We start from the raw sequence: 57,671 nt of genomic DNA, 5'->3' as shown, positions 1-57,671 counted from the left end.
CCTGACGAATCCCTTTTGGGGATTGAAAATGGAATGTCTAATGCTTCATACTCATTAGATAAAGAACAAATTGGGCAGAAATTTGAAGAAGCCAAGCTGTCCCTTTTTCAGAGAGGGATACCTAAAGAATATGTTACTGCTAAAATTATATCTGCTGAATTAGCAGGCGATAATAATATTGAGAAATTTGAATGTGATTCATCTGTTGCTTCAGCTATATTGAAATATTACAAGAAGAATAATGTCGGAACAATTGTACTCTCAAGGGGTTGTAAGAGTATTTCAAATGACTTTGGTCTCGGTGTGGTATCCAGTTATATATTGAAATTAGCAGTTGATTGTACTGTGTGGATTGTCGGCTGAGGTTTTAAATTAAATTTTTATTGTTACGGATAGCGTTTTGGAAAAGAGCATTAATAAACAACGAATTCTTTTTGTTGATGATGAGCAGAATGTTTTGAGCTCATTACGGCGGATGTTACGTGGAAAACGTAATGAATGGGATATGCATTTTGTCCAAAGTGGTCGTGAAGCTCTTGAGATCCTTGCTTCCATGCGTTTTGATGTTTTGGTCAGTGATATCAAAATGCCGGAAATGAGTGGTGATATTCTTCTCGAAAAAACATGTGAACTTTATCCATCAATAATTCGTATAGCTTTATCAGGGCAGGTTAGTCTGGATGAAGTTGTCTCGGGAATAAAATCAGTACACCAGTATATCAGCAAGCCTTGCTCTGCCGAGGATTTAATTGAAAGAATTGAATCTACTTTGAGTATGAAGAATGTGGTAACAGATCCTGCATTGCAAAATCTTTTAAGCCAGATAGATGCTTTGCCGGTTCTTCCTGATCTGTATGTTGCCATTGAAAAAGAATTGGCTAAAGATTTTGCCTCTATAGATAGAATTTCAGAACTTGTTACACAGGATATAGCTTTAGTTGCTAAAATCTTAAAGCTTGTTAATTCTCCTTTTTTTGCTTTTTCAAGAAAAATTGAAAATATAAATCAGGCAATTACTCTTCTTGGAATTGAAACTTTTAAATCTTTGATCCTTTCAACTCATCTTTTTACTATTCATGATTCTTCAATGGTCCCAGGATTTTCACTGAAGTCATTGTGGGAACATAGTTTCAGGGTTTCTACTTTTGCTGCTTTGATTGCTCGGAGCGGTGATAACGATATTGAATTTATCGGGCGTTGCCGAATGGCCGGGCTGCTTCATGATGTCGGTAAACTGGTATTAGTAAGTAAGTGTAGTGAGCAGTATAATGATGTGTTGAAGCTGGTAAGAGAAGATGTTTTTTCAATACATGAGGCGGAAAGGCAGATTTTTGGTACGTCTCATTGTGAGGTTGGGTCTTACCTGCTTGGGTTGTGGGGACTTTCAAAAGATATAATTGAAGGTATATGGAGACATAACAAACCGGTAGTTGGTCAGGGGTTGATTGCTGATATTATCACAGCTGCGAATATGTTTGACCATAAGAGCTTTGTTTTTAATGAAAATTATGGAAACAAAGAATTCAGCTGTGATATGCCTGAATTTAAAAACATAATTGAAAAGCTTCCGGTGTGGGTTAGATTCATACAAAATAATTGGGATGATTTACTTGAGCATCCATGTTTCAGACAAGATTATTTTAATAAATTGTTAGACTGTGGTGGGTAATATGCACAAGGTTTTATTTGTTGATGATGAGGAAAATATCCTTTCTTCCCTGCGCAGACAGCTTAGAAAGGTTTTTGAAGTCCATACTGATAGCAGTCCTGAGAGTGCCCTCGAAAAGCTCAATAATGGAGAGAGGTTTGCTGTTGTCGTATCTGATTACCGCATGCCAGGAATGAATGGAGTTGATTTTCTTGGGCATGTCAGGAAAATATGTCCTGATAGTACCAGAGTTATGCTTACCGGTTATGCTGACCTTGATAATGCCATCAAAGCAGTTAACGATGGCAACGTTTTCCGGTTTCTCACAAAGCCTTGCCCTGAGGAAAAATTACTCGAAAATTTGAAAGAGGCTGTCAGACAATATGAGCTTGTTACTGCCAAAAAAATACTTCTGGAAAAAACACTAAAAGGCAGCATCGAACTCGTAACTGAAATAACCCAGCTTGTTCATCCCGATTTTGGAGCCAATGCTAATGTCGTTAAGCGTCAGACAACATATTTGGCCAAAAAAAAGCAGGTTAAGGATTTGTGGCGATATGAAATAGCAGCCATGCTCTGTCAGCTTGGATCAGTTATCCTGCCTGAAACTGTTCTTACAAAACGGATTAGCGGAGATTCCTTTAACCCGGAGGAGCTTCAACTGTATGAAATGCATCCTATGGTCGCTCAGGGATTAATTTCAAAATTGCCAAGACTGGAGAAAGTCGGTGCAATGGTTGAGTATCAAATGAAGGGGTTTGATGGGTCCGGTATTCCCCGTGATGGAGTAGAGGGAGAAAAGATTCCGCTCGGTGGAAGAATTTTAAAAATAGTTTTGGATTACAATAAATATCTTGCCAGAGAAGGTTCATCACAGGCTGCTTTTAAGCATCTTGAGGATAATTATGAAAAATATGATCCTGAGCTTATGTATTATTTTGAAGGTATGCTGGGAGTTGAAGCCAGATACGTCGTTAAGGAAGTAATGATAAGTGAACTATTGGCCGGTATGATCTTTTATGAAGATGTGGTCTCTGATCAGGGCGCTCTTTTGTTCCGCAAAAGTTTGGAAATAGATAAATCGAAAATTGATAGACTTAATATGTACGCCAAAAAAATCGGTATTAATGAACCACTCAAAGTACTTGTGCCCGGTTGATCCTTAAAGCTGAATTAATTTGATTGTATCTTTTTTTGATTGCTGCCTATTCTTTGTGTGTCTCATTGAAGGAGGAACACAATGTACAAGCGATTTGCTTTATGGATAGCAGCTGCTGCCATGATGCTGGTGCTATACAAGCTGCCACTTAAGAAAGGAGATTTTAATTCATTAGAATCGCTGGAAACTTATACGGTTAAAGTTAACGGAGTCAGCTTAGGATATAAAATTGCTGGCGAAGGCGATCATATCCTTTTGATAATGGGATATGGATACCCTATGAATTTCTGGGATTTTAATTTTATTAAGCTGCTGTCTAAAAATCACCGTGTAATAATTTTTGATAATCGTGGGATAGGAAGCTCCTCCTCTGATTCAAGGTCTTTCTCAATCGATTTGTTTGCGTCCGATGCTTATGTACTTATACGAGAGCTGGGGCTAAAAAAAGTTTCAGTTTTAGGATGGTCAATGGGAGCGGTTGTCGCTGGGAAGCTGGCTGCTGATTATCCTGAGTCAGTAAATAAACTGATATTGTATGCTGGTTTTATTGATCAGAGACCTGTTCTGGAATCTTTAGCTGAAATTAAGAGAATTCCTTCTGATGAGTTTGAACAGAAAGCTTTTCCTGTCAAATGGGTTGCAAATCATCCTATGGCTTTTGATTCTTTTACTATTTCAAAACCTGATTTTAGCTCCAAAGCTGTTTCACGTCAGCATAGTGCTTTAGCAGGGTGGAGTGGCGGTAAAGATCTTTTCAAACGAATAAAAACTCCGGCACTGGTGGTTTACGGTGAGGATGATTGGGTTGTGCCTGCAAAGCAAAGTCTTGAAATTGCTAATCTGATCTCAGGCTCATGGCGCGCAGGCTTTAAAGGGGCAGGGCATTGGCTTATGTTTCAAAATCCATATGGTCTTGTTGAAACCATTGATAATTTTCTTTCGGTTAATCAGGATTTACCCAATAAAAAAAAGAATTAATCCGCTGTTAGCCCATAAAGAGCTGCTCCATATGCTCCCATAACATCGGGGTGTTCCGGAATTAATATTTCTTCTTTTAAAGAATTTTCCAGCAGAGTCCTGACGCATGGATTGTGGGCGACTCCTCCTGCAAAGACTAAAGGGAATTCAAGGCCAACACGTTTCAGCATATTAATAGTTCTATTAACTATTGATGCATGCAGGCCCAGAGCGATGTTTTCAGCCGGTTTACCTTGAGCCAGAAGAGATACAGCTTCGCTTTCAGCAAATACAGTACACATATTACTTATGGGTAAAGCTTCAGTTCCGTTAAGGGCGTATGCTCCGAAATCTTCAATTGGGATTTGAAAAGCGGTAGCTAAGAATTCAAGAAATTTACCTGTCCCGGCAGCACATCTGTCATTCATCTCAAATTTTGAAACCTTGCCATTTGCTAAAAGAGAAATCGCTTTGGTATCCTGACCACCTATATCAAGTATTGTTTTTGCTTGTGGAAAAATTTTGGCTATTCCAAGCGCATAGGCTTTAATTTCAGTAATTGCGTGGATATTTTCTATAATTTTTGAATTTAGAATTAATTTACGACCATATCCCGTAGCCACTATTTTTTCGGGCTTTTCCGATTCAAATATTTTTTGGCACTGTTGCAGCGGTGTGAAGGTTGTAGCTGTTTTTATGGAATTAACGATGTTTCCTTCATCATCTACAACAAGATATTCAATTGAACGTGAGCCAATATCTATTCCTGCAACCATTATATTCTCGATTTTTATTTATTAATATCTGCCAGATTTTATTTCAGTATTTGTGCAAAAATACAGCTTTAGCTGTGAGTACGCAACGTTAAAAACACAGCATTTTTTTTGAGGTCTAAAAACAGTTACTGGATTGTGTTATCTGTTGAAAAAAATCCAGTAACGGTATGCTTTTCAATTAATTTCAGAAGCTCACTGATTTTGATTGGTTTGGCAATATAGTCTGTCATCCCTGCGTTGATAAATATTTGTTCATCTCCAGACATAGCGTATGCCGTTACAGCTATAATCGGGATTTTAGTATTGTTTTTTCCAGCTTTTCCTTCGCGTATAGCTTTTGTCGCTTCTATCCCGGTCATGACCGGCATCTGGATATCCATAAGAATTAAATCAAAGTTATATTCTTTTAATTTTTCGATGGATTGAAATCCATTATCAGCTGTTATTATGGCATACCCATATTTTTCAAGATTTTTCTTTATCGCCAGTTGATTTATTTTGTCGTCTTCAACAATCAATAAAGTTATATCTGTTGTATCAAAATTTATTAACTGGCTCTGATCTTTTTCATTGTTATTTGCCTGTTCAATGTAGAATGGTAAACTGATACTGACAGTTGTACCCAAGCCTTTTTCGCTGGTCATATCCAGCTTCCCATCCATAATTTTAACCAGCTTTTTTACTATTGCCAGTCCCAGCCCGGCTCCCTGAAATTTTTTTGCATTGCCTTCATCTCCCTGCGTGAAAGGCTCAAATAGTTTTTCTATGCTGTTTTGTTCTATTCCAATCCCGCTATCTTTAATTGTAAATATCAAGTTTATTCTTTTAGGATTCTTATTTTTTAAAGAATCAATATCCAATTCAACATACCCTGATTGAGTAAATTTAATTGAATTTCCAATTATATTACTTAAAATTTGATGTAGTCTATTCTCATCACCAATTACAATTGCTGGAACTGTACTTGATATATTTGTTTTAAAATCTATAGCAGCTTTGTATGCAGCAGGGTTAAATAGCTTCTTTAATGAATTTACCATAGCAAGCATGTCTATAGGAGTATTTCTTATTGCTAAGCTACCTGCTTCAATTTTTGATAAATCAAGAATATCTCCAACCAGATTAGTTAGTCTCATGCATGATTCTAAAGCATAATCGGTATATTCTTTTTGAGTTGCATCCAGTGTTGTGCTCATGGTTAACAGCTGTAGCATACCAATTACTCCATTTAATGGAGTTCGTAATTCATGACTCATGTTCGCCAGAAATTCATTCTTTGATTTGTTGGCGTTCTCTGCAGCTTTTTTTGCTTCTTTAAGTTCTACTTCTTTTTTCAGTCTCTCAGTTATATCATGGACTATTGAAATAATTTTTTCCTGATTTTTATGCCTATAAGTGCTTGTATAAACTTCTACATCTCGTATTTCTCCATTTGAGAGCTTATGTTTGGTTATAAGTCTGCTTATCTGGTTTTTGTGAACCTGTTCTAATAAATTTTTGGTATGTTGTGTAGGAAAGGCATTGATATCAAAAATATTCATTTTGAGCAGTTGTTCCTTAGGATATCCGTAAAAATCAATTGCCGCAGAATTTGAATCAATGAAGTTACCGTTTTTAGGATCCAATATATACATAACTGAATAATTGTGTTCGAAAAAAGCCCGATAATGTTCCTCTCTGTCTTTAACAACATCACTTATTGAACTTTGAGTTTCAGAATATTCTATGATCAGGCAAATAGTATTAATATCAATCCTAATTATTTTAAAATCAAAAAAACTGTTGTTCAAAGAATATCTTATTTTGTTTTTTACATCTTCATGAGCTAAAAATTGTTCGAGTATTGTATTGATTTCATATTGGGTTTCAATTCCAAGCTCTTTATCAAGAATATTAATAAAATTGTCAGCTTTGATGTTCTTATATTTAAGGGCAAAAGATGATTTATTTTCAAGCTGGTATATAAGAACTGCAGAATTGATATTATCTAAAATTTCAATGTTGAATTTGCTATTGCCGTCATACTGTTCAAAATGATTTCTAGGATGATTTATTTCTTTATTTTCTTGGGATATTGCCAGTATAAATGATTTATTTTCTTTTTTAAATTTATAGGCGTGGACTTTTGCCGGAATCGGGGTTCCGTCTTTTGCCAGATGTTCAATTTCGAATTGCGCAATATTGGAGTCTATAAATCTTTTTGAAAGAGGGGGGCGATCGGATAGAGTTTTAGGTGAGTCAATGACATCTACAGTCATTCCGATAAGTTCATCTCTTGTATAACCGAGACGTTGGCATGTGGCATCGTTAACATCCACTATGGGTCCACGGCTTCCATCATCAAGCACTTCAAAAATCAGTGCTGTATCGTTTAAGTTGTGGAATATGAATTGGAACAGCTCCCAATTAATATCCAGACTGCCTATGAGAGTTCTGATTTTTTCAGACATTAATAAGTAATCCTCATTCATCTATTTAATGAAATTACTTATTATATTATCATAGTTATATATTAATTAACAACCCTTGTGGTCGGCTAATGCCAGCTTTTCTGTATAATTGCATTTTTGACTAAAGCTGCAAATATTTTTTGTTGCTGTACTGATTGCGGCAGATATTCAGGATGCCACTGCACTCCGATAAGGAAAGAATTGCAGGTGGATTCAACACCTTGAATTATACCATTTTGATCTGTTGCTGAAACCTTGAGGTCCTGACCAAGAGAATTTATTGCCTGATCGTGAAGGGAGTTTACATAGCATGTAGAAGTTCCCAATATGTTATTGAGTTTGCTGCCAGCTGTAAGTGAAACCAGTTTGCGGGGAAGAATTGTTTTTATCTGAGGCGTTTCAGAATAGAATTGTCTGGTTTCCTGATGGAGTGTCCCTCCAAGGCATATATTCAGCATTTGAGCTCCGCGGCAAATTCCTAAAACTGGAATTTTTTGTCTGACAGCGTGCTGGCAAATACGTTTTTCCAGCTCATCTCTTTTTGTATCAGAACCTGCTTTTGAGGTTTTAATACTGAATATCATTCTAAGTAATAACATTAGAATAGCAATTATCCTGTTTTTTACTGTGTGGCCCTCTATTTCTTTATTTATTTTATTAAATTCCTCCCCGTAATTTGCAGGATCAATATCTGTTCCTCCTCCAATAATAACTCCTTCAATTTTATTGATATCAATATTTGAATTTTTTGAAGGTGTAATTCGTATGCTTTTTCCTCCTGCCCTGAATATAGCTATTTTAGTCATAATCCATGGGAAAAACCCACCACGATCTGGACCGGTTATACATATCAGAGGACGTTCGGACATTGTGAGTTATTAGCTCCTAAAATTATCAGAGAGAAAGTTATCGACAGTTTCAATCCATACTTTTAAGGGGTTGTCCGAAAAAGTTATTCGGCTCAATTGCCATTTCTTAATCAGTTCCATTCTTAAATTGTCATCTGAAGCCAGCATCTCTACAAACCACCAGCGGTTCCATTCATCAGCTATTTTCCAGTCACTGTCTCCTATTTTGCAGTTTGGGAGTCTGTAATGGAAAGCCGGGCGGGAGTGGACCAGATTTTTTTCAACTGGATTTAATTTTTCAAATACTAAATCCTTATCTATTTCGCAAAGGACAGGAAGAAAATCTAAAGCCCGGTTTCTGGTTGGATTGTATTGCATATAATCTGCTATAAGTTGTTCATTTTCTGGAGTGTAGTCTGAATTTAAAGTTATATCACAGTAATCCTGAGGGAACGGGTCGATAAAATTAGTTAAATATCTTCTTGTAGGATCAATATCTGATTTTTCAATAAGCCATTCTTCAATAAGAAGAAAAGCCTGAATATAGCTTATCATTGTCTTAGATGTCAGGTCCGGTGTGGATGGATTAATATGCAGTCCATAAGCATTCAATATTGAATCCTGAGTCCCCTGAACATTTAATTCTGTTAAAAGCGCAACTATTTCATCAAGTTTTATAAAATCTTCAAAGAGTAAAGGATCAGTGACTATTTCACATGGGACTATAAAACTACTTAGTTTATCTATCCCGCCTTCTATCTCTTTTAATATGGAACTGTGGTTGATTTCAGGATTAATTTTTTCAAAAAAAGTCCTATGTTTTGCTGATAGCAATATATCAGCATCACGTTCTATTTTAATATTACCGATAGAACTTTTCTCAAGAATCATTTTAAACGGGCTTATTTCATTTATTTCGCCACCCATTTTCTTTTGCAAGGCCTTGGCCGTGTCTCTGGCAGAAATATTACCAAACTCTATTTCGAATCCTGCTCTACGTGGCTCATTTGAAGAATTTAAGAAATCAGCAGGTTTTAAGAATCTGTTCATTTTGTCCCTCAATGGTTCTATTTATATTTTCAATTCATAGGCACTGTACTTTGTAAAAGTGCTCATGGTCAAATCATTGTCGTTATAATTGTATATCTTATGCTTTAATCGTTTTAATTAATTTTATCAGAAACTGAAATAAATAGGGATTATGGCGCGAGCACCATAATCCCTATTTTGACCATTAGCCTGAGAGCGAAATATTTTTACATTTTTGAGCGGATCGAAGCTATTTTGGCTCCGATGTTATCTGCCTCAACTATTTCAGTGACTAGGGCTACACATTTCACACCGCGACTGGTAACTTCTTTAATATTGTGTTCTTTGATGCCACCTATTGCAACAAAAGGAATGCTGATATTTTGTGCTACATATTCCAGATAGTCAAAGCCAACAGGATCGCAGACATCTTCTTTAGTCATCGTTTTAAATATGGGGCCTACGCCGATATAGTCGGCTCCAAGTTTAACGGCCTCCCGCGCCTGCTCGGGATTATGAGTTGAAAGGCCTATAGCCATTTTATCCCCAATAAGTTTTCTGACAACTTCAATGGGAAAATCTTCCTGACCTATATGTATGCCATCAGCTTCGACCATCATGGCAAGATCAATATCATCATTAATTATAAATGCGGCTCCGGCTTCTCTGGTCATTTTGCGGATTTCGCAGCACTCTTTGTATTTTTGACCACTTTTTATTTCTTTTTCACGGTACTGAATAAGTTTTATATTATTATCCAGCATTTCCTTTACTACTTCAATATTTGATCTGCCTTTGGAAAATTTTTGTGCTGTCAGACAATATATATCTGTATCCAGAATATTTTCTCTTGTTATTTTTCTTGTGCTCATTTTTTCTCTCCTTCAGAAAATTTATCAAGCCAGAAATCTAAAACCGCATCAGCCTGTTTTGCCGCAGCAATAGTAACTCTGGGTGATTGCGGTGGAATTTCAGCAGAGCATTCTGTTTTCATATCACCAATCATAATCAGATTTCGGCCAATTTTTTTTGTAATTAAATCGTTTGTATTTCCAATACCGCCAATACCTGAAGCTGTCACTACCAGCTTATCTGTTGGTAGAAATGTTTCGACAAAATATTTTTTCAATAAAGCTTCATCAAGAGCTTCAATCACCGTGGAGCAAGTTGAAAAAAAATCTTTTAAATTAGTTTTCGTTATTTTTTTTATATGTAGATCAAGCTCTAAATCTGGATTGATAGCCAGTAGATTTTTTGCAAGGGCTTCAACCTTGTATTCTCCAAGTTGTGAAATAAAAAAATTCTGCCTATTGAGGTTAGATTCCTCAATGCAATCAAAGTCTACTATTGTCAGTCGCTTAAAGCCACTTCTGACTAGGTTTACAGCGCAATTTGAGCCGAGGCCCCCGGCCCCGGCTATCCCTATTTTTATCTTTTGCAGGAATTTGAGGCGATTTTCACCTATGTAAGCGGCTATGCCTCTTTCAGTCCTGTTCATTATTCCCTCTACAATGTTCCAAAAATTGGTTCCCAATCTTTAAATACGGGCTGATACCCCTGACTGGAAATGGCTTCGCACATTTCTGTTAAGCTGCGGGTATCACTGATATCAAATTGAGCTGATTTATCAGAATCATCTTCTGCTTTGGCATGGCCGCCGACTTCTGTAGAAACTCCTGCGGACATTTTTGTCACACCGAGGTGCATGATATTGTTTCTGAATTCAGCTTTTTCTCTCGTTGAAATAGTTATACCTGCACGAGGCATGAAAATTCGCAAAGCTAAAAGGTTTTGAACCATCTCAGTGTCACTGACAACACATGTCTGTTCAAAGTGTCCTACATGTGTCCGCATACGGGGTAATGATACAGCTATATCAACTCCAGGATATTTGCTTTGTAAATAGTGGGCGTGCAGTCCTGTTTTAAAAGCATCATGCCGCCATTCATCAAGCCCGAGCAAAGCGCCGATATTTACAACTCTCATTCCGGCTTTACAACTTCGTTCCGGAGCATCAAGTCTGAAACGATAATCATGTTTCGGTCCTGAAGGGTGAAGAACAGGGTAGAGCTTTTCGTTGTAGGTTTCCTGAAACATGGTCATCCCGTCAACCCCGGATTCAGCCAGAGAAGCATATTCCTGCTCCGTCATTGCGTATATTTCTATGCTGACAGAGGGGAAGTATTTATTAAGGATTTCAACGCATGCTTTGATATATTCCGGAGATGATTTTGCTCTGGCATCACCGGTTAAAATCAGGATATTCTTCATTCCGGTAGATGCTATAACCTTTGCCTCTGATTCAACCTGTTCATAGCTCAGCTGACTGCGGTAAATTTTGTTTTTAGTGTTAAAACCACAATAAACACAACGGTTTGTACAGTAATTTGCCAGATAAAGTGGCGTAAAAAGTGTTATAGTTCTGCCAAAGTGCTGTAATGTTAATTTATGCGCCTTTTGGGCCATGTCTTCGATAAAAGGAACCGCTGCAGGACTTAGGAGTGTTAAAAAACCTTCCGGACTGATTTGTTCCTGTGCAAGAGTGTGTTTAACATCCGTTTCAGTTTTAGAGGCCAGCTGTTCCTTTAAACATTCTTCATCATACTGGGCACAAATGTTATAAAAGCTCATTTTTACTGTCCTTCTGTAAGAAATCCGGTCAGTGGTGAGGATGCCTGCGCCAGATTGCTTTTTGCTCCAGGACCTGACAAATATGCTTCACGTCCGGCTTTAACAGCATTTGAAAATGCTTTTGCCATCTTAACAGGGTCATTGGCAGTGGCAATGGCCGTATTAACTAGACACGCATCAGCTCCCATTTCCATGGCTTCACAAGCTTCACTTGGTCTTCCGATTCCAGCGTCGACAATAATTGGCAGTTTAATTTCTTCAATTAGAATGCGAGTCATTTCACGGGTTTTTAATCCTCTGTTTGTCCCTATAGGAGATCCCAGAGGCATTACAGCAGCAGCTCCTGCGTCAACCAGTGCTCGAGCTATATAAAGGTCAGCATTCACATACGGCAGGACAGTAAAGCCCTCTTTGGCTAATATCTCAGTGGCTTTAATAGTTTCATACCCGTCAGGAAGCAGGTATTTGTTGTCAGAGATAACCTCAATTTTTATCCAGTCACCGCATCCGGCAGCCTTTGCCAGTCTTGCTATGCGTACAGCTTCTTCAGCTGTTCTGGCTCCGGATGTATTGGGAAGGAGTTGCATGTTTTTGGGGATGAAATCCATCACATTTTCAGTGGTCGCGTTAAAGTCAACACGTCTCATGGCAACAGTTATTATCTGCGACTCAGAAGAATCACACACAGCTGGGATAATGGAGTCGTCAGCATATTTACCGGTTCCGATAAGAAGACGGCTTTTAAATTTAACTTTGCCAATTTCTAATACATCATCAATCATAATCAACCTCCGCCTACAAAACGGAGAACTTCAAGGTTGTCTCCGTCTTTTAATAAAGTTATGGCGAAGTTTTCTTTTGGGAGGATTTCGTAGTTTAATTCAATTACCACTGTGTCTTCTTTGATATTTTTTCTGACAAGCATGTCCTTAACCGATATGGAGTCAGACATATCAATTTTTTCACCATTAACAGTAATAATCATATTGTTTGTCCTCCAAAAAAAAAGCTCGCCACATAGGGCGAGCAAATATAGATACTAGGTATAATCCATACAGCTTCCCTACGGCAGTATTACCCGCATCAGGTTCGAAGGGTCGGCACATTGCCGTCTCAGCCTAAAAGGCGCCCCTAGCTTGATTAAAACTTTAGTGAATCAGCTTATCTTTGTAAAGTGTCATGTTTGAAATAAGTTTATTAGTTGGGGTGATATGGATATTTAATTAGTTCTTATTAATTATTTAAATATGTTATATTAAAGAATAGTTTTATATGTGTTATAAATATTTTTGAAATTGTGTGATTTGTATGAATCGCTTAACTATATAATTTAATATTTCTTTTTAAGAATCAAATATCCTTTATGGAGCTTTATACTATGCAGAAGGTTTTAACTTTGTTGCAGTTTCAGCAATTGGTTAAAAAAATGATGAACCATGAACCTCTTGTCGAAATTTCAGAGTCATGTTTTCAAATGGAAGATGAAAAACAGGGATTAGAAAAAATTGCTTCAGTCCGGGGTTTTTCAAGATATAGCAGGCCCGGATATGAGATAACTTTTGATTGGGAAGCAAAAGGTAATCTTGATGGTTATCTCATAGATATGTTCGATTTTACTATAGAAGTTTGTGCAAAGGGTGAATTTACGCCTGTTTTTAAAGGCGCAACAGTACTTGATGATTATAAAGAACCTTTTGAAGGATATGAAATAGCACAAAAGATTTTGGAAATGGTTGAAAAAGATGAGTGGGTAAAGTGGATTAAGCCTATACTTCCAGAACCTAGGATGCTGATTTAAACAAAATATTATTAATTTACGCATGAAAACCCAAGTCCAGCTAATACTCAGGCCGGACTTGGGTTTGAAAGATTACTTATTCAGCATTCAATGTCTTTATCTGCTGTATTGAATTTTCCATCATTTCAATACCGCTTTTCATCATTTTTAGCCCCTTATCACTGCCGTTCTGGGCAACACTCATTCCTCTCATCATAGCCATCATACCTGTATTGGCTGATTTCATCACTTTCTGGCATGATTCAGCGTGTGCTGTTTTTTGGGAAGCACTTTCAACCATCTGCATGCCTTTGTGCATAGGCATCATTTCTTTTTTCATAATCTCCATTCCCTGTGCACGTGTTGCAGGGTCTGCCATGAGCTGTGCTCCATGTTTCATTTTCATGAGTCCCTGTTCCATAGCTGCAATGCCTTCTGACATTGTTCCGGAATTTTCAGAGTGCATATTCTGCATCGAGCCCATTCCATTTTCACCATGGTTCATTTCCATAGCAAATCCTGTAATTGAAAATGACAATATAAGTGCTGCAGCGGTGGCAAATGTGATTAATTTTTTCATGTTGTTCTCCTGTGTTAATTGTTTAATCTTTTAACTATCATAATAGTCAGGTCATCTTCCTGACTGTCAGATCCTGTGAAGTCTTTAACCGCTTCAAAGATACTCTCAGCTATTTCATTGGCGGAAGACGTCTGGTTGGTTGATATTACTTTTTTTAATCTGTCTTTTCCGAAAAAAACTCCTTCAGAATTAATTGCTTCCCATATTCCATCTGTTCCTAAAATTAAAATCTGCCCCGGTTTTAGATAATAGTCTTCATTTTCTATGAAAACGGAATCATCCATTAAGCCTAAAGCAATTCCCTCACCGTTAAGTTCTGTAAATTTTTCTGATTCAGTATCGTAAATTATTGCTGGATCATGTCCTGCTCTTATCCAGCTGAGTTTTCCTGACAACGGGTTCATTTCAACAGCAAGCATTGTCATGAATTGTCCTGTTTTGTATGTATCTGCGGCAATCAGTTTATTAATGTCTGTTAAGACTTCTCCAAGATTGCCACTGTTCAAATTTCTTGCATGCAGGTAACCTCTTATGGAACCCATTAGAATTGCTGCCGGAACTCCATGTCCACTGACATCTCCTATAATAAATCGCATGCAGTTTTTATCATTACCTGAAACCAGATAATCGAAATAGTCACCGCCTATGGCATCACAGTATTTACTGTTACCGTAGATATCGAAAGAGCGGAATTCAGGAGAATCTTTAGGTAACAGATTTTCTTGAACCTCTTTTGCCACTTCAAGTGCGCTTTTGATTTCAATATGCTCCCGTAGAGCAGGGACCATCTTATTAAAATCTTCAGCAAGTTCTCCGATTTCGTCATTATTATGAATATTTACTCTGGTAGAGAAGTCTCCGGAAGCAATACGTTTAACCCCTCTTACAAGAATCAAAATATTGGATGTAAATTTTTGTGAAAGGGAAAAAGCCAGTATAAAAATTACAGCGGTTACAACTGATAATATAAGTATAAGATTTGAGGACTGTTTCTTTATTGTATTTTTGATAAATGTTTTGGCCATTTCAGCCGGAGCAATAACATCTTTATGCGGCAGTATAAGCAGTAATGAAACTCCTCTCTGAGCTGTCTTGGAGAAGGCCCATATACTTTCCTGTCCTTTATAAGGCATGTTTAAAATGCCGGATTTGTTATTTTCAAGGGCGCTTAAATATTTTTCAATATCCTTCTGGGCGACAGTCTTTTGAAATGACTCTTCAGTAGGAGGCTGCCACATGTGCATCATTTCAGCTTCTTTTTCTGTGGGGGAAGAAGTCTGCTCAGCTATGATCTTTATGGTTTTATTTCCGTTTTCGGTCGTTTTTATTTCAGTTAAAAGTGAGCTGATATTATCTGAAAAGGCCTTAAGATGATTGTAACCATGTAATAATATGTCCAGAGGGACATCTATGGAAACTGATCCCAGATATTTGTTGCTTGAAGAGATTATATTTAATGAAGCGGTAAGTACTGTTCTACCTGTTATTGGGTCAGTATATGGCAAAGACCATTGTGCTATGGGTGCTTTATCGAATCCGATTTTATTTGAAGCATGCCGGATGCTGTCTGAGGTCATCATGCCCATATGATTTTTATGCATCCCTGACATGTGATTTATTTGAAAATTATGATTTTTCTTAGGGTAGCTTAAACTTTCACCCGTGAATAAGTTAACCTTGATCCATAACACCAGTTCAGGATTTCTGATTTCAATCGTTTTAAAAAGTGGAATAATTTTATTTTCAGAGTTAATCGGAACAATTAAATTGTCGCTCCATTTTTTTTCAGTGTCATAATTTAACGAGTTGAAATCAAATATATTTTTACCAAGGATACCAAATTTTTTTATATTAAGAAATTTTTGGGATAAAATTTTAGCTTCATCTTTTTTCATTGAGTTTGCAGTTAATATCTGCGGAATCTGGTATTTTTCTCCTGATTCAATCCATTTCGCGAGCTCCAGTGACAACTGCTGTAAATTGAACTCAATAATCCTGCCCTGTTTTGAGAGAATTCTGGCGTGATCTTCAACAAGTCTTTTTAATTCTGAACTGCTTTTTTTTACCATCTCATTTTTCATCTCACTTCCTATCTCATTGGATAACAAGTGTAATGAATCAACTATGCCAGTTTGTATAACGGCTAGCGGTATTATAGAGACAGAAAGAAGTATTATTAAAAGTTTTGATCTTATCTTCATAATATAAAATTTAGGGCTACAGGGTAGAATAAAATATGTAGCTTCAACTATACATCAATTTCTAAATATTCCCACATTCTTCAGTTTTATTTACATGATGTGTTCCAATAAAATTTTATTATTATATTTTAGCATGTTAAATAAAATTAATTAAGGTGACTAAGTAAAATTGATCTTATAAGTGCAAATATTTTCACAACTTTTTATTGTATACTAAAATAGTATGATAAAATGCGAGATTAAGCAATTTATCTTGTGCAAAGCTGTTTTTAAACGCGTATATTTGCACTGATTGGTGAAAATACATGCACTTTTGATTCTAAATTTTACAAATTTTAAAAAAAAGGTATTGTTGATATGAAAAATAATTATTGTAAATTCTATACCAATTTAGAATGGAATAATGTTTGCTTGTAATTTTAAAAAAGTTTTGATTTCGAATCAGGAGATTATAATGAGCAGGAGCTATAAGCATAAATTTATATATTGTTTTTTGATTGCCTCCTTAGCATTGGTTTATTCACCTAATTGTATCTATGCGGACGATTCTGGTTCAAGTTCATTGAATGGCGAGGCTGTGAGTGGTGATACTGATAGTCTCAAATCATTGCGTAATTATCTGGTTGAAGCAGCCCGAAGTAATGATCAGCTGTATTCTGCCTTTTATGCATGGAAATCTGCTCTGCAAAGGGAAGGCAGTGTATCAAGTCTACCTGATCCAAGGTTTAATTTTGGATGGTTTATCCAGCCTGTTGAAACAAGAACAGGACCACAGGAATTTAAATATGGCTTGAGTCAGACTCTTCCATGGTTTGGGAAATTAGGACTAAGAGGAGAAAAGGCTCTCAAAAGTGCTGATATTCAGAAGGCAAAATTTGATGATTTAAAACTGAAGATTTTTTATAAAGTTAAAACAGCATATTATGATTATGCTTATTTGGCTCAAGCCATAAAAGTAACCAAAGAATATATCGCCCTGATGGAATACCTGGAGAATGTGGCCAGAGCGAGATATTCCGCAGGAACCGGTGGTTACGATGGTGTTATAAAAACTCAGGTTGAACTTGGAAAATTACAGAACAGGCTCGATTCATTAAACGCATATAAAGAACCTACCATCGCAAAATTATTATCAGTCATAAACAGTCCTGCAGACCGTAAGCTGCCGATGCCCGAAAATATTCCTGTAATGGTCATAAAGCCGAAACTGGACGAGCTAAAATCAATTTTCAAATCCGGTAATCCCCGTTTAAAAGCTCTCGATCATAAAATCGACATGGAAAAGATAGGGGTCCAGTTGGCAGAAAAGGATTATTTTCCTGATTTTACGTTTGGTCTTGATTACATCCAGACTGGTAAATCCAGATCGCCCAATGTGACTAACTCAAAACGCGATCCTATTGTTGCCGGTATGTCCGTAAACCTGCCCATCTGGTTTGATAAACAGGAAGCTCAACTTTCAGAAGCTAAAAACAGTGTCCGGGCTGCAAAGCGTGCTCGTTCCGGTCTTGAAAGAGATCTTGAGGCCGATTTGGAGCTTGAAGTTTACCGGTATCAGGATGCCATTAGAAAAGTTAATTTATATCATGACACGTTAACACCAAAAGCAGAGCAATCTCTAGGAGTCACCATTGAAGCTTTCCAGTCCGGATCTGCAACTTCAAGTGATCTTATTGATGCTGAAAGAACTCTTATTGAATTCAATCTTTCATATTACCGGGCGTTAGCGGAACAAGCAAAAAAAGTTGCTGCTATTGAATATCTGGTTGGTAGAGAAATTCCATGCTCTGTTCATGGACAGATGCTTCCGTCAGTTTATCCGCGTGATCCAGATAAGCAGTAAAATATAGGGGAAAGAGATGTCATCCAAATCAAAAAAAACATTCTTGTCATTAATTGCAGTAGGCATTTTGATTGCTTTTGCTGCGGGATATTTTAGTTCAGGTCTTTTTGAAGAAGCTGAAAGTAAGCCTTCTGAACATGTAGAGCATGTTGCTTCAAATGAAAATTCATCAAAAACAGACATCGTCTGGACATGCTCAATGCATCCTCAAATTCAACTTCCAAATCCCGGAAAATGTCCCATATGTTTTATGGATCTCATCCCTCTTGAAAAGGGTGGAGCCTCAGGTGATGAAGTTTTGGGACTGAGGCAGATAAGTTTAACTCCAAGATCTAGAAAGCTTGCCGGTATAGTTACAGATAAAGTTAAAAGAATGGCCGTTAGTGTCCAGACAAGAATGCTTGGCAAAGTTGATTATGATGAAACCCGTATGGGTATAATTACGGCTTGGACTGGCGGGCGTATTGATAAACTTTACATAGATTACACTGGTAGCCCTGTTCGAAAAGGGCAGGCAATGGCTTCCATATACAGCCCTGAGCTGATGACTGCTCAGGCTGAGTTGATTCAGTCGGTGAAAGCTATCAAGGCTCTTGAAGGAAGTTCTTTAAAAGTTGTCAAATCTACAGCTAAAAGAACTGAAAGAGCAGCCAGAGAAAAGTTAAAATTACTAGGATTATCTGCAAGGCAGATAAATGCCATTATTCAAAGAGGGGAGGCTGCGGACCATGTAACTCTTTACTCCCCATTAAGCGGAATTGTTATTCAGAAAGATGTTGATGAAGGAATGTATGTAAAAACAGGTACACCTGTTTATAAAATTGCGGATTTGAGAAAAGTCTGGGTTATTCTTGAGGTGTATGAATCGGATCTTCCATGGATCAAGATGGGAATGAACGTAAAATTTACAACTGAAGCTTTCCCCGGAGAAAGATTTGAAGGCAAGGTTTCTTATATTGATCCGATGGTCAATGAAAAGACGAGAACAATAAGAGTTAGATTGGATGTTACGAACAAGGACAGTAAACTTAAGCCCGGTATGTTTGTTAAAGCTGTCAACGTAACGGATAAAAAAAAAGAAACAAATTTAGTTATTCCTGCTTCCGCGCCTCTTGTAACAGGGCGCAGGGCAGTTGTTTACGTTGCTGTTCCGGGCAAAGAAGGCGTTTACGAAGGGCGTGAGATAGTCTTGGGACCTAAAGCCGGAGATTATTATGTCGTTAAATACGGTCTTTCTGAAGGTGAAGAGGTTGTTACAAAAGGCAACTTCAATATTGACAGTGCCGTCCAGATTATAGCCAAGCCCAGTATGATGAATACTGAAACTGGAATTGAGCCTTTGGATACAGGTAAAGAGCATGCAGGACATTCTGTTTCAGCAGAATCAACTCTTCCTCCGTTTTTCATCTCAAAAATTGTTCTTCTTAAAAAAAGTTATGAGGATTTAGTTGCAACAGCAAAATCCGGGGATATTGACGCTTCAAAGAAGGCTTTTTCGAACTTTTTTGATCAGGTTCAAAATATAGACGGAGCCGGACTCAAGGGAGATTCATCGCTGGCATGGAAAGAGCTTTCCATGCTTTTGTCAAACGATGCTGTTATAGGCCGTTCCGTTAAAGATTCTCACAGACTTGAGCTGGCCCTTTCAGAAACAACAGAGCATTTCAAAGCTCTTGATAAGGTCTTTTCTATTTCATTACTTGCTGAAAAAAATAATCAAAACAGGATAGATGTTCCTGAATCGTTTAGGGTCACTCTGAGCGATGTTTATGATGCTTATGAGTTGTTTGTAGGTGCGCTTGCCGCAGATAATCTTAGTCAGGCTCAGGCTGAAATTGCGAATATGGCTGAGAAACTTAATAAAATAGACAGTGGCGTTCTTAGTACAAAAGCAAATGAAATCTGGATGAAGTCGCTCGAACAGATCAATTCTGGAATTGAGAAAGTTCGAACATCTGATTCTATCGTTGGAGCGCGTTCAGGACTTGAACCGATTTCTTATGGCATGATTGACGCTGTTTCGCAGCTGGGAATTAAAGCTGATCATCCTGTTTATGAAATATTCTGCCCCATGGCTTTTGATTTTAAGGGAGCTAAATGGCTCCAGAATGATCAAAAAATTCGTAATCCGTATTTTGGAAAAGCCATGCAGGAGTGCGGTGAAGTACAAAGGCAGCTGAAGGACGATAAATAGGCAGGTTAATTATGAGTACTAAGAAAATGCATGAAAACGATAATGCAAATTCAGACACAGGTCGTCCCGTAGCCCGCACGTTAGTTGAAAAAGTAATTCTTTTTTGTTTGGAACAAAAGCTGGTAGTGGCGGTTTTACTATTACTGGTTATCGGAGGAGGGCTCTATACAGCGCCTTTTGACTGGCATTTAAATGGAGTGGAGAGGTCACCTGTTCCTGTAGATGCAATTCCCGACATTGGAGAAAATCAGCAGATAATTTTTACTAAATGGATGGGTAGATCTCCTCAGGACGTAGAAGATCAGATAACCTATCCTTTGACCGTTGCTTTGCTTGGAGTTCCCGGAGTTAAAACCGTTCGTAGTTACTCCATGTTCGGGTTTTCAACTATTTATGTTATTTTTAATGAAGATGTTGATTTTTATTGGTCCAGATCCCGGTTGCTTGAAAAATTAAACAGTCTTCCTGCAGGAACATTGCCGACGGAAGTTAAACCTTCGCTAGGTCCTGATGCTACAGCTTTGGGACAGGTTTACTGGTATACTATTGAAGGTAGAGATCCTGATGGTAATCCAACCGGTGGGTGGGATCTTGATGAATTGCGATCTGTTCAGGACTGGTATGTTCGATATGCTCTCCTTTCCGCCGAAGGTGTTAGTGAGGTTGCGTCTGTTGGTGGTTTTGTAAAGGAATACCAGATAGATGTTGATCCTGATGCCATGCGTGCTGCCCATGTGACCCTGAATGATATTTATAAAGCTGTAAAAAATTCTAATTTAGATGTAGGCGCGCGCACAATTGAAATCAACAACGCAGAATATGTCATTCGCGGTGTTGGTTTCATAAAAAAAATGTCTGATATTGAAGAATCAGTAGTCAAAGTTGTTAATAATATTCCTATTTATGTGAAAGATGTTGCCAGAGTTACCAAAGGTCCTGCTCTGCGCAGAGGTGCTCTTGATAAGGGTGGAGCAGAAGTCGTTGGCGGCGTTGCTGTTGTCCGTTATGGAGAAAATCCTTTAAAAGTCATCAAGAATATTAAAGAAAAAATTAAAGATATCAGTCCAGGACTACCCTCTAAAATTTTACCGGATGGAACAGAAAGTAAACTTTCAATTGTTCCTTTTTATGACCGTTCAGGATTGATCAACGAAACCCTTGGAACTCTTAATACAGCTTTAATTCAGGAAATATTGATAACGATCATTGTTGTGCTGATTGCAGTAGTGCATTTACGCAGTTCTTTGGTCATTTCGTCTTTGCTGCCATTTGCTGTTTTGATGTGTTTTATGGCTATGCGTACTTTTGGAGTGGACGCCAACATTGTTGCTTTATCCGGTATAGCCATTGCGATTGGAACTATGGTTGATATGGGGATTATCATTTGTGAAAACATTCTTAAAAAAATGGAGCAAATGCCTCGGTCAGTCAGTAAATTGGTATGTGTATATGAAGGAACCGTTGAAGTCGGTAGTGCCGTAATGACTGCCGTTGCCACGACGATAGTCAGTTTTCTGCCTGTTTTTGCTATGGACGGTGCGGAAGGTAAGCTCTTTAAACCACTTGCATATACGAAAACTTTTGCTCTGTTGTCCTCGATAGTTGTTGCCCTGACAATTCTACCACCTCTGGCTCAGATAGTTTTTACAAGAATTAAGAAGCAGGGAACCAAAAAGAAGGTTTTAGTTAAAACAGCAAGTTATATGTTTTCAGGTGTAGCTTTATCAGTTTTGGTGAAGTGGTGGATTGGGCTGTTTTTCATATATCTGGCATTTAAAAGTATTTTATCTCTATTCGTTAACAATAACATTCTTAATAAACTGGAGTTGTTTGAAAACTGGATCGTTGTGGCTATGGTCGCCTGGGTCCTTACTAATTCGTGGCTGCCTTTGGGACCAGAAAAGGGAATGTTAAATAATTACCTCTTCGTAGTGGTAATTATTGGTGGCTTGATGATGTTTTTTGAAATGTTTCGTAGGGGTTATCCAACAATGTTACGTTGGTGCTTGAATCATAAATTATTATTCATATCCCTTCCGGTCTGCATTATTTTTCTTGGTCTCTGCGCTTGGCTGGGATTCCCCAGAGTTACAGGATTTTTGCCAGATTTTATAAAATCATCAAGACCTTATGTCGCCGTATCGCACACTTTCCCCGGATTGGGTAAAGAATTTATGCCGGACCTTGATGAAGGTGCTTTTCTTTTTATGCCTACAACAATGCCGCATGCTTCAATTGGTGAGGTAAAAGATGTATTGCGAAAACAGGATATACTAATTCAATCAATACCAGAGGTTACCTCAGCTGTTGGAAAGCTTGGTAGAGCTGAAACTCCTCTTGATCCAGCTCCTATCTCGATGATTGAAACCGTTATAAATTATTCTTCAGAGTATTTGACAGATAAATCCGGGAATAGGCTGCGCTATAAATTTGACCCGGATCAGATTGATTATTTTAGAGATATTAAAGGCAATCCTGTTGCAGCACCTGATGGGTATCCATATCTTGTTAAAGGGTATTATGACCGTGACGAGAGTGGAAATTTGATTCCCGATGAGGATGGCAAGCCTTTCAGATTATGGAGACAAGCCCTTGATCCTGATTTGAATAACGGACGCAAAAGTTGGAAAGGAATAAATTCTCCCGGCGATATTTGGAAGTCTATTGTTAAAGTGGCTACTATTCCGGGGGTTACTTCTGCTCCCAAGCTGCAACCTATTGCAGCTAGAATTGTTATGCTTCAATCTGGAATGCGGGCTCCGATGGGAATAAAAATTAAAGGCCCGGATTTAAAAACTCTTGAGAAAGTAGCTCTTGAGTTTGAAAAATATATGAAGCAGGTAGGCTCTGTTCAACCAGAAGCGGTCATTGCTGACAGGATTGTCGGTAAGCCGTATCTTGAAATAGTTATTGATAGAGAAGCCATTGCCAGACACGGTATTATGCTTTCTCAAGTTCAGAGTGTTATAGAGGTCGCAGTTGGCGGTAAAGTTGTTACTACAACTGTTGAGGGCCGTGAGAGATATCCAGTCCGGGTTCGCTATTTGCGTGAGCTTCGGGATAATATTGATTCTCTGGGCAAGATTCTTGTCAGTGCTCCCGGTGGAGAGCAGGTTCCTTTAAATCAACTTGCAGAAATACGCTATGTTCGTGGCCCGCAGGTTATCAAGAGTGAAGATACATTTCTTGTCGGATATGTACTTTTTGATAAGAAGCCCGGGTTTGCCGAAGTGGATGTTGTCGAGCAGGCAAAAGCTTTTTTGCAGTCTAAAATAGACTCTGGAGAGTTGGTTATTCCCTCTGGCGTTTCGTATGAATTTGCCGGAAGTTATGAAAATCAAATCAGGGCCCAGAAGAAGCTTGAATTGATATTGCCACTGGCTTTGCTCTTTATAATTCTGATTTTATATATGCAGTTCAAGTCATTAACAACGACTATGATGGTTTTTTCAGGCATCTTTGTAGCATGGTCTGGTGGTTTTTTAATGGTTTGGCTGTATGGTCAGTCGTGGTTTATGAATTTTAGTGTTCTAGGTACGCCAATGCGTGAACTGTTCCAGATAGGGCCTATCAATTTGAGTGTTGCTATCTGGGTAGGCTTTTTAGCTTTGTTTGGAATAGCCTCGGATGATGGGGTGATAATGGCAACTTACCTTGATGAGAGTAAGAAAAAACGCTCTATGGGCTCAATTGCTGAAATTCGTGAAACAGTTGTCTCTGGTGCTGAAAGAAGAATCAGACCGGCACTTATGACTTCGGCAACAACAATTCTGGCTTTATTACCAATCCTCACCTCAACCGGTAGAGGCTCAGATATAATGGTTCCAATGGCTATCCCTTCATTTGGAGGTATGTCTATTGCTATACTAACCGTGTATGTTGTCCCGGTACTTTACTGTGCTGTGGAAGAATTAAAATTTAAAAATAAAATTAAAAAATAGTTGTTCGGTAAAAAAATAAGCATGCTGTTTTAAAAAACAGCATGCTTATTTTTTTATACTAGAACCATTTTTATAAAAGCTAACTACAGCATTGTTGCTGTTTTTTTAGTGAGCCTTACGAGCTGATTGGTAAAACTAGCTTCGTTGTCATACCAGACTATCAATTTAATCATATTTCCGTTCATTACGGAGGTTAGAGGGCCGTCTACAACTCCACCATGAGTGTCTCCAATATAGTCAGTGGAAACGAGAGGCATTTCAGTATATCCCATGTTTTCATTGGATGCGGCTTTTAAGACGGCATTAACTTCTTCTACGGTTGTTTCTTTCTCAACCGTGCAGGTGAGGTCTACAAGTGAGACATCAGGAGTTGGCACTCTTATAGACATTCCATCAAGCTTACCTTCCAATTCAGGTATGACGTGCTTTAGCGATTTGGCTGCTCCGGTTGTTGTCGGGACAATATTAGAGCCGCAGGTGCGTCCGCGTCTGATATCAGAATGGGTGCCATCAAGAACTCTCTGGCTCATAGTGTAAGCATGGACAGTTGTCATAAGCCCATGGCTTATGCCGAAATTATCATGGATTACTTTGGTTGCCGGAGCCAGACAGTTGGTTGTACAGGATGCTGCCGAAATTATTTTATGTTCCGGAGTCAGCTGGTCATCATTGACACCCATTACAACTGTAATATCTGGATGCCTTCCCGGTGCGCTGATAATAACTTTTTTGGCTCCGCATGCTAATGCTTTTTCGCAACTTTCACGGTCTCTGAATTTTCCAGTGGTTTCGATGACAAGGTCACATTGTAGTTTTTCCCATTCCCATTCGCCGGGGGCGCAGCGGGTGATAAGGATCTGTTTACCGTTAACAGTAAAACCTTTTTCGTTTGGTACAACCTCTGCTGCAAATTTACCATGAACAGAATCATGTTTCAAAAGCAGTGCCAGGTCTTCGTTTGAAGCTCTCGCATTGATAGCGACAAGATTCAAATCATTGTCTTCGGCAATAAGGCGGGTTAAGTAACGCCCGATACGCCCGAATCCATTAATACCAACATTAACAGCCATCTTATTCCTCCTGAAAAAAACCGGGGCAGTGATGTTAGCAGATTAACCGGGTGCAAATTAATTGCACCCGGTGTAGTACTCACAATCAAATAACAGCCGCCCAGGCCGCCTTAATAATAATTTGTTGAAGTTGTCTTCCCGCAACAGGCGGAAAGATTAAGCCTTTCCAGAACTGCCAAGTACGTTTTTAATTTTATGGCAAACCATATCCTTTACAGCTTTTCTAGCTTCCCCAAGGTAACCTCTGGGGTCAAAAGCTTCCGGGTTTTCTGCCAGAAATTTGCGGATCATCGCGGTCATAGCCAACCTGATATCCGTATCGATGTTAATTTTGCAGACAGCCATGGATGCGGCTTTTCTGAGAAGATCTTCCGGTACACCTTTGGCTCCGCCAATATTTCCACCGTACTGGTTTGCCATCTGAACATATTCCTGAACAACGCTGGATGCTCCATGAAGAACTATAGGGTAGTCCGGCATCAAGGAACTGATCTTTTCCAGACGATCGAAGTCCAGTTTAGGTTTTCCTGAGAATTTATAGGCTCCGTGGCTAGTTCCTATTGCAATGGCTAGTGAATCGCAACCGGTTTTTTCAACAAATTCCACAGCTTCATCAGGGTCAGTATAGATATGTTCGTCAGAATGAACGTCGTCTTCAACACCGGCGAGTCGTCCTAATTCTGCTTCGACCCAGATACCTTTGGGGTGGGCATACTCGACAACTTTTTTCGTGACAGCAATGTTTTCATCAAAGGGCAGATGAGAGCCGTCAATCATTACAGAGGTAAAGCCGGCATCGATAACTTTTTTGCAGATTTCAAAATTCTGTCCATGGTCGAGGTGAAGAACTACCGGGAGGTCTGTATCCTGAAGTGCAGCTTCCATTAATTTGATAATGTATCCCTGACCGGCATATTTTCTGGCTCCAGCAGAAACCTGAAGTATCAATGGTGATTTTTCTTCCGTTCCGGCTTCAATAATCCCTTGGATTATTTCCATATTGTTGACGTTAAATGCTCCAATAGCATAACCGCCGGTATATGCGCCTTTAAACATTTCTTTTGGTGAGACTAATGGCATGGAGTCCTCCTTAGAGTGGAATGGCTGATTTGGTATTTAAAATAAAACAAATCTACATCATTTTTGTTTGATGTGTCTATTTAAAGTATAAAAAACATCTGCTCTCATAATAATTTTGATTGCAAAATATCAAAACTATCACGGTCATTAAAATCAAAGTGAAGTGGGGTTACAGTTATAAAACCTTCAGTAAGTAGGGCTCTATCGGTGTCCGGGCTGATTCTTTCCGGAGGCATTACCCCGTTTATCCAGTAGTAGGGGTGACCGCGTGGATCAATTCTGGAGTCATACCAATCCTGCCACGAAACCCTTGTATGAGGGCATATTTTTACGCCTTTGGTCTCAGAGGTTGGTATGGCTGGAAAATTTAAGTTTATGACAGTTTTTTCCTTAAGGCTGTCCCAGGGGATTTTGTCCAGAAGTCCAATACAATAATCAGCCTGTTCAGAAAGATCTCCCGGGTTGAAATCATCATATGATACAGCCAGTGAGGGTATGCCCATCAGAGCCCCTTCTGTTGCTGCTGAGACTGTCCCGGAGTATAGGATATCAATTCCTACATTCGCTCCGCTATTTATCCCAGAAACAACAATGTCAGGCTTTTTTTTCAATAAAGTACTTAGAGCAAGCTTGACGCAGTCTACCGGAGTACCGTAAACGCCCAATCCGTGGAAGCCGTCTTCATTGAATTCTTTAACCCTTAACGGGGTTGATATTGAAACTGCATGACCAACCGCTGACTGTTCACTGACCGGGGCTACTACTTTGACTTCTATACCGGCTTTTTTCATGCCGTGGTAAAGAGCTCTCAGCCCTGTAGCCTGTATGCCGTCATCATTTGTTAGAAGTACTTTCATAAACTGTTACTCATTTGGGATTTGACATTTTGCCGGAATTCAAGGCAATTCTTATTAACGCACCTTTTTCTTATTCGATTGAGGTGTCTTGACGCAGGTATCAAAGCAACTCGGGAATAGCAAGACGTGACTCAAAAATTTACATATATTAAAGATTTTGTCTCCGGTGATAAAATTCAGGATTTTTTTATTTTAGCCGAAGCTCAAATGCGGGAATCCAGAAACGGACCTTTTTGGAATCTTACATTGCAGGATTGCAGTGGCAGAATAGAAGCAAAAGTCTGGAGTCCTCTCAGCCAGAATATACCACAGCTTTCTTCTGGAATGTTCATTAGGGCAGGAGGAAGTATCGGGACTTTTCGGGACAAGCTTCAGTTTACTGTTGAAGCTCTGGACGTTGTAGATGAAAGACAGCTGGGACTTGAATTGTCTGATTATCTTCCATGCAGTAAGGTTGACCCTGAAACGATGCTGCAGGAGATAGACTATTTGATTGCTGAATATATGACGTATAAACCATGGAAGAAGTTTTGCAGGAATGTTTTGAAGTCTTCCAGTATCAGAGAACGTCTGCTTATGGCTACAGGGGCAAAATCTGTCCATCATGCCTATATCGGCGGACTGCTTGAGCATACACTTTCTGTCTGCAAACTCTGTATGTCCATCAGTAGCAATTACCCCGGTATAGACCGACAGGCTGTTCTGGCTGCTGCAATTTTTCATGATCTCGGTAAAGCCTGGGAGCTTTCCGGGGGGCTTGTAAATGATTATACTGATGAAGGCCGACTTTTAGGGCATATATACATTGGTCTTGAAAAACTTGAACCCTTCCTGGCAAGAGAAAAGTCTCTTCCTGATGAGCTCAAGCTGCATTTGAAGCATTTGATACTTTCGCATCATGGGGAATATGAATATGGGTCTCCCAAAAGGCCTAAAACCCCGGAAGCTTTTGTTTTACATTATGCTGATAATATTGATGCAAAAATGAATACTGTATTTGCAGAACTGGAAAAGTTGGAAGGGACAGAAAAACAGTGGACTCCTTTTCAACGTTATTTAGACAGGTATTTATATAGGGCTGAAGTTACCCCTGTCGCTAAAGATAAAAAATTAGAAGAAGTTAAGGATGGAAACCAATGTTTATTACCTTTGAAGGAATAGAGGGGACCGGTAAAAGTACTCAGATCACTTTGCTTAAAAAGTATCTTGAAGAAAAAGGTTATGAAGTTCTTGTAACTCTTGAACCCGGAGGTAGCCGGATAGGTAAGGAACTGCGAAAAATACTGCTGAATATGGAAAGCACCGATCTTACAGGAGAGAGCGAATTGTTCTTATATCTGGCTGATCGGGCGCAGCACGTAAGCCAGATGATAAAGCCTGCTATTGATGATGGGAAAATTGTTATTTCAGACAGATTTGCTGATTCTACAATTGTTTATCAGGGCTACGGGCGAGGGCTGGAGCCGAAACTGTTGCGTGAATTGAATGATGTTGCCGTAGCTGGATGCTGGCCTGATTTGACTCTGCTTTTGGATATTGAAGCCGCTGAAGGGTTAAGGCGTGCTACGACCAGAAATATACGTGATAATAAAATGATGGAAGAAGGAAGGTTTGAAGCGGAATCTTTAGAATTTCACAGCCGTGTGCGTGAAGGTTATCTGACTTGGGCTGCTTTGAATCATGAGAGAATAAAAGAAGTTGACGCATCTCGTGATATCGAGGGTGTTTTTGAGCAGATCAGAGAAATTGTTGAAGCAAGTTTGTAGTTCAGTTTATTTTCTAAGCCCCTGCAATTTAAAGTGCAGGGGCTTTTTTTTGTGTCTGTGTGTTATTTATTAAAAAAATGTAACATTAAATGTTAATTGTTAGTGTAAAGTTGTAATATTGATCTTTTGAATCTTTAATTTTTAAAATGTAAAACTTTTGATGCAATATTTTTTTAAAAGTAACACTATATACTATGTTCTTCTATTGAACTATTAAACACCCATCTGTTCCAATAATTTTATTGTTAGGGCTTGACGCAATCATAGTATAATGGTTTAAGTGTCATTGTATTTATTGATACTTTAATTTTTGATTGCTGATAGTGAGCTATTTATATTCACTACATCAGATTAGTTTTTTTTATTGTGGTTGGGTTGGTTGATTCGCGTGATTAGTAGTTTTGGGTCAGTATCCATTTTACTGATCGCGTTGGCAGGGGTTTGCTGAACCCACTGACCTTTAATTTGAGGATGGAGGTTTTTATGAGATTCTCTGTGGGACTCGGAAAGGATGGAGCGGAAAAACGCCTTGAGCAGAATGGTGTCTCCCGCCGTGACTTTATGAAGTTCTGCGCAACAACTGCAGCTGTTATGGGAATGGGGCCTGCTTTTGCCCCTCAGGTAGCCGAAGCTTTGACGCAAAAAAAGCGTCCTTCTGTCGTCTATCTGCACCTTGCAGAGTGCACAGGCTGCTCTGAAGCTGTCCTTCGTACCGTTTCTCCTTATATTGATGCCCTTATTCTGGACACCATATCACTTGATTATCATGAAACAATAATGGCGGCAGCCGGACACGCAGCTGAAGAAGCTCTGCATGAAGCCGTTAATTCGGAAGACGGTTTTATCTGCGTTGTTGAAGGAGCTGTTCCTACTGCAGACGGTGGAGTTTACGGAAAAGTCGGTGGTAACACCATGTATGATATTGCCAAAGAAATTGTTCCAAAATCAATTGCTACAATCTGTATTGGTACTTGTGCATGTTACGGTGGCGTGCAGGCTGCGGCCCCGAATCCGACAAAGGCTATGGGTGTAAGTAAAGCACTTGGCGGAGTGCCTACTATAAACCTCCCCGGATGTCCTACTAATCCGTTTAACTTTGTTGGAACTGTCGTCTACTACCTTACTCACAAGAGTCTGCCTGAGCTTGATGCAAACGGCCGTCCTAATCTCTTCTATGGTGAGGCTGTGCACGATAACTGTCCTAGACTTGTTCATTTCAATAATGATGAGTTTGCTCCTTCTTTTGCTTCCGAAGAAGCAAGAAAAGGTTACTGTTTATATGAATTAGGCTGTAAAGGCCCCGATACCTATAACAACTGCCCCAAGGTGAAGTTCAATAACAAGACGAACTGGCCTGTAGAAGCCGGGCATCCCTGTATTGGTTGTAGTGAGCCAGATTTCTGGGATGAAATGAGCCCGTTCTACGAGTCATTATAAGTTTTTTTATTTCACTTTTGAATCAATTCCATTTTCTCAGGGAGGATTGCATATGTCTGGGTGCAAGGCAAAATCGGGACCCGCAGTAGTGGCTACCCCTTTTGACAAAAATTATTCAGGTCCTGTCATCGTTGACCCGTTGACTCGTATTGAGGGCCATCTCAAAATTGAAGTTGAAGTTGAAAACGGAAAAGTCAGCAATGTCTGGAGTAGTTCTCAGCTTTTCCGCGGACTTGAAATTATTCTTAAAGGACGTGATCCCAGGGACGCTCAGCACTTTACTCAGCGCTCCTGTGGAGTCTGTACTTATGTACATGCTCTGGCTTCAACCCGTGCTGTAGATAATGCTGTAGGCGTTGATAAAAAACTGCCTAAAAACGCACGTCTTGTTCGTAACCTGGTCATGGCTTCACAGTATCTTCATGACCATATTGTTCATTTTTATCATCTGCATGCCCTTGACTGGGTTGATGTAGTCAGCGGTTTGCAGGCCGACCCTGTTAAGGCTGCAAAGCTTGCCAACTCTATGTCTTCACGCCAAACAAAGCCTGAAGATTTGAAAGCTGTTCAGGAAAAATTGAAGGCTTTTGTCGCTTCCAATCAGCTTGGTATTTTTACCAATGCATATTTCCTTGGTGGTCACGATGCTTATTATCTGAACCCTGAGGAAAACCTTGTTGCTACAGCTCATTATCTTGAAGCTCTTCATCTTCAGGTTAAAGCTGCAAGCGCAATGGCTGTTTTCGGCGCAAAGAACCCCCATACACAGTTTACAATCGTTGGTGGTGTTACTTGTTATGATTCTCTTACTCCTGAGAGAATCAAAGAGTTTAAGCAGCTTCAGGCTGAAACCAAAAAGTTTGTAGACGAGTGTTATATTCCCGATCTTTTGATGGTTGCTTCCAAATATAAAGACTGGGCAGGAATCGGTGGAACTCATAACTTCCTGAGTTTTGGTGAATTCCCTGAAATTGAACACGATATCAATAGCCGCTTCATTCCTCAGGGCGTGATCATGAATCGCGACCTCGGTACTGTTGGTGACTTTGATCCTAAATCAATTAAAGAAGATATCAGCCATAGCTGGTACAAGGGTAATTCTTCTCTGCATCCTTATGACGGTGTTACTGATCCTCAGTACACAAGTTATGAAGACAGAGACCGCTACTCATGGATGAAGGCACCGAGATATAAAGGTGAATCTGTTGAAGTTGGTCCTCTTGCACATGTGCTTACTGCATATGCCAAGGGTGTTAAACCTTTTGTTGATACCACAGACTATGTTCTCAACGCTCTTGGTGTTGATAAGTCTGCCTTGTTCTCAACTCTCGGCCGTACTGCTGCCCGTGGTATTGAAACTTCTGTTGTTGCCGCTGAAATGCAGAAATGGGTTGAGAATCTTGAGGATAACCTCAAAAACGATAAAGCAATCTGCATCGATTGGGAAATGCCTGACGAAGCTGAAGGTGTTGGTTTTGTCGGTGCTCCTCGTGGAGCTCTCTCCCATTGGATTAAGATTAAAGACGGCAAGATTGAGAATTTCCAGCTTGTCGTTCCTTCTACATGGAACCTTGGACCCAGATGTAATCAGAACAAAATGTCTGCAGTTGAAGAAGCCCTTATGGGAACACCTATTGCAGATCCTAAACGTCCTGTTGAAATATTACGTACTGTACATTCATATGATCCTTGCATCGCTTGTGGCGTACATGTTATTGATGCCAGAACAAATGAGGTTCATAAATTCAAGGTACTGTAGGCTTCATTCTTAATGATCATTATGGGAATCCGGCCTGGCCGGGTTCCCTTTTTTTTTGATGAAGGAAAATATGACTGAAGAAAAAAAGATTCTTGTTTTAGGCGTAGGTAATATTCTTTACACAGATGAAGGCGTCGGCGTCAGAATTGTTGAAGAGCTGCAGGAAAAATACAATTTTTCCGGAAACGTGACTTTAATGGATGGCGGAACATTAGGCACCAGACTTATGGGACCGATAATGGATTCGGACATGCTTATTGTCGTTGATGCTGTACTTGGTGGTGATGAACCGGGTTCTGTATATCGCCTTGTCGGTGAAGATCTGCGCAAAAGTCTGGCTTTTAAAGATTCTATGCATCAAACCGACCTCTTAGATACTTTGGTGCTGTGTGAACTTTGTGGAAAACGTCCTGACTGCGTGGTTGTTGGGGTTGAACCGTTCGATTTTCAATCTTTATCTGAGCATGTTTCTGATCAAGTAAAAGAAAGAATGCCTTTTATGGCAGAAAAAGTTTTGGAAGAGATTAAGAGCGCTGGCGGATCTTATAGTTGTCTTGCTTAACGCATGATCTGGTATTATACTTTAAAGCTGAAGATATTTTCGAAGATATTTAATGTAACCAACTCAACGAAAGAGGTCGTAATATGTGTTTAGCAATTCCGGTTGAGATCGTATCTATTTCAGATCAGATGGCAAAGTGTAGAGTGGGAGAAGGGGAGACTTTTTTAGATGCTTCTCTCATGCTTATGTCCGATGAAGTTGAGGTTGGTGACTATTTGATAGTTCATGCTGGTTTTGCTTTGCGCAAACTTGATTCGACTGAAGCTGAGGAAACATTAAAAATTTTGCGTGATATGGTTAAGATCGCGGATGGAACTGAACCTGAAGCGTGTGGATTTTAACTAATCTAAAAGACTATTCTTTAAAAGGACTGTATTCAATCGGAGTACAGTCCTTTATTATATAGTTAGTCTATTGGGAGAATATTTTTTTAACCCTCAAGATACTGCAAGACCTGAAAACAGTATCTAACTACCTGTTATTACAGGAGTTGGAGCTAGGATGATATTCTTTTCTATAATATATCCATTTATCATGCTTGATACAGCTGAGTCTTCATAGTTCCATCTGAATCCGTATCTTGAATCTGCACTGAAATGGATTTCATTCTGATGTCGTGCATTATTAGGTTCAGTTCCAGACCAATCTATAAAATTCCATTTTTCTCTAGTAATCCAACCGCAATTGTCTACTGTACTAAAAATAATTAAATATCAATATGAGCACATTCTGTATTAATTAAATAAAATAATGATGTTATCAACATGGTATAATATTTAAACTTTTGGGAGATGTGTATGGTAGATACCAATAGGCTGGTTGATACATTCATTTCATTGGTTAAAATTGATAGTCCGTCCTTTTATGAAAAAGATGTTTGCAACTTTTTAAAAAAATGGGCTGAGAATTACCATTTCAGCTTTGAAGAAGATAGGGCTGCGGATAGCTGCGGCGGTAATTCCGGTAATTTGATAATTACAGTTCCGGCAACAGGAGGAGGCGTTTGTCCTGTTTTTTCGGCTCATATGGATTGTGTTAAGCCCTGCAATGGAGTTGAGCCTGTAATAAAAGATGGAGTAATTTATTCAAACGGAAAGACTGTACTTGGAGGAGATGATAAAGGTGGTATTGCTGCAATACTAGAGGCTGTGACTTCTTTGGAAAGTGAGAATATTCCACATCCTGAAATAAAAATTGTTTTTACTATAGTTGAAGAGTCTGGGATGTTCGGTGCTAAATTCTTAGATTCCGAAAAGCTTAATTCTAATGAAATAATTGTTCTTGATGCTGAAGGGAGTGTCGGAACTCTTATAAATAGATCTCCGGGCAAGGCTTATATCGACATAGAATTTATTGGCAGGGCTTCACATGCAGGAATGTCTCCTGAGGCAGGAGTGAGTGCAATTCAGTTGGCTGCTGAGGCCATTACGAGAATGCAGCTGCTCAGGATTGATTCTGATACTACCGCAAATATAGGTTCAATATCTGGAGGAGTCGCCACAAATATTGTGGCTGATAAGGTTAATGTCATGGCTGAAGCTCGCTCTATCAGTGAGGAAAAATTGTCTGCACAATTAGATAATATGAAAAAAGCTTGCAGCGAAGCCATAGCTAAAGTTGGAGGGAGTTATAACTTCAACGCAGAATTGACTTACCCTCCTGTAGATATCCCTGAAAATGATCCTTTGATAGAAAGTATCGTACGCTGTTGTGAAAAGTGTGGCATCAAATCAAAAATTTCAGCTACCGGTGGCGGGAGCGACGCAAATGTTTTTAGTGGAAAGGGGATGTCTGTCTTAACTTTGGGTATTGGAATGACTGACGTGCATACAGTAAATGAGTCAATACATATTCAATCATTGGTCGATGCAGCAAGAATTACTATGGAAATTATGAAATCAGATGTTTGATATCTTAGATGCGTTTGGAGAGTTCTGTACCAAATAATATATCAATATATTTTATGGTTATTAAGTTGTTGTAGTGAAGTTCAGTATTAAAATTTATGTATGCTTAAATTTTATTAAAGTCTTTACTAAAATATAACATTTAATATTGCATTTAACGGTGTATTAATTATTTAAGTTTTTAAATAATTAATACACCCAGTCTGCAAGAGTCTTTTTAGTCCTGTAATAGACTCTTTTTCAGGAGTACTATAATCCCAACTGTGATAAGAGGTCATCAACCTCATTTTGTGAAGCCTCTTCAGCCGGTCCCTTCAGTTCAGACATTTTATTTTCAGTTTCAGTGTCTAACTGTTCAAGAGTCATCTCAGGAGCTTTTTCTCTGGCTTTTATTTTAAGGCCTGTAGACATGTATAGATCAAGTACTATTTTTTCTACGCTTTTAATTGTCTCAATTATTATTTTTATGCGTTGCCCGGTTAAGTCCTGAAAGCTCAAAGTTGTCATTATTGTCATCAGGTCTAAGCCTAATTCATTATTAATCTGGCTAAGTTTTTCACGCTGAGTTTTTTTAACTCCACCTGTTTCAAAACCTTTGATAAGGTCTGAAAGAGCCATTTGCGTTCCCTGAAGTTTTTCAACTATATCCATGATGTCTTCAGTCGCTTTCTCTGTTGTTCTGAGAATTGCATCCAGTTGGTCAGATGCCTCTGAAAATAATTCATCTGGGTCAGCTTCAACGGCAATTGTTCCTGCCGGCCCGCTTTTAGCTTTTGAAACTTCGCGGTATATGTCTTTAAGACCATTTTGAAGGTCATGATTTATGCGTCTGTAAAATTCACCTTCAAGCAGTGCTTTTGATAAATTTTTGGAAACCTCTTTCTGAACAGCTTGAGTAATACTTTCTTTCAAACTGTGCACAAGGTCTTCAGAGACTCTTTCCATCATATCTTTGACGATTTGTTCGTCGTTTATCACATCCCTCTCCTTGATGTAATTTGCAGTGTCGTTAAATATTTTTTTGCGCTCTTATAAGTTCTCTTTGTTCGCTGAAAACAAACTGGATTATTAATTCCTGATCATTTTCTCGTATATTGTTGAAGTCAAGATGCCAGATGTCTCCTTTTTTTTGGGCGAATCCTTTTGCACCTGCTGTTTTTATGGGCATTTGTTCCAGTATCAGTATGACTTCTAGAATCTGGTTTTCAGCTATCGGTCTATCAGGTATAAAATCAATCCCTTCACCGGAAATTTCTCTTATATCAATTTTTACAGGATAACTGTCTTCAAGCTTTTTTATGCTGTGAAGCTGTAAAAGAATATTAAGCTTACGATCCATCTCTGTAAGAAATAATTTGAGACCATCTGGAATTTTGGACTCTTCAAGTTTTTCTGGCAGATTATCCTGACCAATAGATTCAGAGTTTCTAAACAGCAATGGGGAATGGACGGATTCTGCAATCCGTGCCATTCCCTCTATTCTGGTTTTTACCTTAGAATAATGCTGTTTACCCTGAATCATTAAGCTATTCCATTGTCGTCCTGTGGATCAATGATCATAGCCCGTACGGGACAGATTTTGGTGCATCTGCCACAGGCTGTACATTTTTCAAGATCAAACATGACCAGTCTTGTATCCATATCCAGAGAAAGGGCTCCGGTGGGGCACATTGCCAGACACATACCGCAATGCATGCATGAATCTTCGTCCCTTGCAATTTTGCTGGCTACCGGTATCAGCGAAACACCGTTTTCTTTAAGATAGTTAATTCCTGTCTGGAATTCTTCTTCGGTACCTGATATTTCAAGGGTCATTGAACCTTCCTGCCTTGGGTTTATATCTGACTTGAGAATGTTGAAGCTCAGGTCAAATAATTTTCCAAGGTTGCAGATAACTGGTCTTCCTGAAATTTCAGGAGGAAAGGCAAGGTGAATAATCTTGCTTAAATTGTTGTTTTCACTCATTTTAGTCTTCCATCTTTGGTTTTCTGTATATTCAGTGCTAAGCGATTAAAATTTATTTTAAGTTATCAAGATAAATTTTAGCTCTTTTAGCTTCGGTTGATTTTGGAGATTTTTTAATCAAATCATTTAGAATGAATTTACCCGGTTTGACTTTGTTCAGCTTAATCAAAGAAATACCTTGCTTTAACATAGCCTGCCTGAGCTTTGTGCTTTTAGGATATTTAGCAATTACATCCTGATATTTTAAAGCTGCATTTGCATAGTCACCAAGTTGGTAATAGCATTCACCCTGCCAGAAAATAGAGTTTGGAACCAGCTTATTCCCATTAAAGTTCTTAACAAACTCTGCCCAGTCTCTAATGGCTTCTTTATATTTATGGTTAGTAAATTTGCTAAGAGCCTGATCATAAAGCTTTTTAGCTGGATCTGCCGGAGCTTCTTTTTTCTCGGGGCTGACGACAGCCTCGATACCAGCTGCAACAGTCGCACTTGTCGCCTTATTTTCAGTCAGATCTTTATCTTTATCAACTTTAAGATTGATATTATCAAAATCAACTGCCAACTGACTTTCCAATGCCAGTTGCATTATTTTTATCTGGTTTGAAAGATCTTCCAGAGTCTGAGTGCTGTTACCTGTGCTATTAGACATGTGGTTCACATTCATAGACATTGAATCTACTGAACCTTTTAGCTGGGCAACGTCTCTTTTTATGGAAAGAACATCTGCTGCAAGGCCTGCCTGCTGAGATCTGATGGAATCAGTTTCATTAATTTTTTGATTGATTTCAGCTTCAGAATGTCTAGTTCTGCTATCAAGATCGTCAATTTTTTTGTTCAATCTGGAACGGGTCTGCTGAAGTTCCCTCTGTAAGGCATTATAATCTGAAGTTGTTACACAACCTGATGATGCCAGCAATACTCCCATAAGAATTGCGGAGATTGTTTTATGTTTAAAGCTATGCTTCATATTTTTTACCTCTTCTCCTACCTAGGCAGAAATAAGCAAGACATCCTAGGAAAGGTATAAAGATTGAAAGTTGGATCCAGCCAACTTTTTCCATTGAAGTTGGAAAATCACGTTTAAATGCATCCCATATAGCAAAAAGGGATAAAGCTGCGAAAAAACCAATACAACCTAGAATCGTCATCCAAGTTGATAATGGAAGTTCTGGTATATTTCCAAAAAACATCATTTGCTCCCATAATTCTTTTGGAGAGTAAGATAAACTCCAATTGAAAGAAAAGCCAGTTCTAACACTTGCTCAAAACTTAATGGTCCCAGTTGTGCTAAGCGGTCTGCCCGCAAAAAACTTATTAAAAAGTTGGAGAGGCCGAATAAAGTGATAAATATCCCGCTAATAATACCAGAAAATCTAGCATATTTTGCGACAATTGCTAAAGTTAGAAAAATTATCAGGTATGAAACACTATAATAAATTTGTGTCGTATGCATTAAAGTCCCGATTGGTGCTAATGAATCCGTAGAGTGATTAATAACAGCCCATGGTAAATCAGTCGGGGTCCCATATCCGAATCCGGAAGCAAAACATCCTAGCCATCCAACAGATAAGGCTATAGCTATCGCCGGAGCAAACGAGTCTGCCCACGGTAGTATACTTTGGTTTCTATTTTTTAAAAAAAGGCTGGCTCCGGTTGCACCAAAAATGAGTGCTCCAGAAAAACACATTGTTTTGTTGCTGAATGTAAATAAAATTTCAGGAGAAGAGATAATTAGTCTAGGGTGAAGGGCTGCAAACGAAATTTTTGCACCAATTATTCCACAAACTAATGCGATCAGCCCGGCAATGGGACCAAAGTTAAAATTTAATCCGCGAAGTCTGGCTTCTCGTGTAATAACTGCGAGGCCGAGCAGACATGCAGTGATGAAATAAATACTATAACTGTATATAGTAAAATTATCAGTTTGTAATATTATCGGATCCATCGTTTTTATTTATGTATACTGCAATTATCATCATAAAGGCTCCAACTGTCAAAGCAATATCTGCAACATTGAATGCCGGCCAGTGGTAATTACCGATATAAAAATCCAGAAAGTCAGTAACCTGACCAAATAAAATGCGGTCAATAAGATTACCTACCGCACCTCCAAGTAACAAAGAGAGTGCTGTTACCTGAACCTTATAAATTTTGTTCATAGATTTTATAAGATAATAAATAACACCCAAGGCAATAAGTGTTATTACTATAAAGAATCCTCGCTGCCATGTTATATCAGCTCTATTCAAAAAACCGAAAGCTGCACCTTTGTTTACGGCATGAACCAGATTAAAGAAATTGGGTATTATGGTTTTTGAAGACCATAAAGGTAAACTTGACTGGATGGTATATTTGGTAAGTTGATCTAGAATAACCGTTGCGGATGCAATTATTCCTGCGTGAAGAAATTTGTTCATTAAATTTAGTCCTGCCATCTACTATCTGAAGTTAAACTAGTATGTTGTCATAACTGTTATCCGCTTATTAAAACCCCCGTTCTCCATGATCTGGAGACGGGGGTTTTACACAATCATTTTAAATGACAGATCTTCTATTCGCCAGACATAACTTTTGCACAGCGGGGGCAAAGTTCCGGATGATCACTGTTTTCACCAAGAGTGTCATATCTCCAGCAACGGCTGCATTTTTCACCACTGGCTTTCTCAACACTAATGGCCAGTTCTTCAAGTTCTTCTGCCGTGTGAGCTTCCGATGGAGCTTCTGCAAATGGGAAGGTCTCAGCGCCTGAAACAATAAAGAACTCCCGAAGGTCTACATCCTGTAAAGCCTTAAGGATAGTATCGCTAGCAAATATATTAATTTTTGTATCAAGCGAATGGCCGATAGTCCTTTCACGTCTCAAAGGTTCGATAGCCTTTGTCACTTCAGAACGAACTTCCATCAGCAATTCCCATCTGTCACGTTCTTCTGAACTTATAGAGGCATCCATCAGTTCAGGGCGAAGAGCAAAAACAGTCTCCACTTCACCTTTCATTCCTGCCGGAATGTGAGAAAATACTTCCTCGGAAGTAAATGAGAGTACCGGTGCCATATCAACCACCAGCATCATGAGGGTCTGCCACAGAACTGTCTGAGCTGAACGCCTTTCAATACTTTTCTGTCCTGAAACGTATAATCTGTCTTTTATTATATCAAGGTAGAAAGCTGAGAGATCACCTACACATAAATTATGCAGGGTATGATAAACTTTATGGAATTCAAAAGTTTCATAAGCTTTTTGTATTGTTTCATGACGTCTGCGGACCAGATCAAGTGCGAAATGGTCAACAGGAAGGAGCTCTTCGGCTGAAACCGCATCAGTTGAAGGCTCAAACCCATCAAGGTTACCTAGGAGGTAACGGCAGGTATTACGAATTCTGCGATATGCGTCTACGAGTCTGTTAAGAATTTCATCAGATATACGGACATCTTCCTGATAGTTTACAGCAGAAACCCACATCCTGAGAATTTCAGCACCATGTTTGTCGATAATTTCCTGAGGAGCTATTACGTTTCCTATGGATTTGGACATCTTACGACCGTTCTTATCAACAACATATCCATGGGTCAGAACATTTTTATAAGGAGGAACTCCTCTTGTTCCCATGGATGCCAGTAAAGAGCTGTGGAACCATCCTCTATGCTGATCGGATCCTTCTAAATAAAGATCCGCAGGGAAGCTTAATTCAGGACGTTTTTCAACAACAGCAGCATAGCTGGTACCTGAATCAAACCAGACATCAAGGATATCAGTTTCTTTAGCCCAGTGTGTACCGCCACATTTGGGACATTTAAGTCCTTTGGGAGCAAGTTCTTCAACTGATTTTTCAAACCAGTAGTCGCAACCTGTTTCATGCTTTTCAAATTCATCTACAACAGAAAATACCCATTCAGGATCATTGTAAACTTCATCGCAATCCTGACAGATGAGGGCAATGATCGGAACTCCCCAGTTTCTCTGGCGTGAAATACACCAGTCGGGACGATTTTCAACCATTTTGAAAATTCGTTCTTCTCCCCATGAAGGAATCCAGTTTACGCTGTTGCGGATAGCATCAAGGGATTTCTGGCGGAGATTATTGTTTTCCATGGAAACAAACCACTGAGTGGTAGCACGAAAAATAACAGGTTCTTTACAGCGCCAGCAATGCGGGTATGAGTGAGTAATATTCTCCTGAGCGAGAAGGTTGCCCACTTCCTCAAGTTTTTCGATAACTTTAGGGTTGGCTTCGAAAACGTTAAGTCCGGCAAAAAATTCGACATCCTTAAGGAATACACCATCATTGTTCATGGGCGAATAGACTTCAAGGCCGTATCTGAGGCCTGTTTCAAAGTCTTCACGACCATGACCGGGGGCAGTATGAACACAACCTGTACCACTATCCAGAGTTACATAATCTGCAGTCACAATAGGTGACTTGCGGTCGTAAATAGGATGTTTGGCAATTAGACCCTCAAGCTTTGCGCCTGCTACTTTTGCTAAAATTTCATATTTGTCCCACCCGAATTTTTCTGAGCAGACCGGCAGAAGACTTTCAGCAAGTATATAGAAATCTCCGTTGACACGGCATACGCAGTAATCAAATTCAGGATGAACAGCTACAGCCATATTGTCAGGTATTGTCCAGGGAGTAGTTGTCCAGATTGCAACGTATGTTTTTTCAAGGTCTATTTCAGTACTGACGTTTTCCGGAAGTACATTTAATAGATTCTTATCATTTAATGGAAAGCGTACATATATAGAAGGAGAGGTATGATCTTCATATTCTACTTCTGCTTCAGCCAGAGCTGTGCGACAAGAACAGCACCAGTGAATCGGTTTTTTACCACGCACAACGGATCCGTTTTCCATTACACGGCCAAGTTCACGTGCTGTAGCTGCTTCATATTCAGGCTTGAGCGTAAGATATGGATCTTCCCATTTACCAAGAACTCCAAGTCTTTTAAATTCCTTTCTCTGAACATCAACAAATTTGAGAGCGTATTCCCGGCAGAGTTTACGAATTATTAAAGTCGGAAGATCCTTTTTTTTCTTTTTAAGGTCCTGCTCAACTTTGTGTTCAATCGGCAGACCGTGGCAGTCCCATCCCGGAATATATTCAGCCTTAAGACCGCGCATGTTTTTAGACTTGATGATTATATCTTTGAGAACCTTGTTCATGGCTGTTCCCATATGTATATGCCCATTCGCATAAGGGGGGCCATCATGAAGCACATAATTTTTTTCATCATTATTTGCTTCAACCATTTTAGCATAAGTATTGTTCTCTTCCCAATTTTTGAGCATCTCAGGTTCACGCTGTTTGAGATTTGCTTTCATTGGGAATTTAGTTTTGGGAAGACATAAAGTCTTTTTATAATCACTCATTTTTACCAAAGTCCTCCGGGAGTACTGATATTTGAAATTTAAAAAAGGTCTATCTGTATTTAGAGGGAGACACTTTTAATCAAGGTGCAATGGAAGTCAAGAAAACGACTCTTAATGGGAGTTGAATCAAGCTGTTTTCAGGAAAAATTATGTATTTTAGTTACAGATATACTGAATTCGAATAATTGTCGTTTAGAGGCTGATAATACCTTCAATTGTGGAAGCCTTGCTATAAATATTAATAATTTCATCTGATCCGCAGGCGTTGATGCAGGCTGTAATGCTGATATATTTGCCACCTTTTGATTCGCGGATTGAAAATTCTATTCCATCAAGCATACTTTTAATTTCATCTATTGAAGTTGCAGGAATAATAAATTTGAATGTGTATTCGCAAGGCCAGTCGTGATTTTCGTCAAGCGTCTGTTTAAAACTCTCCAGCGAATTTCCCATATTTTTCTCCATTTTTTCAGTAAGATATCAAAATAATGTGTTGCAATGCCCAGTTGCACAGTCGGGAAGATATATGAATGGGGTTAAACTCTGTCAACCTTTAGCTGAAAAACAGTTCTAAAGTTATGTTTAGGGTGCTCTGTAAGCTATAAGATAATTAATCAGGGTTGTATAAACTTTATATGAAAATTTGTCTTGAAAGTTTATTTAAATACTAAAGAAGGTCTGGAAAGAGTCGATAATATTCATAAGCCTCACAAATTTTAACTGAAGGTGGAGTAAAATGAAATCTAAGACAATTCATGGTACAAATTTCCGTAAGGTATTGGAATTGTTTAATGAAGGCAGAGATAAAGAAGCTGCTGACCTGCTGAAGATTATTCAGGAAGAATTTCTTGAGCTATATACTGAAAACAATCTTCTAAAAAAGCAGGTAAATGAAGTCGCTGAAGTCCTTGATCTGGCTGAATGCATGGATTTTGACGGACAAAAGTATTGGATTGATGATGATTCAGTTAAAAACGGACCTTATTGTCAGGTTTGTTATGATACTGAAGGAATACTGGTCAGATTACAGGAACGTGATAAATACTGGGAATGCTTTGCCTGTAAAAATATATTTGTAAAGCTTTCAGCTGATAACGACCAAAAAGTAGCCGCAAATTTAAAAAAGAAGAAAGAGCCGCTTAAATTATTTGTGACTAAATAAAAATTTCTGTCGAATTATAAGCACGAATGTTATCAGGGTAAAATTCATTGAAATTTAAAAATGGACAAAATGTTACTTTGTTATTTTTAATTTAATCACGGCTGCTGCTTTTCAGCTTAAATCTATTGAAAATAAATTTATCTATTAAAGATATTTACTGTAATTTTTATTTAATATTTTTATATTCATTTTACTCTTTTTTTTTGTAACGAAAAAAAGATATGTTACGATTTGATGACAACCGGATCTTTTCTGGACATTTTTTATTTTGAATTTGTAGGATTGCCCCGCACTATCATAGAATAGTGCGGTTTTTTTTATCAAAATCCTTTGAAGATTTACTATATATAATTCATTTCATAATTTGCAATCTGAGGTGCCGAATGGTTTTAACTGACAGTCATTTACAAGTTTTGAAGCATATCAATGGATATTCAAATATAAAAAGATATCATGGTCTGTTACCTAAAAAAGAAGCAGCAATTTACGATGATGACCTGATCAAGTATTTAATAGATCTGGGGCTGATAGAAGAAGGCGTCATATTTACTTCATGTGGTAACAGCCGTGTTGGCTATAAAATATCAAGTAAGGCCGCTGGTGAGTTCAATAAATATGGCATTGATATTAAAAACAGTGATTGGGATAAACTTTGTGAAGTAGATTTTGAAATAGATGACTGTCTTGATAAAGAACATATTCAGGCATTAATGGATATATACCATTTTTCAAGGATTAACCTTTATTGTGGCATTGCTCCACGGCGAATGATGGAGCAGTCATATAATCATGAAGTCTTTTGTGTTTTGGAAGATATCGGATTTGTAAACCGAATCTCTTTGAAAGGTCCAAGTGTCAGTTATAGAAATGGCTATGTTCTTTCTTCAAAAGCTTCGAGAATGTTGCAGCAGATAGGCTATGTAAGGTAGCTTTTTATATTATATTTTAATCTTTTTTATTCTAACTACCTACAATAATTATTTGAATTCTCAGATTTTATTAGCACAGATTCTATGATATTCATTCAAAATCATTAATAATATTAATTAGCTTTAAATTCTTTTCTGCTGTTAATTCTGTTGTATGTAACAGCAGAATATAGTTTCGAGCTATAATTAATGATTTGTTTTTTGACGTTAAGTTAATCCTATTTATTATTTTCTAATCATAAAGACTGCCGAAATTTATAACCGAATTTCGGATAGGAGCTGTCTTTTGCCTAAAAAAGTTTCTGAGATGAATCGTCGTTCATTTATTAAAGGTGGTACTCTTGCTCTCGCTGGTTTTGCAGCGTCAGCATCTCCCGTAAAAGCAGACCCCGCGCAACAGTCATTGCAGGTTTGGTCTTGTGGTGGTCTGGCAGAAGCCTTTATTCCTGCCAATGAGGCCTTTGAAAAAAAGACGGGTAAGCATATTGCTTATACTGGAGCCTTTGCTGCTGCTTTGGGAAAATCTTTGCTCGGGAGTGCTGAAACAGAAGTTTTTGCGCCAAGAGTTCTTGCTCTTGCTAAAAAACTTAAAGCTCAAGGCAAGATGTTAAGTTTTCAACCGCTTTGCTTTACAAAATATGTACTTATCACCCCAGCTGGTAATCCTAAGAATATCAAATCAATTGAAGACTTGAAACGTCCTGATGTTGTTTGCCAGCTTTCACCTGAGTCGTCACCTCCGGGTGGTAAAGCTGTTATGGGTGTTTTGAAAAAAAGTGGCGTAATTAAGGAAGCAAAGCAGAATGCAGGAATGTTGGGATCATGTGTTCAGCATGATGTTGCCGCAGTGGCTTCTGGACAATATGATGCCTCAGTTGTGGAACAGAGAATTACCAGACTTCCACGCTATTTAAATAAATTTGAAGTTATTGATATACCGGAAGAATTTTTCCCGGCAGCACCTATACCTTTTTCAATAGGTGTAATGAAATTTGCCAAAGATAAAGATCTTGCTCACGATTTTATAGATTTTGTCTGTGGGGAAATAGGGCAGGCATGTTTTGAAAATGCAGGTTTTATCCACGCTAGGTCTGAAGAAGGGCAGCGTCTTGTTAAGAAATATGGAGTGTATGATGTCTAGAATTCAATGGCCAAGAAGGATTATTCAAATTGCTTCATTGTATTTTATAGGTACGTTTTCATATTATGGTATTTTTAGGTGTCCTTTTGCTGTACCTTATGTCAGTTGTGAAAATTGCCCCGTTATTCAGTGTCCCGGTAAGAAAATATGGTTATCGGCATGGATTGCTATATTAGTTTCAGGTTTGATGTTTGGACGTGCTTTCTGCTCTTATGCTTGTCCCGGTGGAATGATATCAGAATTGTTTAGTAAATTTTCTGTATTAAAAGGTGCTATCAGGAATAAATTAGATAAGAATTTGTCCTATATTAAATATATAAGTTTAGCTGTTGCCATCTATCTTTTCTGGTTTGGTCACAATCCCCGGTGGGCTATTCCTATAAGGACTGGAGAGTTTTGGCAGGCAACATCATTGACTTTTGAACACGCCTTTCCTTTATGGTTCATCAGGACAGGATTTGTTCTGGTAGCACTTCTCCTTGGGCTGGTGATTCCATATTTCTGGTGCCGTTTCTTTTGCCCTACAGGAGGGTTGTTAGAAATATTCAGTCATTTTAGCTTATTTCGTTATAAAATGAAGGACTCATGTACTGACTGTGGTAAGTGTGAAAAATTATGTGGAATGGAGACTCGTCCTTCCCGTCATAATTGTACCAATTGCGGGGTCTGTGCAAAGGATTGTCCTGTTGATTCTATTGAATTGGAAAACCGTTTATCTAATAGTAATAAATAATTAAAACAAATTGTCATAAATACATATAAAAACCGCCGGCAGAAATTCTGTCGGCGGTTTTTTATTATTTTGCTTTTTAATATATGCTGAAATCTATGTTATATAAATTTTAATATCGGATTGGATTTTTAGTGTGTATTTTGTATCTATTGTATTGGTCAAAAATTTAAAGTGAGGATAATTAAATGTCTGAAAAGCACCTTTGTATACATGGTCATTTTTATCAGCCACCACGTGAAGACCCTTGGTTGAATAAGATTTTGCCTGAGGGAAGTGCAGCTCCTTTCAGACATTGGAATGAGAGGATTGCCAGAGAAAGTTATACTCCGTTGGCATGGGCCAGAAGAATGAATGGAGATGGAAGGATTGATGAAATTATCAATTGTTATGAATGGATGAGTTTTAATATCGGTCCAACTTTGTTTAATTGGTTAGAAAGATCTGATCCTGAATTAATAGAGAAACTTCAGGACGCGGATAGACGCAGTCTCAAAAGATGGGGACACGGAAATGCGATAGCGCAGATTTATCACCATGTAATTATGCCTCTGGCTACTGAATTTGATAAAAAGGTTGAAGTTGCATGGGCCGTTGCTGATTTTGAATCAAGATTCAACCGTAAGCCTGAGGGTATGTGGCTTTCAGAGACAGCCTGCGATATCGAATCACTGGAAGTTCTTGCTGAGTATGGCATAAAATTTACTTTACTGGCCCCAAGGCAGGCTGAATCTATAAGTCTTTTGGGATCTGGAGTCTGGGAAGGAGTAGATGAGTCTTCGCTCGATATCAGAAGACCTTATCTGGTAAATTTACCATCAGGTAAGAGTATTTCAATCTTTTTCTATGATGGAGGGCTATCTCAGTCTGTAGCTTTTGAAGGCTTGCTACGGGATGGTGAAAATTTTTGGAGAAGGCTATCCGGAGCTTCGCATGATGGAAGCGGGCTTCTCTCCATTGCAACAGATGGTGAAACCTACGGGCATCATTTTGAATTTGGAGAGATGGCGTTGGCATACGTCCTCAAACAGGCAATTGAAAATCGTGATGGAATATCCATTACAAACTATGCTGCGTTTCTTGAAAAGAATCCTCCTGAATATGAAGTAAAAATTAGAGATAATTCCTCATGGAGTTGTTACCACGGTGTAGAACGCTGGAGAAGCGATTGTGGCTGCTCCACCGGCGGACATCCTGACTGGAATCAGAAATGGAGGAAACCATTAAGGGATGGACTGCAACACATAAAAACCAGCATAGATAATTTTTATCTTGCAGAAGGGCAGACTGTTTTTAAAGATCCTCAAGATGCCCTTCTAAATTATGGTGCAGTTTTAAGTGGTCTTATAAGTGAAGATAAATATTCTGATAACTATTTTTTGACAGATAATACAGATAGTAAGGATAAAGGATGGGCAATGCTCTCAATGCAGAAGTGGGCATTGGCTTCATTTGCAAGTTGTGGGTGGTTTTTTGATGATCTGGCACGTTTAGAGCCTGTAAATAATATGACTTTTGCTTTACGGGCGATTGAGATTGCGAAAAAAAACGGGCTTGAAGATTTGGAAGCTGATTTTATTTCTATTATTTCAGAGGCCCAATCAAATGAGGAAAGGTATGGCAGTGGAACAAATATTTGGGATAATATTATAAAGCCGCGGAGTGAGTCTCCATCCAAGCTAATAGCTCAAACGATTCCTTTATTGTTTGTTGAAGACGCTTTCCCTTCACCCGGTGAAAAAAGCCGCATTTGTTGGCCTGAAGTAGAGATCAGTATTGAAGTTGATTCAAATTCTGATCTGGAGAATTTGTATGGTATAGCCTCAATTAAGTGGCATTTAGAATCACAAGTCAAAAGTTATAGTTGGAAATGGAATTGTGATGATAACATTATGTCAGCGGTTGTTGATGTAAGTGTAGATGGAGAGTCTTTTTCAGAAGCTGTAAATGATCTGCCATGGAAAAATCGTCAGTACATTTCTTTAAGGTGGTTGGAAATATATTCAGAAAGATTATGGGATGCCAGAATTGGAAAAGAGTTATCAGTAAATTCTATGTTTCTAAGCTTTGACGACTATCAGTCTGTTCAAACCAATGAGTATAAATGGAAAGAGCTTTGGCCGGTTATGGTTTATGAATATATTTTTTCAGAAGGTTCGAAGACTTCTCCTGATTTGATCCATTTTTTGAGTGAAGTAGGGAAAGACAACGTTGAACTTATTTCTTTAGGTAAAAGGATAAGTATGGAAATTTGTTCAGTCTTGAGTGAGGAGAGTCCAGACTGGGAGTATCTGATAAATGCTATTTCGAAATTGAAAATGTTGAATTTGGAAATAAATTACTGGGATATACAGAATAGCTACTGGATGAATGTTTTAAGAGAAAAACAAAGTCAGGAATTTGGACGTTTAATCGGTTTTTAGAAAGTGGAAAATGAAAAGCCCCGGATTAAATCCGGGGCTTAATTTTAAAACTCGTATTTACTACCTGAGCCCATGGGGATTACCTTACAGGATAGTTTTTCTTTTAAATATTCATAACCGGCGTTTCCGCTACAATGTCCTGGAGAAACCAGCTCAGTTCCGAATTCTTCAATAACCTTGGCTGTTTCTAATTTTTGATCTTCAGTACTGCGATACAGATGCAGACCACCAAGAATGGCATGAACTTTATTAATTCCTGTGACTTCCTGCATATGGTATAATGTATTGGCAATTCCGCTATGGCAGCAGCCTAGGATTACTACCGGTCCTGAAGGAGTGTCCAGCAGCAGGAATGCATCATCAGGTACTGTATCTACTGTATTTTTTTCAGAATCAACAAACAGACCGTCAGTTGCTTCAAATAATCCTGGTCTTCTTTTAATAGAAGTTATCATGTAGATTCCTTCATCAAGCTCTACCTGATCTCTGACTATTATAGTTCCCGGGTACCGGCAGGAAAACGATGCATCCTTACAGCTGCCATCATCTTCTTCCGAGTAGCGCTTTGAGGCAAATTCCGCATGGGCATACACTGGGCCAATAAAGCCTTTGTCCATAAGTGCATCCATTCCACCTGTATGATCCCAATGCCCGTGACTGAGAGCCAGCCCAACCGCTTTCTCAGGAACAACATTTAATTTTTCTGCATTTCTAAGAAACAGATCTGTGGCTCCAGCGTCCCATAACCAGAAATTCTTATCAGGAAGCTGAATAGACATGGATAATCCCCATTCTTTTTCAAGATCAGGAGATGTAGTTTCGTTGTCGCAGAGAACTGTTATCTTGAAATAATTTTTATTTTGTCCGCTCATTTTGCTTAGGCCATTTCTGGGGGTCACCCTTAAAGAGTTTGTAATTTATAGAATCTACCAGAGCCTGCCAACTGGCCTCAATTATGTTGTTACTGACACCCATTGTAGTCCACTGAGATTTCCCATCAGTGGATTCAATCAGTACTCGAACATTGGCACTTGTTCCATCAGAACTGCGAACAGCACCCGAAAGTACTCTAACTTTAAAATCCTGAAGTTTTACATTTTTCAGCTCAGGATAAAATGGCTCTAATGATTTTCTCAACGCTCCATCCAGAGCATTTACAGGTCCCTGTCCTGAAGCAGCAGTATGGCTCTCTTCACCATGAACTTTGACAATTACTGTAGCTTCCGAGAAAGGTTCAAGATCCTCTCTTCTTTTGGCGTCTACAACAAAGAAGTTAACAAATTCAAAATATTTTTTGGACCATCCCATAGCCTTAAAGAATAAAAGTTCGAACGAGGCTTCAGCTACTGAATATTCGTACCCCATTTTTTCTCTTTCTTTTATTTCCGTAAGAATGGTCTGGACGGATGGATCATCTTTAGCCAGATCATAACCATACTGTCTGGCTTTAAAAAGAATATTGCTTGCGCCTGCAAGGTCTGAAAGAAGTACCCTGCGGGTATTTCCAACTTCTTCCGGAGTCACATGTTCATAAGTCTTAGTGTTTTTAAGAACTGCACTGACATGGATTCCACCTTTATGAGCAAAGGCTCCCTGTCCAACGTATGGTTGCCTCATGAATGGGCGCAGATTGGCTATCTCAGCCACATACGCAGATACTTCAGTAAGCTTGGCAATTTTTTCTTTACCAATACTTTTGTATCCCATTTTAAGGTCAAGATTTGGGATGATGGAGCATATATTTGCATTACCACAGCGCTCACCGTAACCGTTCATTGTTCCCTGAATCTGAACAGCACCGTTTTCTACAGCGGTAATTGAGTTTGCTACAGCCAGTTCACAGTCGTTATGAGCATGTATTCCTAATTGTGCCTCAGGAATATTTTTTTTAACTTCTCTTATTATTTCTGCTACTTCGTTTGGGAGTGTCCCACCGTTGGTATCGCAGAGCACAAGTATGTCTGCTCCTCCAGCCACAGCGGCCTTTAAGCAGCTCAGAGCATACTCGCTGTTATTTTTGAATCCATCAAAAAAGTGTTCAGCATCAAAAAAGAGATCTTCAACCTGCGACCTCAGGTATGACAAACTGTTAGTTATCAACTCGAGGTTACGATCAAGTTTGATACCTAAGGCTTCGGTGACATGAAAATCCCATGTTTTACCGAATATTGTCAGAGCCTTAGCTTTTGATTTGATCAACGCATTCAGATTTTTATCTTTTTCCGGGGTAGTTCGGACGTTGTGTGTTGAACCAAAAGCAGCAACTTTTGCAGTTTTGAGGTTATAATTTTTTATTTCATTAAAGAATTCTTCATCTGTAGGGTTAGAACCGGGCCATCCTCCTTCAATATAATGGATTCCCAGTTCATCAAGTTTAATTGTAAGGCGAATTTTGTCCTGTACGCTGAGATTTATTTCTTCTGACTGTGTACCGTCTCTTAATGTAGTATCGTATATTTTTACTGTTTTCATTTTCAATTTAAATTTTCTTCGACCGCACTCTGATCAAGACCGAAGGTATTGTGAAGAGTTCTTATGGCAAGCTCGGTGTATTTTTCCTCTATCAGGCAGGTAATTTTAATCTCAGAGGTACTGATCATGAGGATATTGATATTGTCTTCCCTTAAAGCTTTAAAAGCTTTTGAAGCTACGCCGGAATGATTGCGCATTCCAACACCGATAACTGAAATTTTACAAACATTTTTGTCGTACAGAACTTCTTCAGTACCCATTTCTTCCCGGATTGAATCAATGATTTCGAGCGTTTTATTAAGATCAGCTCTGGGTACGGTGAAAGTCATATCTGTTCTGCCGTCACGGCTCGGGTTCTGGACAATCATGTCTACAAGGATTCCCTGTTCTGCTATGGGAGTGAACAGGCTGGCTGAGACACCGGGTACATCCTTAACCCGAGCGAGGGTAATTCGAGCCTGATCTTTATCATAAGCAATTCCTGAAACTAGTAGGGATTCCATCTTTTTGTCCTCCTGAGTGACATATGTTCCGATTTCGTCGCTGAAAGTGGAGCGGACGTGAACTTTAACATTATATTTTTTAGCGAATTCAACTGAACGTATTTGTAATACTTTTGCACCCATACTGGCCATTTCCAGCATTTCGTCATACGTTACGGTATCAAGTTTTCTGGCTTGAGAGCATATATTGGGATCGGTTGTAAAAACTCCGGGGACGTCTGTAAAAATTTCGCAGACTTCAGCTTTCAGAACAGCTGCTATGGCAACAGCAGATGTGTCTGAACCACCGCGGCCAAGAGTTGTGATCCTTTGATTTTCATCACATCCTTGGAATCCGGCAACAACAAGTATGTCGTATTCTTCAAGCATGGATTTAATTTTTTCATTGTCGATATTTAAAATTCTGGCCCTTGTAAAAGCAGAATTTGTTTTGATCGGAGCCTGAAAACCTAAAAGGGAACGGGCTTTAATCCCTTTGTCTTTTAGCAGCATAGTAAAAAGAGCGGTTGAAACCTGTTCTCCTGTAGATACCAGCGAGTCCAGCTCTGCTTTATCAGGAGTTGAGGACCACTCATCAGCAAGTCCTAGAAGTCTATTGGTTTCTCCGGACATAGCTGAAAGTACAACAACAACTTTATTGCCCTTGTTGTATGGGACAAGGACTTTTTCCAAAACTTGTTTCATGCATTTCAGATTTCTGACCGATGTTCCGCCGAATTTTTGTACCACGATGTTCATGTGAACATTTTCTCCTTACCGCATGAATTGAACGGGAATGTTTTATGTAAAAGACTTGAGATGCGACAGCAGATCATTATAGAGATCTGACGCCTCGCCGTGATTGGTCAATTTAATTATTCTGCCTGACTCTGCAGGTTGCCAGAAAAAAAGTATTGCGCTTTCCGGCCATAAATTAATGTCCAGATACTGAACCCACTCTACAACTGTCAAAGATTTTTTGTTGTTCAGCAAATCAAAAAAATCGTCATCAGGGGTCTGTCCTTCCAGTCTATATAGGTCAAAATGATTAACGCGTGGTTTTGTCGGGTAGATATTAAGAATATTGAAACTTGGGCTGCTAACTTCTGCGTTTTCTGCTCCAGGAAGATTTTCGACAAGAGATTTAACCAGAGTAGTTTTTCCAGATCCAAGGTCTCCATTGAAAAAAAAGGGCAGAAATTTTTTCCTGCCCTTAAGAAAATTGGCAAGAGCCAGACCAAGCTTTATGGTGGCCTGCTCATCAGGTAAAATTAATTTCATATCAACCGTTTAGTCATTATTAGTCAAAACTTTTAAAATGTCTTCTTTACCCACAATTCCAATTAATTTTTTATTTTCAATGACCGGAAGTGTGTAAAGTTTTTTATTTATCATTAAATTTGCAATATCTTCAATTGTGGCCTCAGGTGTGATTGTTTTTGGGGAGACTGTCATCGCCTGTTCTACCTTTGTGGCAGATATTTTGGAGATTTCTTTTTCCATTTCTGCGTTTGATGTGAATGCAATATATCCATCAAGCAGAGTGAATAATGAAGGAAGGCGTACTGATTTCTGCTGTGCTACAAGGTCACTTTGACACAATACTCCAGCTAAGCTTCCATCTTCATTAATCACCGGGACTCCATTTATGTGCCTTTCAACAAGAAGTTTAGCAGCTGTAGCAATATCTGTGTCCGGTGTCAGCGTGACAACATCTGTACTCATTATATCTTTGGCTTTCAGCATAATATCTCCTTAAGAACTTTTGGAAGTGAGTTTGCAGTTTCAGTTGAAAGATTACCGCGAAACGGAAAGTCACCACTCAGGTATTGTCCACTTCGTGCGTGCCAGTATACCCCGATTGCGGAGCTTTGCATAGCAGGCAGACCTCTGGCAAGAAGAGAGCCTATGATTCCTGCTAGAATATCACCCGAGCCGCCTGTAGCCAGATTGGGTGCTGAGACTGAACACTGCAGAATTTTGTTGTCTGGGCAGCCTATAACTGTTCCAGCTCCTTTGAGTACGAGGTACACTTTTTTTGACTTTGCATAGTTTCGAGCTGTTTCAATTCTGTGTTTTTGGACTGTCTCAATATCTGAAGAGATAAGGGTGGCCATTTCTCCAGGATGAGGTGTTAAAACAGAATTTTCAGCTAGATTAATATTTGCTTTATGACTTTTTGAAATTGCATAAAGAGCATCTGCGTCAAAAACACAAGGGGGGTGGTTGGCTGATGAAAATTTTTCAACAAGGCTTATAGCTTTTTCAGAACGGCCAAGACCCGGACCTATAACTATAGCCTGAAAGTTGGAAGCGATGGAAATCAATTCTTCTGCAGCCTTATCATCCCAATCTTCTCCGTTCCCTAATCCATGAGTCATCAGTTCCGGCATCCATGTTTTTACCTGTGGAACCAGTTTGGACGGGCAAGCAAGGGTTACAAGACCTGTTCCTGCTCTTAAAGCCCCAAGTCCTGCCAGTTGTAACGCTCCTGTAATTCCTGGAGATCCTCCAACAATCAAAAGATGCCCGGATGTTCCTTTATGCATTTCCGGTGCAGGAAAAGGAATATGCTTAAGAATATTTTCTTCAATTTCAAAGTGTTGTACAGGATATTTGTTTTTAATAAGCTTAGGAATACCTATCGGGCATATAATTAGTTTACCGGTATATTTTTCAGCAGAAGGTTGTCTAAGTCCTATTTTGGCTGCTTCAAATGTAATTGTCGCGTCGGCATGGACAGCCTCAGGTTGCGCAATACCTTTTTCCCCATGAAGCCCTGAAGGAATATCTATGGACAATATGAAGCTTGTTTTTTTAGATTCATTTATTTTATTTACTAATTTTAGAAAGTTAGGACGAAGCTCACCTTCAAATCCTGTTCCTAGCAGAGCATCAATAATAATATCCGCTTTATAAAAATCAGGAATAAAATCTTCTGATATCTGCTTTAGTTCAACTCCTATTTTAGAGGCCAGTTTGAAGTTGTACTCTGCATCCCCAGTATATCTGCTTTGAGGATGGGTGTGGAAAATGGTGACTCTGGCACCAAAATCCATGAGCTGTCTTCCCATCGCAAATCCGTCCCCTCCATTGTTACCGGGGCCGCAAATAATAAAAAATTGTTTATTGCTCAGATCTCCCTGTAGTTTTTGAAGGTTGCGAGTAGCTTCCCTACTGGCGTTTTCCATTAGGATATCGCCATGTATACCTATTTCATTTATGGTTTTATTATCCCATAAATTCATTTCAGCTGGAGTCGGCAGAGGTGAAAACATAAAAAGCTCCTGATTCACAGATAATGTTTAAGAAGAAAAGATCATGATTCCATTATCACAACTGCAACCGCATTGTCTCGACCGTGGGTTAAAGATACCGAAATTCTGTTTACGCAGAGTTCTTTGCTTCTTTCTAGGGCTTTGCCAGTTAAGGAAATTGTTGGTGCTCCAAGATGATTCTTGGCAGTTATGATGGAATGAAATGTTATACCATTGCTGAATCCTGTTCCCAGTGCTTTTACCGCAGCTTCTTTTGCGGCAAAGCGTGCAGCTAAAAATGGGATAGGATTTTTTTCAGGAATCATTTTTATTTCAGAATCAGTTAGAATTTTGGATAGAAAACGCTCCCCGAATTTGTTCAGGGAGCGTTCAATACGGTCAAGTTCTGTGATGTCCAGTCCCAGTCCGACTATCATAAAATTAATCCACAAAAGAATTAATGATTTCAATCATGTCTCTAACAGCTTTATCCAAACCGATCATGATGGCCCTTGCCATTATGGAATGACCTATTGAATATTCACAAATGCCGGGAACTTTGGCAAAATCTTTGATATTTATGTAGTTTAATCCGTGGCCAAGATTAACTTTCAAACCATAGCTCTGGCTTAATTCAATTCCTTTAATAATTTTATCCAGCTCTTTTTTTTGCTCAGGGCGAGTTGCGGCATCTGCAAAATGGCCTGTGTGTATTTCTACATAGTGGGCTCCAATTTTTTTTGCAGCTTCTATTTGTTCCGGATCCGCATCAATAAACAGGCTTGAACGGACTCCCAGTTCATGCAGTGGAGCCAGATAATCTTTAAGTTTTTCTTCATTACCAATGCAGTTAAGGCCACCTTCGGTGGTCAGCTCTTTTCTCTTCTCAGGAACAAGACAGACTGTAGCCGGTTTATATTTTAAAGCTAAAGCCTGCATTTCTTCTGTAGCGGCCATTTCAAAATTAAATTTTGTCTGGATGGTTCTGTTTATGAGTTCTATGTCTCTATCCTGAATATGCCTGCGGTCTTCTCTAAGGTGCATTATTATGCCAGTTGCACCTGCTAGCTCCGCAATTGCTGCCGCGGTAACGGGATCAGGTTCAGTTCCCAGTCTTGCTTGTCTAATCGTAGCGACATGGTCAACATTAACACAAAGAAAAGGCATTGTTATTTCCTCCGGGTATTGAGCCCATATTTATAATTATGATAATATGCACAGCTATAAAATTTTATTCTATCAAATTTTTTAAAAGATATATTTATCAAACCGGAAAGGCAACCGACATTCTTTTGTAACGGATCTCTGGTTGACATTGAATTTGTTCTAGAGCTATCGGGATTAGCAAAAGATTTGGTTATGAGCTGTTTTGAGATTGAAAAAATCATAACTAGCTGAAATTTAAATTATACTTGTTTTAGCCTTTCCGGAGGGCAAATTCGGCAGCTATTACCGGATGACATTTATTAAAATATAGCTGCTTAAAATTTATATTTTGTGGACATTTTTCTGTAAAATATACGAAAGAGAGAGAATTTTATGAATATATGTATTGTAGGGACAGGGTATGTAGGTCTTGTCAGTGCAGCGTGTCTGGCCGAGATGGGTAATCATGTCTGGTGTGTTGATGTTAATCCTGACGTAATTGAAACTCTTAAGCAGGGTAAAATTCATATTTTTGAGCCCGGCCTTGAAGATATGGTTAAGAGAAATTTTGACGACGAAAGGCTTTTTTTTACAACAAGTCTTGAAGAAGGGATAACCAAAGCAAAATTTGTCTTTATTACAGTAGGAACACCCTGTGGCAGTGATGGCCGTTGCGACCTTCAATATGTTGAAGCTGTTGCTCGTGAAATCGGAAGGACCATGCTTGATCCTAAAATCATAGTGGATAAATCAACAGTACCTGTTGGAACAGCTGACAGAGTTAGATCCATTATTGTTGAAGAGTTGGATAAGCGTGGAATGTATATTGATTTCGATGTTGCTTCTAATCCTGAATTTTTGAAGGAAGGGGACGCAGTCAACGATTTCATGAAGCCGGATAGAGTTGTTGTCGGAACTGAGAACGAAGAAACGAGAAAAGAGTTCGCAAATCTTTATGCTCCATACGCCCGCAGTCGTGAAAAGCTTATTTTTATGGGTACCCGCAGTGCAGAAATGACCAAGTATGCAGCTAACTGCATGCTGGCAACAAAAATTTCTTTTATTAATGAAATTTCCGGTATCTGCGAAAAAGTCGGAGCTGATGTTCGTGAAGTCAGGTTGGGTATAGGTTCTGACCATAGAATTGGATACTTTTTTATCTACCCCGGCGTAGGTTATGGCGGATCATGCTTTCCAAAAGATGTTAAAGCCTTAATCAATACTGCAAAAGAAGTTGGAGCTGTACCTGAACTTATCAAGGCCGTTGATTCTGTAAATGACAGGCAGAAAAAAGTTCTCGCAGATAAAATTAAAGAATATTTTGAGCCTCAGGGTGGAGTGGAAGGAAAAACTCTTGCTTTGTGGGGATTGTCATTCAAAGCTAATACAGATGATATGCGGGAATCTTCAGCTCTTGCAATCATATCTGAATTAACAGCTCTTGGAATGAAGATTAAAGCTTTTGACCCTGTTGCACATGAAAATGCCCGTAAAATTTTAAATGAAAACAGCCTTGTTGAAATCGTTGACGGACAGTATGATGTCCTGCCTGAAGCAAATGCTCTGGCGGTTGTTACCGACTGGAACCAGTTCAGGAATCCTGATTTTAAAAGGATTAAAGATTATTTGAAGGCCCCAGTCCTTTTTGACGGTAGAAATTTGTATGACCCCGCATATCTGGGAGATAACGGTTTTGCCTATTTCTCAATAGGACGTAAGCCTGTCTGCAACAGCTAGAAATAAAAGAATCCCTGCCGCAAGGCAGGGATTCTTTTATTTCAGATTGCTGACTAACCCCGTTTTTTTTAAAAGCGGGGTTTTATTACGCCCTATTTCTGTTCGATTTAGTTTGAAAAATTTAAATTTGGTCGATCAAATCCCAAGTTCGAAGCAAAACAGTGAACGGAACTCTCTTTGAAGGCAATAGTTTTAAAAATATCAGAAAATATGCGTCTAGCGCTTAGGATAAGCGCTATTTTCTTCATGTTTTGGCAGGCTGCGCAGAGGAGACTTTGTTCTTGAGCCTTCGAGAGGCCGCGCATTCTGGCATAGCGATGTCCGTGAAGCTCTTTTGCATCAGCAAAACTACGCTCAACGGTTTCTTTTCGACGTTTGTAAAGTCTT

53 protein-coding genes and 1 riboswitch (1 of these 54 running past the window's edge) are annotated in these 57,671 nt (G+C 38.9%); of the genes, 21 read left to right on the top strand and 32 right to left on the bottom strand.

Annotation, left to right across the window (positions count from 1 at the left end):
- The 4 genes from G496_RS0112375 to G496_RS0112360 form a co-directional block, all read left to right on the top strand.
- Positions 1-363, top strand: the 3' portion of a protein-coding gene (locus G496_RS0112375; RefSeq protein ID WP_169725758.1) for a universal stress protein. It extends 129 nt beyond the left edge of the window; only the last 363 of its 492 coding nucleotides appear in the window; its start codon lies off the left edge, out of view; its stop codon occupies positions 361-363.
- 37 nt (positions 364-400) lie between these two features.
- Positions 401-1,669, top strand: coding sequence for a response regulator (locus G496_RS19635; RefSeq protein WP_245577919.1), 1,269 nt, complete (start codon positions 401-403; stop codon positions 1,667-1,669).
- A gap of 1 nt (position 1,670) precedes the next feature.
- Positions 1,671-2,807, top strand: coding sequence for an HD domain-containing phosphohydrolase (locus tag G496_RS19630; protein ID WP_034633177.1), 1,137 nt, complete (start codon positions 1,671-1,673; stop codon positions 2,805-2,807).
- A gap of 81 nt (positions 2,808-2,888) precedes the next feature.
- The gene (locus G496_RS0112360; protein ID WP_027179561.1) at positions 2,889-3,785 is read left to right on the top strand and encodes an alpha/beta fold hydrolase; all 897 of its coding nucleotides are present in this window, start codon (positions 2,889-2,891) and stop codon (positions 3,783-3,785) included.
- Here G496_RS0112360 and G496_RS0112355 read toward each other — a convergent pair.
- The 9 genes from G496_RS0112355 to thiS form a co-directional block, all read right to left on the bottom strand.
- Entirely contained in the window at positions 3,782-4,540 is a 759-nt protein-coding gene (locus tag G496_RS0112355; RefSeq protein WP_034633175.1) for an acyl-CoA dehydratase activase, read from the bottom strand. The genes G496_RS0112360 and G496_RS0112355 overlap by 4 nt on opposite strands.
- 125 nt (positions 4,541-4,665) lie before the next feature.
- The gene (locus G496_RS20620; RefSeq protein WP_051295014.1) at positions 4,666-6,990 is read right to left on the bottom strand and encodes an ATP-binding protein; all 2,325 of its coding nucleotides are present in this window, start codon (positions 6,988-6,990) and stop codon (positions 4,666-4,668) included.
- A gap of 86 nt (positions 6,991-7,076) precedes the next feature.
- Positions 7,077-7,859 (bottom strand): gamma-glutamyl-gamma-aminobutyrate hydrolase family protein, encoded by a 783-nt coding sequence (locus G496_RS0112345; RefSeq protein WP_027179559.1) that lies wholly within the window; start codon positions 7,857-7,859, stop codon positions 7,077-7,079.
- Positions 7,860-7,868: 9 nt separating this feature from the next.
- Positions 7,869-8,888, bottom strand: a complete 1,020-nt coding sequence (locus G496_RS0112340) for an amidoligase family protein (protein ID WP_027179558.1) — start codon at positions 8,886-8,888, stop codon at positions 7,869-7,871.
- A gap of 206 nt (positions 8,889-9,094) precedes the next feature.
- Complete coding sequence (thiE, locus tag G496_RS0112335; RefSeq protein WP_027179557.1) at positions 9,095-9,739, bottom strand: thiamine phosphate synthase; 645 nt, start codon at positions 9,737-9,739, stop codon at positions 9,095-9,097.
- Positions 9,736-10,365, bottom strand: coding sequence for a sulfur carrier protein ThiS adenylyltransferase ThiF (gene thiF / locus G496_RS0112330; RefSeq protein WP_027179556.1), 630 nt, complete (start codon positions 10,363-10,365; stop codon positions 9,736-9,738). Before thiF ends, thiE begins: the two co-directional genes overlap by 4 nt.
- 8 nt (positions 10,366-10,373) lie before the next feature.
- Complete coding sequence (gene thiH, locus G496_RS0112325) at positions 10,374-11,498, bottom strand: 2-iminoacetate synthase ThiH (RefSeq protein ID WP_027179555.1); 1,125 nt, start codon at positions 11,496-11,498, stop codon at positions 10,374-10,376.
- 2 nt (positions 11,499-11,500) lie between these two features.
- The gene (locus G496_RS0112320) at positions 11,501-12,280 is read right to left on the bottom strand and encodes a thiazole synthase (protein WP_027179554.1); all 780 of its coding nucleotides are present in this window, start codon (positions 12,278-12,280) and stop codon (positions 11,501-11,503) included.
- 2 nt (positions 12,281-12,282) lie between these two features.
- Positions 12,283-12,483 (bottom strand): sulfur carrier protein ThiS, encoded by a 201-nt coding sequence (gene thiS / locus G496_RS0112315; protein ID WP_027179553.1) that lies wholly within the window; start codon positions 12,481-12,483, stop codon positions 12,283-12,285.
- A gap of 58 nt (positions 12,484-12,541) precedes the next feature.
- Positions 12,542-12,641: riboswitch (TPP riboswitch) on the bottom strand.
- A gap of 331 nt (positions 12,642-12,972) precedes the next feature.
- Here thiS and G496_RS0112310 point away from each other — a divergent pair.
- A complete protein-coding gene (locus G496_RS0112310) occupies positions 12,973-13,296 on the top strand; it encodes a hypothetical protein (RefSeq protein ID WP_245577918.1) in 324 nt (107 codons plus the stop codon).
- Positions 13,297-13,372: 76 nt separating this feature from the next.
- On the opposite strand, the gene G496_RS0112305 is transcribed toward G496_RS0112310, so the two are convergent.
- Positions 13,373-13,855 carry a hypothetical protein gene (locus G496_RS0112305; protein WP_027179551.1) on the bottom strand — a complete coding sequence of 161 codons (483 nt, stop codon included), beginning with the start codon at positions 13,853-13,855 and terminating at the stop codon, positions 13,373-13,375.
- Positions 13,856-13,869: 14 nt separating this feature from the next.
- Entirely contained in the window at positions 13,870-15,936 is a 2,067-nt protein-coding gene (locus tag G496_RS0112300; RefSeq protein WP_245577917.1) for a SpoIIE family protein phosphatase, read from the bottom strand.
- Between the two features lie 574 nt (positions 15,937-16,510).
- Between G496_RS0112300 and G496_RS0112295 the strand changes: the two genes are divergently transcribed.
- The 3 genes from G496_RS0112295 to G496_RS19620 are packed head-to-tail and all read left to right on the top strand — an operon-like array spanning position 16,511 to position 24,034.
- Complete coding sequence (locus G496_RS0112295; RefSeq protein ID WP_034633172.1) at positions 16,511-17,899, top strand: TolC family protein; 1,389 nt, start codon at positions 16,511-16,513, stop codon at positions 17,897-17,899.
- A gap of 16 nt (positions 17,900-17,915) precedes the next feature.
- Positions 17,916-20,093, top strand: coding sequence for an efflux RND transporter periplasmic adaptor subunit (locus tag G496_RS0112290; RefSeq protein WP_027179548.1), 2,178 nt, complete (start codon positions 17,916-17,918; stop codon positions 20,091-20,093).
- An 11-nt stretch (positions 20,094-20,104) separates the two neighbouring features.
- Positions 20,105-24,034, top strand: coding sequence for an efflux RND transporter permease subunit (locus G496_RS19620; RefSeq protein ID WP_245577916.1), 3,930 nt, complete (start codon positions 20,105-20,107; stop codon positions 24,032-24,034).
- An 83-nt stretch (positions 24,035-24,117) separates the two neighbouring features.
- Here G496_RS19620 and gap read toward each other — a convergent pair whose 3' ends face one another.
- From gap to surE, 3 genes are all read right to left on the bottom strand, one after another.
- On the bottom strand, positions 24,118-25,104 hold the full coding sequence (gene gap, locus G496_RS0112280) for a type I glyceraldehyde-3-phosphate dehydrogenase (RefSeq protein WP_027179547.1): 987 nt from the start codon (positions 25,102-25,104) through the stop codon (positions 24,118-24,120).
- A 156-nt stretch (positions 25,105-25,260) separates the two neighbouring features.
- On the bottom strand, positions 25,261-26,184 hold the full coding sequence (fba, locus tag G496_RS0112275) for a class II fructose-1,6-bisphosphate aldolase (RefSeq protein WP_027179546.1): 924 nt from the start codon (positions 26,182-26,184) through the stop codon (positions 25,261-25,263).
- 104 nt (positions 26,185-26,288) lie between these two features.
- On the bottom strand, positions 26,289-27,041 hold the full coding sequence (gene surE / locus G496_RS0112270; protein ID WP_027179545.1) for a 5'/3'-nucleotidase SurE: 753 nt from the start codon (positions 27,039-27,041) through the stop codon (positions 26,289-26,291).
- A 126-nt stretch (positions 27,042-27,167) separates the two neighbouring features.
- On the opposite strand from surE, the gene G496_RS0112265 reads away from it, so the two are divergent.
- From G496_RS0112265 to G496_RS0112235, 7 genes are all read left to right on the top strand, one after another.
- Complete coding sequence (locus G496_RS0112265) at positions 27,168-28,202, top strand: 3'-5' exoribonuclease YhaM family protein (protein WP_027179544.1); 1,035 nt, start codon at positions 27,168-27,170, stop codon at positions 28,200-28,202.
- Positions 28,178-28,807, top strand: a complete 630-nt coding sequence (gene tmk / locus G496_RS0112260) for a dTMP kinase (RefSeq protein WP_027179543.1) — start codon at positions 28,178-28,180, stop codon at positions 28,805-28,807. The genes G496_RS0112265 and tmk overlap by 25 nt, the downstream gene beginning before the upstream one ends.
- A 483-nt stretch (positions 28,808-29,290) precedes the next feature.
- Positions 29,291-30,244 carry a hydrogenase small subunit gene (locus tag G496_RS0112255; RefSeq protein WP_027179542.1) on the top strand — a complete coding sequence of 318 codons (954 nt, stop codon included), beginning with the start codon at positions 29,291-29,293 and terminating at the stop codon, positions 30,242-30,244.
- A gap of 52 nt (positions 30,245-30,296) precedes the next feature.
- Positions 30,297-32,003 carry a nickel-dependent hydrogenase large subunit gene (locus G496_RS0112250; protein ID WP_027179541.1) on the top strand — a complete coding sequence of 569 codons (1,707 nt, stop codon included), beginning with the start codon at positions 30,297-30,299 and terminating at the stop codon, positions 32,001-32,003.
- 70 nt (positions 32,004-32,073) lie between these two features.
- Positions 32,074-32,565 carry a HyaD/HybD family hydrogenase maturation endopeptidase gene (locus G496_RS0112245; protein ID WP_027179540.1) on the top strand — a complete coding sequence of 164 codons (492 nt, stop codon included), beginning with the start codon at positions 32,074-32,076 and terminating at the stop codon, positions 32,563-32,565.
- A gap of 83 nt (positions 32,566-32,648) precedes the next feature.
- Positions 32,649-32,906: a HypC/HybG/HupF family hydrogenase formation chaperone gene (locus tag G496_RS0112240; protein WP_027179539.1), complete on the top strand. Its 258-nt coding sequence runs from the start codon at positions 32,649-32,651 to the stop codon at positions 32,904-32,906.
- 456 nt (positions 32,907-33,362) lie between these two features.
- Complete coding sequence (locus tag G496_RS0112235; protein ID WP_027179538.1) at positions 33,363-34,475, top strand: M20/M25/M40 family metallo-hydrolase; 1,113 nt, start codon at positions 33,363-33,365, stop codon at positions 34,473-34,475.
- Between the two features lie 246 nt (positions 34,476-34,721).
- Here the strand turns inward: G496_RS0112235 and G496_RS0112230 are convergent, their stop codons facing one another.
- From G496_RS0112230 to G496_RS0112190, 9 genes are all read right to left on the bottom strand, one after another.
- The gene (locus G496_RS0112230; RefSeq protein ID WP_027179537.1) at positions 34,722-35,450 is read right to left on the bottom strand and encodes a protein phosphatase CheZ; all 729 of its coding nucleotides are present in this window, start codon (positions 35,448-35,450) and stop codon (positions 34,722-34,724) included.
- 31 nt (positions 35,451-35,481) lie between these two features.
- On the bottom strand, positions 35,482-35,994 hold the full coding sequence (locus G496_RS0112225) for a PilZ domain-containing protein (RefSeq protein WP_027179536.1): 513 nt from the start codon (positions 35,992-35,994) through the stop codon (positions 35,482-35,484).
- On the bottom strand, positions 35,994-36,437 hold the full coding sequence (locus G496_RS0112220) for an NIL domain-containing protein (protein ID WP_027179535.1): 444 nt from the start codon (positions 36,435-36,437) through the stop codon (positions 35,994-35,996). Before G496_RS0112220 ends, G496_RS0112225 begins: the two co-directional genes overlap by 1 nt.
- 52 nt (positions 36,438-36,489) lie before the next feature.
- Positions 36,490-37,404, bottom strand: coding sequence for a tol-pal system protein YbgF (gene ybgF, locus G496_RS0112215; RefSeq protein WP_027179534.1), 915 nt, complete (start codon positions 37,402-37,404; stop codon positions 36,490-36,492).
- Positions 37,394-37,630, bottom strand: coding sequence for a PLD nuclease N-terminal domain-containing protein (locus G496_RS0112210; protein WP_245577915.1), 237 nt, complete (start codon positions 37,628-37,630; stop codon positions 37,394-37,396). Before G496_RS0112210 ends, ybgF begins: the two co-directional genes overlap by 11 nt.
- Positions 37,627-38,382, bottom strand: a complete 756-nt coding sequence (locus G496_RS0112205) for a prolipoprotein diacylglyceryl transferase (protein ID WP_027179532.1) — start codon at positions 38,380-38,382, stop codon at positions 37,627-37,629. The genes G496_RS0112210 and G496_RS0112205 overlap by 4 nt, the downstream gene beginning before the upstream one ends.
- A complete protein-coding gene (lspA, locus tag G496_RS0112200; protein ID WP_027179531.1) occupies positions 38,357-38,854 on the bottom strand; it encodes a signal peptidase II in 498 nt (165 codons plus the stop codon). Before lspA ends, G496_RS0112205 begins: the two co-directional genes overlap by 26 nt.
- Before the next feature lie 134 nt (positions 38,855-38,988).
- Positions 38,989-41,805: an isoleucine--tRNA ligase gene (ileS, locus tag G496_RS0112195; protein ID WP_027179530.1), complete on the bottom strand. Its 2,817-nt coding sequence runs from the start codon at positions 41,803-41,805 to the stop codon at positions 38,989-38,991.
- Positions 41,806-41,997: 192 nt separating this feature from the next.
- Positions 41,998-42,258 (bottom strand): DUF493 family protein, encoded by a 261-nt coding sequence (locus G496_RS0112190; protein WP_027179529.1) that lies wholly within the window; start codon positions 42,256-42,258, stop codon positions 41,998-42,000.
- Positions 42,259-42,541: 283 nt separating this feature from the next.
- On the opposite strand from G496_RS0112190, the gene G496_RS0112185 reads away from it, so the two are divergent.
- The 5 genes from G496_RS0112185 to G496_RS0112165 all read left to right on the top strand — a co-directional run bounded on the left by G496_RS0112185 (position 42,542) and on the right by G496_RS0112165 (position 48,190).
- Positions 42,542-42,967, top strand: coding sequence for a hypothetical protein (locus G496_RS0112185; RefSeq protein ID WP_027179528.1), 426 nt, complete (start codon positions 42,542-42,544; stop codon positions 42,965-42,967).
- A 383-nt stretch (positions 42,968-43,350) separates the two neighbouring features.
- Positions 43,351-43,896, top strand: coding sequence for a hypothetical protein (locus tag G496_RS0112180; protein WP_027179527.1), 546 nt, complete (start codon positions 43,351-43,353; stop codon positions 43,894-43,896).
- Between the two features lie 286 nt (positions 43,897-44,182).
- The gene (locus tag G496_RS0112175) at positions 44,183-45,037 is read left to right on the top strand and encodes a substrate-binding domain-containing protein (protein ID WP_027179526.1); all 855 of its coding nucleotides are present in this window, start codon (positions 44,183-44,185) and stop codon (positions 45,035-45,037) included.
- Positions 45,030-45,770 carry a 4Fe-4S binding protein gene (locus G496_RS0112170; protein WP_034633168.1) on the top strand — a complete coding sequence of 247 codons (741 nt, stop codon included), beginning with the start codon at positions 45,030-45,032 and terminating at the stop codon, positions 45,768-45,770. Before G496_RS0112175 ends, G496_RS0112170 begins: the two co-directional genes overlap by 8 nt.
- 185 nt (positions 45,771-45,955) lie before the next feature.
- Complete coding sequence (locus G496_RS0112165; protein ID WP_027179524.1) at positions 45,956-48,190, top strand: DUF3536 domain-containing protein; 2,235 nt, start codon at positions 45,956-45,958, stop codon at positions 48,188-48,190.
- 44 nt (positions 48,191-48,234) lie between these two features.
- Here G496_RS0112165 and G496_RS0112160 read toward each other — a convergent pair whose 3' ends face one another.
- From G496_RS0112160 to G496_RS0112125, 8 genes are read right to left on the bottom strand one after another with little or no spacing between them, the layout of a single operon-like run.
- A complete protein-coding gene (locus G496_RS0112160) occupies positions 48,235-49,062 on the bottom strand; it encodes an MBL fold metallo-hydrolase (protein WP_034633166.1) in 828 nt (275 codons plus the stop codon).
- Complete coding sequence (gene cimA, locus G496_RS0112155) at positions 49,046-50,662, bottom strand: citramalate synthase (RefSeq protein ID WP_027179522.1); 1,617 nt, start codon at positions 50,660-50,662, stop codon at positions 49,046-49,048. Before cimA ends, G496_RS0112160 begins: the two co-directional genes overlap by 17 nt.
- 2 nt (positions 50,663-50,664) lie before the next feature.
- Positions 50,665-51,903: an aspartate kinase gene (locus G496_RS0112150; protein WP_027179521.1), complete on the bottom strand. Its 1,239-nt coding sequence runs from the start codon at positions 51,901-51,903 to the stop codon at positions 50,665-50,667.
- 42 nt (positions 51,904-51,945) lie between these two features.
- The gene (gene tsaE, locus G496_RS19615; RefSeq protein WP_034633164.1) at positions 51,946-52,425 is read right to left on the bottom strand and encodes a tRNA (adenosine(37)-N6)-threonylcarbamoyltransferase complex ATPase subunit type 1 TsaE; all 480 of its coding nucleotides are present in this window, start codon (positions 52,423-52,425) and stop codon (positions 51,946-51,948) included.
- Positions 52,426-52,434: 9 nt separating this feature from the next.
- The gene (locus G496_RS0112140; protein ID WP_027179520.1) at positions 52,435-52,890 is read right to left on the bottom strand and encodes a CBS domain-containing protein; all 456 of its coding nucleotides are present in this window, start codon (positions 52,888-52,890) and stop codon (positions 52,435-52,437) included.
- A complete protein-coding gene (locus G496_RS0112135) occupies positions 52,884-54,422 on the bottom strand; it encodes an NAD(P)H-hydrate dehydratase (protein WP_027179519.1) in 1,539 nt (512 codons plus the stop codon). Before G496_RS0112135 ends, G496_RS0112140 begins: the two co-directional genes overlap by 7 nt.
- 41 nt (positions 54,423-54,463) lie before the next feature.
- On the bottom strand, positions 54,464-54,838 hold the full coding sequence (locus G496_RS0112130) for a holo-[acyl-carrier-protein] synthase (RefSeq protein WP_027179518.1): 375 nt from the start codon (positions 54,836-54,838) through the stop codon (positions 54,464-54,466).
- A gap of 4 nt (positions 54,839-54,842) precedes the next feature.
- Positions 54,843-55,568 carry a pyridoxine 5'-phosphate synthase gene (locus G496_RS0112125; protein WP_027179517.1) on the bottom strand — a complete coding sequence of 242 codons (726 nt, stop codon included), beginning with the start codon at positions 55,566-55,568 and terminating at the stop codon, positions 54,843-54,845.
- A gap of 372 nt (positions 55,569-55,940) precedes the next feature.
- On the opposite strand from G496_RS0112125, the gene G496_RS0112115 reads away from it, so the two are divergent.
- Entirely contained in the window at positions 55,941-57,284 is a 1,344-nt protein-coding gene (locus G496_RS0112115; protein ID WP_027179516.1) for a UDP-glucose dehydrogenase family protein, read from the top strand.
- A gap of 107 nt (positions 57,285-57,391) precedes the next feature.
- Here G496_RS0112115 and G496_RS21485 read toward each other — a convergent pair.
- The coding region (locus G496_RS21485; RefSeq protein ID WP_034633161.1) for a transposase at positions 57,392-57,671 on the bottom strand (280 nt) is incomplete at its 5' end.

The organism is Maridesulfovibrio bastinii DSM 16055 (assembly GCF_000429985.1).
Classification (GTDB): Bacteria; Desulfobacterota; Desulfovibrionia; order Desulfovibrionales; family Desulfovibrionaceae; genus Maridesulfovibrio; species Maridesulfovibrio bastinii.
The sequence above is the reverse complement of the archived record's forward strand: the minus strand, read 5'-3'. Positions and strand labels throughout refer to the sequence as shown.

Bases quoted from the DNA above. Each gene is read 5' to 3' on its own strand.
- G496_RS19630 (WP_034633177.1), top strand. From the start codon at position 1,671: ATGCACAAGGTTTTATTTGTTGATGATGAGGAAAATATCCTTTCTTCC.
- G496_RS0112360 (WP_027179561.1), top strand. From the start codon at position 2,889: ATGTACAAGCGATTTGCTTTATGGATAGCAGCTGCTGCCATGATGCTG.
- G496_RS0112355 (WP_034633175.1), bottom strand. From the start codon at position 4,540: ATGGTTGCAGGAATAGATATTGGCTCACGTTCAATTGAATATCTTGTT.
- G496_RS20620 (WP_051295014.1), bottom strand. From the start codon at position 6,990: ATGTCTGAAAAAATCAGAACTCTCATAGGCAGTCTGGATATTAATTGG.
- G496_RS0112345 (WP_027179559.1), bottom strand. From the start codon at position 7,859: ATGTCCGAACGTCCTCTGATATGTATAACCGGTCCAGATCGTGGTGGG.
- G496_RS0112340 (WP_027179558.1), bottom strand. From the start codon at position 8,888: ATGAACAGATTCTTAAAACCTGCTGATTTCTTAAATTCTTCAAATGAG.
- thiE (WP_027179557.1), bottom strand. From the start codon at position 9,739: ATGAGCACAAGAAAAATAACAAGAGAAAATATTCTGGATACAGATATA.
- thiF (WP_027179556.1), bottom strand. From the start codon at position 10,365: ATGAACAGGACTGAAAGAGGCATAGCCGCTTACATAGGTGAAAATCGC.
- thiH (WP_027179555.1), bottom strand. From the start codon at position 11,498: ATGAGCTTTTATAACATTTGTGCCCAGTATGATGAAGAATGTTTAAAG.
- G496_RS0112320 (WP_027179554.1), bottom strand. From the start codon at position 12,280: ATGATTGATGATGTATTAGAAATTGGCAAAGTTAAATTTAAAAGCCGT.
- thiS (WP_027179553.1), bottom strand. From the start codon at position 12,483: ATGATTATTACTGTTAATGGTGAAAAAATTGATATGTCTGACTCCATA.
- G496_RS0112310 (WP_245577918.1), top strand. From the start codon at position 12,973: ATGGAAGATGAAAAACAGGGATTAGAAAAAATTGCTTCAGTCCGGGGT.
- G496_RS0112305 (WP_027179551.1), bottom strand. From the start codon at position 13,855: ATGAAAAAATTAATCACATTTGCCACCGCTGCAGCACTTATATTGTCA.
- G496_RS0112300 (WP_245577917.1), bottom strand. From the start codon at position 15,936: ATGAAAAATGAGATGGTAAAAAAAAGCAGTTCAGAATTAAAAAGACTT.
- G496_RS0112295 (WP_034633172.1), top strand. From the start codon at position 16,511: ATGAGCAGGAGCTATAAGCATAAATTTATATATTGTTTTTTGATTGCC.
- G496_RS0112290 (WP_027179548.1), top strand. From the start codon at position 17,916: ATGTCATCCAAATCAAAAAAAACATTCTTGTCATTAATTGCAGTAGGC.
- G496_RS19620 (WP_245577916.1), top strand. From the start codon at position 20,105: ATGAGTACTAAGAAAATGCATGAAAACGATAATGCAAATTCAGACACA.
- gap (WP_027179547.1), bottom strand. From the start codon at position 25,104: ATGGCTGTTAATGTTGGTATTAATGGATTCGGGCGTATCGGGCGTTAC.
- fba (WP_027179546.1), bottom strand. From the start codon at position 26,184: ATGCCATTAGTCTCACCAAAAGAAATGTTTAAAGGCGCATATACCGGC.
- surE (WP_027179545.1), bottom strand. From the start codon at position 27,041: ATGAAAGTACTTCTAACAAATGATGACGGCATACAGGCTACAGGGCTG.
- tmk (WP_027179543.1), top strand. From the start codon at position 28,178: ATGTTTATTACCTTTGAAGGAATAGAGGGGACCGGTAAAAGTACTCAG.
- G496_RS0112255 (WP_027179542.1), top strand. From the start codon at position 29,291: ATGAGATTCTCTGTGGGACTCGGAAAGGATGGAGCGGAAAAACGCCTT.
- G496_RS0112250 (WP_027179541.1), top strand. From the start codon at position 30,297: ATGTCTGGGTGCAAGGCAAAATCGGGACCCGCAGTAGTGGCTACCCCT.
- G496_RS0112245 (WP_027179540.1), top strand. From the start codon at position 32,074: ATGACTGAAGAAAAAAAGATTCTTGTTTTAGGCGTAGGTAATATTCTT.
- G496_RS0112240 (WP_027179539.1), top strand. From the start codon at position 32,649: ATGTGTTTAGCAATTCCGGTTGAGATCGTATCTATTTCAGATCAGATG.
- G496_RS0112235 (WP_027179538.1), top strand. From the start codon at position 33,363: ATGGTAGATACCAATAGGCTGGTTGATACATTCATTTCATTGGTTAAA.
- G496_RS0112225 (WP_027179536.1), bottom strand. From the start codon at position 35,994: ATGATTCAGGGTAAACAGCATTATTCTAAGGTAAAAACCAGAATAGAG.
- G496_RS0112220 (WP_027179535.1), bottom strand. From the start codon at position 36,437: ATGAGTGAAAACAACAATTTAAGCAAGATTATTCACCTTGCCTTTCCT.
- ybgF (WP_027179534.1), bottom strand. From the start codon at position 37,404: ATGAAGCATAGCTTTAAACATAAAACAATCTCCGCAATTCTTATGGGA.
- G496_RS0112210 (WP_245577915.1), bottom strand. From the start codon at position 37,630: ATGATGTTTTTTGGAAATATACCAGAACTTCCATTATCAACTTGGATG.
- G496_RS0112205 (WP_027179532.1), bottom strand. From the start codon at position 38,382: ATGGATCCGATAATATTACAAACTGATAATTTTACTATATACAGTTAT.
- lspA (WP_027179531.1), bottom strand. From the start codon at position 38,854: ATGAACAAATTTCTTCACGCAGGAATAATTGCATCCGCAACGGTTATT.
- ileS (WP_027179530.1), bottom strand. From the start codon at position 41,805: ATGAGTGATTATAAAAAGACTTTATGTCTTCCCAAAACTAAATTCCCA.
- G496_RS0112190 (WP_027179529.1), bottom strand. From the start codon at position 42,258: ATGGGAAATTCGCTGGAGAGTTTTAAACAGACGCTTGACGAAAATCAC.
- G496_RS0112185 (WP_027179528.1), top strand. From the start codon at position 42,542: ATGAAATCTAAGACAATTCATGGTACAAATTTCCGTAAGGTATTGGAA.
- G496_RS0112180 (WP_027179527.1), top strand. From the start codon at position 43,351: ATGGTTTTAACTGACAGTCATTTACAAGTTTTGAAGCATATCAATGGA.
- G496_RS0112170 (WP_034633168.1), top strand. From the start codon at position 45,030: ATGTCTAGAATTCAATGGCCAAGAAGGATTATTCAAATTGCTTCATTG.
- G496_RS0112165 (WP_027179524.1), top strand. From the start codon at position 45,956: ATGTCTGAAAAGCACCTTTGTATACATGGTCATTTTTATCAGCCACCA.
- G496_RS0112160 (WP_034633166.1), bottom strand. From the start codon at position 49,062: ATGAGCGGACAAAATAAAAATTATTTCAAGATAACAGTTCTCTGCGAC.
- cimA (WP_027179522.1), bottom strand. From the start codon at position 50,662: ATGAAAACAGTAAAAATATACGATACTACATTAAGAGACGGTACACAG.
- G496_RS0112150 (WP_027179521.1), bottom strand. From the start codon at position 51,903: ATGAACATCGTGGTACAAAAATTCGGCGGAACATCGGTCAGAAATCTG.
- tsaE (WP_034633164.1), bottom strand. From the start codon at position 52,425: ATGAAATTAATTTTACCTGATGAGCAGGCCACCATAAAGCTTGGTCTG.
- G496_RS0112140 (WP_027179520.1), bottom strand. From the start codon at position 52,890: ATGCTGAAAGCCAAAGATATAATGAGTACAGATGTTGTCACGCTGACA.
- G496_RS0112135 (WP_027179519.1), bottom strand. From the start codon at position 54,422: ATGTTTTCACCTCTGCCGACTCCAGCTGAAATGAATTTATGGGATAAT.
- G496_RS0112130 (WP_027179518.1), bottom strand. From the start codon at position 54,838: ATGATAGTCGGACTGGGACTGGACATCACAGAACTTGACCGTATTGAA.
- G496_RS0112125 (WP_027179517.1), bottom strand. From the start codon at position 55,568: ATGCCTTTTCTTTGTGTTAATGTTGACCATGTCGCTACGATTAGACAA.
- G496_RS0112115 (WP_027179516.1), top strand. From the start codon at position 55,941: ATGAATATATGTATTGTAGGGACAGGGTATGTAGGTCTTGTCAGTGCA.